This is a genomic window from Bifidobacterium pseudolongum subsp. pseudolongum DSM 20099 (assembly GCF_000771225.1).
Taxonomy (GTDB): Bacteria; Actinomycetota; Actinomycetes; order Actinomycetales; family Bifidobacteriaceae; genus Bifidobacterium; species Bifidobacterium pseudolongum.
This window is the reverse complement of record NZ_JDTZ01000002.1, coordinates 288358-346028: the sequence shown is the minus strand read 5'-3', so window position 1 is coordinate 346028 and position 57671 is coordinate 288358. Positions and strand designations below refer to the sequence as shown.

Genomic DNA, 57671 nt, shown 5'->3' with positions numbered 1-57671 from the left:
CGCGCGTATGCGCTGCGTTCGGCCCAAGCGTACACGATGTCGGAAGAACGCTTGCAGCGGGCGGCGGACCATGCCATTCCGCCGTTTTCGTTGAGCCACTTCACCTGCTCGCCAAGCAGCACAAGCGTACTGATCGACGGCGTGTTGAGCGTCTGGTTCTTCAAGGAATTGTCGATCGCCGAGGTCAACGAAAGGAACGGCGGAATCCAACGGCGCGCGCCTTCGAGTGCGCAGCTGCGCTTGATGCCCTCCGCGCGTTGGATTGCGGCGGGGGAGAGGATCGCGATCCACAGGCCGCCTTCGGAACCGAAGGCCTTCTGCGGGGAGAAGTAATAGACGTCGGTCTGCGCGATGTCCACGGGGATCGCGCCAGCGGCACTCGTCGCGTCGATCGCGATCAGCGCGCCCTGTTCGTGGCTGCCGTCGATGCGGTAGACCGGCGCCTGCACGCCGGTCGACGTTTCGTTCTGCGCCCAGCAATACGTGTCGACGTATTCGGTGCGCTCAGGCACACGATATGTGCCGGGTTCGCTTTCGAAGACAATCGGGTCCTCGAGGAACGGCGCCGACGCCACCGAGGCCGCCACCTTCTTGCTGAATGACCCATACACGCCGCAGGCGGCCTGACGCGTGATAAGCGACGCGCACATCACGTCCCAGAACGCGCTCGCGCCACCGTTGCCGAGCACCACCTCGTACCCGTCGGGCAACGAGAAGAACTGTGCGATGCCCGTGCGGATGGATTCGACAAGGTCCTTGACCGGGGCTTGGCGGTGCGACGTGCCGAGGAGCGTGCGCGCGGCACGGTCGAGGGCTTCGACCTGCTCGGTGCGGATCTTGCTGGGGCCGGAACCGAAGCGGGCGTCTTCAGGCAGCATTGACTGCGGAATCGTAATAGTGTCCATGGTGTCCAAGAGTAGCCAGCGTCGGGGAACAACAGCGGCCGGGTTCCAGATAGGGAGCCGCAGTGTGGGCGGTTACGCGAAATGCGAAATGGTTGGCGCCATGGTATGCGAATACTACGATTTTGTGAAGATTTGTGATTTTTTTGCAGGGCGAATCATCGGGTGCAAATCAGTGGCAAAACGGTGCCACAGTGCAGATCGCAGGCCTTTTGCAAGGCAGGCATGGCGCAAGTGTGCGGTTTTGCTTGGTCTTGACTTGATGTACTCTGTTGAAACAGCGAGTACGAGCGCGGGACACCCATGGCATGGACCGTGGGGCACCTGCGCGTGATTGTTTCTTCAATGTGCGCAAGGAGTGTTGTAGGTATGAGGCATGCTGCCCCCAAAGCCCATAAGGCGGCTGGCACCAAGTCACTGACCAACCTGTTCACAACCCATCACGGATCCCATTCCTCTCAGGCTGTCTATGCCGAGAAAGCGGCGGCCGGCAACGCCGAGGCCCTCGGCATCGATGAGAACTTAGCGGCGAAACTCAATGAAGTGGCGCCCCTGACGCGCCGGTCGATCCGTGAATCGGCCAAGGCGGCGCAGCGCCGCAACACGGTGCTCACTTCGGCGTCGCTTGCCGCGCTCGTGGGCACTGCGGCTACATCGATGGCCTTCATGAAGTCGCAGGACGACACGACGACGATGTTCCCCGCTGTGGGTGCCGAAACCACGCAGACCATGAACATCACGCGCGTCAATGACGGCACGGCTTCGCGTTCCGAGACTCGTGAGGCGCTGACCGACGGCCTGCAAGGCACGACGGATCAGGGCGCTGTGGCGTCCACGACCACCTCCACGACGAACGAAGGCGGCTGGAACCTCGGCGATTCCAACGCCATCGACGATGTCAACGCGCTCACCAAGGCCAAGGCGAACAATGACAAGGTCGCCGAACGCGTAGACAAGGACGAGGCGGATCTGCCCGACGGCTTCAACCCGAACCACCCCACCGGCGACACGGGCAACCAGTACCCGTGGGGCCAGTGCACATGGTGGTCGTATGAGCGCCGTCACCAGCTGGGCCTGAACACCGGCTCGTTCTTCGGTGACGCGCGCAGTTGGGGCGCATCCGCGCAGGCGCTTGGATACTGGGTTGACAACACGCCGCGCGCTGTGGGAGACGTGCTTGTGTTCGCTCCGGGCCAAGAAGGTGCCGACGGCTACTACGGCCATGTGGCCATCGTCGAGGCAATCAATCCCGACGGCTCCATCAAGATTTCGGAATCCAATGTGAAGGGCGCCGGTGTCATCTCCGAGCGTGAGTTCTCCGCAGACAAGGTCTCCGGTTTCACGTTCGTGCATTACTGATCTGTTTTTCCCATAAGCGTGAACCGTGCCAGGCGCGCTTTGCCCCAAGACCCGCGAGCCATGGCCATTGCACCATGGGCGTGCTACTGTAAAGGGTGATGAAAAAGATGAAACGTTCTATATCGATTACTGCCGCTGCAGCGCTTGCCATCCCCATGGTGTTCATGGGTGTGCCCGCAGCCGTCGCAGATGATGCAGCGTCGAGTTCGGACTATATCGTCTCGACCCGCTCATTCCCCAAGGTGAACACCGCAAAGACGGATTTCTTTGCGGAGGCCACTTCCACCGACGTCGAAGATGACTCCAACTGGGGTGGGCTGGGAAGCATGGATGTTCCTCAGACCAAGTCCCAAGCGGAGAAAGACGCCGAGAAGAAAGCCCAAGAAGAAGAACAGGCCCGCAAGGACGCTGAGGCGACAGCCGCCGCCGAGGCCGCTGCGCGCCTCGAACGCGAACAGGCTGAGGCCGCAAGCCGAAGCCAGGAACGCGAACCGATTCAGCAGGAAACGGCTCCTGCCCCGCAGGCCGCCGCTGCCGCTCCGGAAGTGCCCGCCAGCAAGAACGGGGCATCGATCGCCGCGTACGCGCAGAAGTTCATCGGTGCCCCGTATGTCTCTGGTGGCACCACGCCGGCTGGCTGGGATTGCTCTGGCTTCGTCCAGTATGTGTTCGCCCAGTTCGGCATCAACCTGCCCCGCACCTCCGGCGCGCAGGCGGGCGTCGGCGTGGCCGTGCCGAGCCTCGCGCAGGCGCAGCCCGGCGATATCCTCGCCAACGGCATGCACGCCGCCATCTACATTGGCAACGGCATGGTCATCAACGCACTGAATCCGGCACAAGGCACGCAGATCACGGATACGTCCGTCTTCTATGGCGGCTATTCGATTCGCCGCGTGCTGTAGTCCTCTCCGCCTTTTCACCTTTTCTCAGGGTGCAGGCTCCACACGGAGTCTGCACCCTGCTTTTGTATGCGGCTGTGTGCGGGCCCCGTGAACCATATGGAACGGCGCCTTCCGTCTGGTGGGCGGCAGTGCCGTCGCACCATGGCGAAACCAGAACACATGCGGTATTGTAGGGATTGGAAGACATGCGTTGTGTTGGGCAAGGAGGTCCCTCATGGTGAACGACAAGACGATTCTGGTTGGCGTCGACGGCTCGCATGCGAGCTACAAGGCCACATGGTGGGCCGCGAACTACGCCAAGCACGTCGGGCTGTCGCTGCAGATTGTCTGCGCGTATTCGCTGCCGAGCTACGCCGCCGTCTCGTTCGACGCCACGTACACCGCGATGGGTGATGACAACGCGGCGCACGCCGATGCTCAGGAGATCCTGTCGAAGGCCAAGGCGATCGCGGACGAGCAGGGCGTGGACGCGCAGACGCTGATCGTGACCGGCGACCCCTCGTCGGTGTTCGTGGAACTGTCACGCAACTACAACCTCATCGTCATCGGCAACCGCGGCAAGGGCGGCCTCGCCGAACGCCTGCTGGGCACCACCAGCTCGAGCCTGCCGGCGTACGCATACTGCCCGATCGTGGTCGTGCCGTACACCGATGACGAGGGCAACCTGATGCATCTCAACAACGTGATCACCCGCGTGGCCGTCGGCTCCGACGACACGAAGTGGGGCATCCGCGCGCTGCAGCTCGCCGCTGACTTCACCAACAGCTGGGGCGCCGAACTCGACGTGATCACCGTGGTGCCGTCGAACACGAACCTCGAAGACGCCGATGTGCGCCACCAATTCGAGGAGGCGCTCGACGAGCGTCTCGCCCCGATCACCGCGAAGTACCCGGATCTGAAGATCCGCAAGACGATTGTGGCGGGCAATGCGGTGGAGACGCTGACGCGCGCGAGCCGCGACCATGACATGGTCGTTGTCGGCTCGTGCGGCCGGGGCGGCTTCACCGGCCTGCTGTTCAACTCCACGAGCCAGGGGCTGTTGCAGCATTCCGTTTCACCGGTGTATGTGGTGCCGCGCAAGTTCGTGGAAACCGAGGCCTCACGCGCCGCAGCCGAGCCGGACCAGGACGTGCAGACCGCGTCGATCGACGAACTGGTCAAGGAAGTGCCGGTCGACCGCGCTGGTGAAGACGTGGAGCGTGAGATCGAGAGCAACATCGATCCGCAGGCCGCCGCCTATCGTGACCGCCGCAACGACTGACGCAACCGATGCGCCTATGCGCATCTAATCGAGGGGCCCGGGCGAATCATCGTATTGGCGATTAGCCCGGGCCCCTCGATTACGTAGGGGGAGTGCGCTCAGCGGCGCACTTCGATGTCCATGCGCACCGGCGTCTCCTGCTCGTAGGTGTGCATCACGGTGCATCCTTTTTCGATGTGCGCCTTGGCGCGCTTCTTGAGCTTCTCCACCTCTTCGTCGCTCAGGTTGGCGTCCGAGGCATCGATGACCACCTGCTCGTTGAAGTTGATGTAGGAGTCGGTGTCCGCATCGTAGGTGCCGTCCACGATGATCTTGGCGCCCTTGCCTTCGCCCACGGCGTTCTCCACAGCCATGCGGCTCGAGAGCGCCGCGCATGCCGCGAGGGCGATCTTCATCAGGTCGCCGGGAGTGAACTGGCCCTTGCCCTTGCCGAACTTGAGGTGGGCGCCGTCATCGCTGAAAGCGTCCCAAGAACCATCTTTGTTGCGCTCGACCCACAGTCGTTTGTCCATTGATCATGCTCCTTTGTGCTTGGTCTGGATGATATTCCCCTATCAATCGTACTCAAGGCGTCTGCGCTTGGCTAGGGGCGCACCCACGCGCAGAGCGATACGCCGTCCAAAAGCGCCCTTAATATGGACTGTTATGCCTTTGACTCAAGCAGATCTGGAATCCATCCGCGCCCAAGTGCCGGCGCACCCGAAGACGACCATCCCCATGCCGTATGAGGACCTGCTGCGCAAGATCCTCATGGAAGGCAACCTCAAATCCGACCGCACCGGCACCGGTACGATCTCGTTGTTCGGCCAGCAGATGCGCTTCGACTTGAGCGAAGGGTTCCCATTGCTGACGACCAAGCGCGTGTTCTTCAAGGGCATCGCATACGAGCTGCTGTGGTTCCTGAAGGGGTCGGGCAATGTGCGCTGGCTGCAGGAGCACAACGTGCACATCTGGGACGAGTGGGCCGACGAAAACGGCGACCTGGGCCCCGTCTACGGAGTGCAGTGGCGCAGCTGGCCCGCGCCCACGCCCAGCGACCCGAACCGCACGATCGATCAGATCTCGAACGTGCTCGAGCTGATCCGCACGCAACCGGATTCGCGCCGCATGGTTGTCACTGCCTGGAACCCCGCGGAGGTCGAGCAGATGGCGCTGCCGCCATGCCACGCGCTGTTCCAGTTCTATGTGGCCAATGGCAAGCTCAGCTGCCAGCTGTACCAGCGGTCCTGCGACATGTTCCTGGGCGTGCCGTTCAACATCGCCTCGTATTCGCTGCTCACGATGATGATGGCGCAGCAGGCCGGCCTGGAACCAGGCGAGTTCGTGTGGACCGGCGGCGACTGCCATATCTACGACAACCATGTGGACCAGGTGCTCGAACAGCTCTCGCGGGAGCCCTACCCGTACCCGACGATGAAGATCCGCAAGGCGGATTCGCTCTTCGAATACGACTATGGCGATTTCGAGATCATGGGCTACCAATACCACCCCACCATCAAGGCCCCGATCGCGGTCTGAAACGCCATCCGTCTCCGCGAATGCCACGGTCTGCGGCTTTGCATAAACTGTGACCCGATTACCTCGTTCAAGGAGAGATGAAATGGAGCACGATAGTAGCCGCACCGGCTATCACGAACCCGAGCCCGGGATCGCCGGGCCTGAGAATCTGCTGGAAGACGACTGGGGTGACGACTACGCCAAGACATTCTCCATCAATCTGATCTGGGCACAAGCGAACGACAAAGAGGGTCGTCCGGGCGCGATCGGCTTCGATGGTGGCATGCCATGGCATCTGCCCGAAGACCTGCGGCGGTTCAAGGAGCTCACGGTCTCGCACCCGGTGATCATGGGGCGCAAGACATGGGAGTCGCTGAACCCGAAGTTCCGCCCGCTCGCGAACCGAGACAACATCGTGATCTCGCACGACCGTTTGTTCCGTGCGCCGGGGGCCACCGTGGCCTGTGACGTGGAGGAGGCGCTCGACCTGGCCCGCCAGGAGGCGATTCCGGACGACGGCCTCGACCGCAGCGAGATTTGGGTGATCGGCGGCGCGCAGCTGTTCAACCAGATGCTGCCATTGGCGTCCAAGGTGTTCATCACGCAGATCGACGCGAATGTGGATGCGGACACGTATGCACCGGACTTGAGCGATGCGATAGACAAAGGCGCGTGGAAGGTCGATGAACGCACCGACTGGAGTGTGCCGGGTAAGGCGGAAGGCATTGCGCGCTACCGTTACGTGACGCTGAGCCACCAGCATGAAGGCGCGCAGGAATAGACATGCGCGGGGCAGCGCCCCGCATACCGAAGGGAAGTGGAAGAGCATTGAAGAAGCATGAGTCTCACCCCTACACCGTGATGACCGTGTGCACCGGCAACATCTGCCGTTCGCCGATGGGGGAGATCATTCTGCGCCATGAGTTCGAACGGCGCGGGCTGGGTGACGCGGTGCGCGTGGAGTCAAGCGGCGTCAGCGACGAGGAATACGGCAATCCGATTGACCCTCGTGCGGTGAAGGTGTTGAAGGAGCGCGGCTACGCGATTCCAGCCAAGCATTTCGCCCACCGCATCACGCGCAACGAGATTGCCGACACCGACCTGTTCCTGCCGATGACCGCTTCGCATATGAACGCGCTGCTGCACATGCTGCCGTTGAGCAAGCGCAGCGAGGTGCATATGTACCGCAGCTTCGATCCCGATCTGCCCGACCCGCAGCCGGGGTGCGAAAGCGAGATCGACCTCGTCGACCCGTGGTACGGCGGCCCGCGCGAGTTCGAAACGGCGATCGACCAGATCGAGGAGGTCGCCCCATACATCGCCGATTATGTGGAGCAACAGCTCGAGGCGCGCGGTTGATCCAGTGTCGTTTTGCCGTGTTGGGCGGTGCTTGCATGCAAACACCGCCCAACACATATAGGTGTCCATATCCCGGACAATGGGGTCCGGGATGGGGCGGCTTGTTCATGGGCCCCGTATAGGATGGACGCCATCAAGCACGGGAGCTCAGTCGAGCTGAGAAGGATGTGAATCCTGACCGTTGAACGTGATTTCCAGATAATGCTGGCGAACGAAGTTTTGATATCGGTACCCCTGCTTGACCGACGAACGAGCAAGCAGGGAGAACCCATGAATCAATCAGTTATGCTGTCGCGCCACCGTTTCCGCTGGTCTGTGGCCGACATCACCGTCACCGCCGTTATCGCGGTCGCCTCGGGCATTGTGTTCTGGGCGATCGGGTTCATCTATGCGCCTATCGGCAGTGTGCTCGACATCGTGCCGGGCGCTTCGGATTTGCTCAATGGCTTCTACTACATCGCCGGCCCTCTCGCGATGATCATTGTGCGTAAACCTGGTGCCGCGCTGTTCGCGGAGATGGTTGCGTCCGTGCTTGAAGCACTGCTTGGAAGCCAGTGGGGTGGTGCAGGAACCGTGCTGCCTGGCCTGTTACAGGGGTTGGGTGCCGAACTCGCGTTCGCGCTGTGTGCCTACGGGGTGTGGAACATGGCCATCACCGCGCTGTCCGGCGCACTGTCGGCCCTCGGCGGTTTCACGGCCTCCTGGATGCTGTATGGAATGGGCAAAAGCGGACTTGTGCTCACCGTGGGCATCGTGTGCAATGTGCTGTCGGGGGCCGTGGTCGCCGGCGTGCTCATGTGGGTGCTGTATCGAGGGCTTGCCGGTACTGGCGCGTTGGAGCGTCTTGCGGGCGGACGGGCTGCGGTCAAGGCCGCGGCGCCGGTCGTTGCCGATCCGGAAGCCTGATTGGCGCAAGCCGATCTCATGTGGAGCATGTGCCATGGATAACCCTGAGAATAATGCGCAGCTGGATATTGTGCAGCAACGCTGGCGCGATATCACATTGCCCGAAGCGAGAAGGGTGCTTTTGGCGCTTGCCGAGCCGCTGAGCGCGTCTGCCATGATCTCTCGCAGCGCACGGCCGACCGCTGCAGGCGCAATGGTGGCCACCGATTGTGGCAACGTGTACATCAAGCGGTACCATGCGTCCGTGCGCGATGCGTGCACAATCCACCCATACCAGCGCTACGTGGCGTGGCTTGCGGGGCATGGGATGAACGTGATGCCGTTCCTCCCGTTCGATGCCGCGCGCCATCGCGGAGCCGATGGTTGTACGTTCACGGTGGGCTCATACGTCTACGAAGTCTGCGCGCAGGCGCCGGGGGAAGACCGCTATGCCCATGCGCTGACGTGGGATCCACCCGCCACACTCGATGAAGCACGCGGGTTGGGTGAGACGGTGGCGCGCATCGCGCTGGCGTCCCGCGGTTTCGACGAGCCCCGTGCCGCACGCCCCGATCCGTACCAGAACCGTTTCGGTCTGTTTGCCGCTGGTGATTTCGATGAGGAATTCGATGGCTGGCTGGATGCCCGGCCGTCCGTGCGCCGCTATCTCGAGCGCACAGGGCGCGACTGGCGTCGCGATCTGGAACCATACCGCGCCTATATGCGCCATGTCGCGCCCCGTTATGGTGAACTCCCGGAATCATGGACGCATGGCGACCCACACGTCTCGAACATGCTGTGGAAGGGGCATGCGCCGAGCTCTGTCATCGATTTTGGGCTGGCCGACCGCAATACGGCGTTGTTCGATCTGGTCGAGGCCATCGAACGCAACGCCATCCAGTTCGTTCAGATCATGGATGGGCAGACGGACGCCTGCCGCTCTGACGTCGCCCGCGCCATCATCGAGGGCTATGAGCGCCTGCGTCCGCTGTCTGACGTCGAGCGCGATGTGTTGCCGTGGATGCTACCGCTCGCGCAGGCCGAGGCGTCGCTCAACTGGATTGCTTATTTCGTGGACGGACCGATGCGGGATGAGGATGCCGACTGGTGCTATGACACCGCGTTCAACGCCCATGCCGCATGGTTTGGCACACCGGACGGGTGTCGGTTCCTCGACGACGTGCGTCGCGCGCTGTAGCGCAACGGAGCAACGAAGGAAGAACAAGATAACCAAGATAAGAAGGAGAATTGGGAACCATGCTGAAAGTTCGGCTCGAATATGTCCATCCATGGACGAACCACGCTGGATTCTACCTGGCCCGCGCGCGTGGCCTGTATGCGGAGCGTGGCCTGGACGTGGACTTCATCAGCGGCGACTTCTACCGTGGCGATCCAGCTTGTCTGGTGGAGCGCGGCGAAGTGGACATCGCCCTGGTGCGGCTCAACCAGCTGCTGTTCCACCAGCAGGGCGAATCGTCGCTCACGTCGTGTGCGGTGATGAACCAATGTCAGATCGGCGGCATCATCACGAACAAGGCCAGCGGTATCCGTCGATTCCGCGATCTGGAGGGCAAACGCGTGTGCATTCCGATGGGCGTCGCCCGGCTGTACACGGAGCTGCAGCAGGCGGTGGAGAAAGATGGCGGCGACTTCTCTACGTTGAGCACCATCGATCCAGGGCAGTGGGAGCCCGATATCCGCAGTGTCGAACGCGGCAAATGCGATGCGTTCATCAATGTGGCATGGTGGGAGCCGTATCAGGGATCAGGTGATTTCAACGACCTCGTCGTGCTGCCGTTCGACGACGTTGAGGTGGCGCCGCACCACTCCTATTACGTTTCCGCACGCCATGACCTGATTGAGCGCAATCCGCAGATGGTGCGTGATTTTCTCGCGGCCACTGCGCAGGGGTACCGTATGGCGATTGATGATCCGCAGGCCGCCGTCGAAGCGCTGCAACCGGCGCTGTGCCACATCGACCCCGATGTGCTCGCCGCGTCACTTGCCGCCGTAGCCCCATCGTGGCTCGACGCCGACGGTGACTGGGGCACCGCTGATATGGGCATGGTGCGTGGGTATACGGAGTGGATGGCGGCCAACGGCCACCTGAGCGTGCCACTTGAGCGGGCGTTGGCGTCGATCGACGGTGGATGCGTCACCAACGCGTTGTTGCCGCAGGGCGACGGCGTGGTGCCGGCTCGTCTGAACAATCGAGTCGTAGGGTAGCGTCCGCGGCAGCCATGGGGAGTTTGAAGGGGAAGGAAACGGCGGGGGTTCGTGGAGTGTTCCACGAACCCCCGCCGTTGGTGAGCGCTGATTGAGCGAATCAGTCGGTCTGCTTCCAGGTCTCCACGTCGATGTGGTGGTCCGGATTGGCCTGCCACGCGTTCCACGCGGACTCGACGATGTCTTCGACGTCGTACTTGGCGTGCCAGCCCATCTCCTCATTGATGCGCTTCGGCGAGCCGATCAGGTGCGGCGGGTCGCCTGCGCGGCGCGGCATGACGGTCTCGGTGAACGGCAGGCCGGTCACCTTCTTGACCTCGTCCACGATCTGGCGCACCGAGGTGCCTTCGCCTGTGCCGACGTTGAAGACGTCGTACTTGCGTTCGTCGCGGTCCAGGTACTTGAGCGCGGCCAGATGGGCGTCCGCCAGGTCGGAGACGTGGATGTAGTCGCGCACGCACGTGCCGTCGGGCGTCGGGTAGTCGTCGCCGAAGATCGCCGGCGCCTTGCCCTGCTTGAGGCGGTCGAACAGCATGGGGATCAGGTTCAGGATGGCCGGGTCCTCGAGCTCCACGGGGCCGCAGCCGGCCACGTTGAAGTAGCGCAGGCCGCAGAAGCGGATGCCGTACGGCTCTTCGCACGCGCGGGCCATCCACTCGCCGAACAGCTTGGTCTGGCCGTATGGGTTGATCGGCACCATCGGCTGCACGTCTTCGGGCACCACGTCGACCGGCGGCACGCCGTAGGTGGCGGCGCTCGACGAGAAGACGAGCTTCTTCGCGCCGGCCTCACGCATGCCTTCGAGCACGTTGAGCATGCCGTTGATGTTCTGCTGGTAGTACCACAGCGGCTTTTCGACCGATTCGCCGACCTGCTTGCGCGCGGCGAAGTGGATGACGGAGTCGACGTTCTCCGCCTTCATGATTTCGGCAAGGCGTTCCCCGGCCCCCGGAGCGGAGATGTCCATACCGTACAGACGGGCGTTTCCAATGCGATCGGGCTTGCCATAGCTCAGATCGTCCACAACCACCACGTCCTGGCCGGATTCGTGCAAGGCATGCACCACATGGGCGCCAATGTAGCCACAGCCGCCTGTTACGAGAACGGTCATGTTGGTCCTTTCCACCAAAGCAACAGAGAGTATGTTCTCTTTTGCTGTTTTATGTTACCTTTTGTAACAATTTCAGTATACTACAGCTTCACGCGGATGTGCGCAGCGTCGTGTCTTAACATACGCCGCGCGGAAAACAACAGACGCCACCGCCCACACCCACGGGTAGAGGGCCGGATATAAAGGAGACTATGACAGCCGAGAACAGCACAGCAGCAGACACCCCAATGCCAGATGCAGCCGTGGCCTCAGCCGCGGGCGAACCGGCGCGCCCACCGCTCTACGGACGCAAGGTGCTCTCGTTCGTCCGCCGTTCGCCACGTCTCGACGACCGGCTGCAGCGTGCGTGGAACAACTATGCGCATGATTACCTGCTCAGTGAAATCAATGCGGGGGAGGGGTCGCTCGACCCGCGTGCCGACTTCACACTCGACGCGGCGTATGCGCGGCGCGTGTGGGGGAACACAAACCCGCTTATCGTCGAAATCGGCAGTGGTCAGGGCGAAAACGTGGCCGCCGCGGCCGAAGCGCACCCCGGGCTCAACTTCCTCGCGCTCGAGGTCTATGACCCAGGTGTGGCGCACACCCTGCTGCTCGCCGGCAAACGCGGCCTGCGCAATCTGCGCGTCGCACAGGTCAACGCGCCTGAGTTCATGAAGGCGGTGGCGTCTGGCGCGGTGAGCGAAGTGTGGACGTTCTTCCCTGACCCGTGGCCTAAGATGAAGCACCACAAGCGCCGCATCGTGCAGCCGGAGCTCGCCGCGGACGTGCGGCGTGCGCTCGCGGACGGTGGCGTCTGGCGCATCGCCACCGACATCGAGGATTATGCGCTCCATGTGCACGAGGTGATGGACGGCCGCGACGACTTCACCAACGCCGGTACGCTCACGGTGAGCCTGCCGACCGAACATGTGGGCAAGGGCAATGCGGCGGATGCGGCTGGACTGCCGCACGCCGACTTCACCGAATCCGAACGCTTCGAGGGGCGCGTGCTGACGAACTTCGAGAAGAAGGGGCTCAACGCCGGCCGTGTGATCCACGATTTCACCTACCGCACGCGGTGATTGCATGCGACACGCCGTGATTTGCGTGCATTGACGTCTCGTGTATTATTAATCGAGTTGTCAGGCCCCCTTCGTCTAACGGTTAGGACACCAGACTTTCAATCTGACAACGAGAGTTCGACTCTCTCAGGGGGTACCAACACAGGCCCGCCACATGGTGGGTCTTTTGCTTTCCGGGCGCAAAAGGCATGGTACGATGCCAACATGAAACAATTGACGGTCAATGGGACGCCCTTTGACGTGCTTCGCCTGCTGGGCAAAGGCAAGGGGGGTTATTCCTTCCTTGTCCGTTCCCAAAGCATGCCGTACACCGAATACGTGCTCAAGCAGATTCATCACGAACCCTGCCCGTATTACCAGTTCGGCGACAAGATTCAATCCGAGATCCGCGACTACCGCCGGTTGCGTGAGTTGGGAGTGCGCCTGCCCACGATGTTCGATGTGGACATCAGCAAAGAGCGGATCCTCAAGGAATACGTGGACGGCCCCACCGTCTACGAGCTGGTATTGCAGGACGAAATGCGCCCCGAATACCTCGAACAGGTACGGTTCATGGCCGATCAGCTGGCCCGGCACAACATCAACATCGACTATTTCCCCACGAACTTCGTGGTGCAAGACGGCCTGATCCACTACATCGACTTCGAATGCAACGACTACATGGACGAGTGGAACTTCGAGAACTGGGGCATCAAATACTGGTCGAAGACAAACGAGTTCCTGCAGTACGTGGCCGAGCACCCATCCAGCGCACCATGAGACTCACCTCGGTCGCGATCCGCAACCACACCCGTGTGGCCGACATGCACATCGAAGTGCGCCGGCACCTCGTGCTCGTCGGCACCAACGACTCGGGCAAGACGTCAATCCTGCGCTGCCTTGACCTGCTGCTCGGCGCCACCCAAGGCGCGCTCTATACGTCGATCACCGCCGATGACGTGCGTGACCGCGCCCGCCCGTTCGTCGTCGAAGCGCAACTCGAATGCGGCGCCAATGATTCGCATTTCGGCGACGCCGTGCGCCAATCCGGTGGCATATCCACGCTGACCTTGCGGCTCGAGGCGCGCGTCGAAGCAGACGGCGAATCGCTCGTCATCCGCCGGTATGCGGCCGGCGCATGGCACGAAACCGACCTATTGCAACCCCAGATCGACGCAATCGGCTGGACGTACATCGCCGACGACCAGTCATTGGGTGACGCGCATGGAACGTTCATCGACGAGCTGCTCGCCACCCAGGACCTGCAGCAGGAACGCCGGGCGCTCGCCGAAGTCGACCGCGCCTATGCGCGCGTGCTCGAAGACTCGCAGCCACTGCTCGAACTGCGCCGGCGCATCGCCGCGCAACTGACCGCCGCGCTTCCGGGCGACTACCAGCAGAACAACCTCGTCTTCGTGCCCGCCGCCCGCGACTGTGCCGCGCCGCTCGACGGCCTGCGCCTGCAACTGCGCAAGAACGGCGAACAGCGTGACTTGGGTGACCAGTCGGGCGGACTGCGTGCGGTGTATGCGCTCGCGCTCGTCGACGGTCTCGACGACCGCACGCGCATCATCGGATTGGACGAGCCGGAAACGCACCTGCACCCCACGAGCCAGCGCAATCTCGCACGCCTGCTTGCGCGCGGCGACAGCCAGAAGATCATCGCCACGCATTCGCCGGACATCATCGGCGAGTTCGAGCCCGACCAGATCGTGGTGATGCACTCCGGCGGACAAGTGGTGCAGCCGCAGCGGGATTTTCTGAGCGAAGACGACAAACTGCTGCTGCACATGTGGGTGCGCGACCGGCTCGAGCCATTGACCGCCGACCGTGTGATCGTCGTCGAGGGCATCACCGACCGCGTGCTTGTGGAGCATTGCGCGGACGTGACGAAACGCAATCTGGACGCTTACGGCATTGTGCTGCTTGAGGCGGGCGGCTGCGGTAATATGCCCGCGTGGCGCCGCATGTTCGGCGAGCGTGGATTCCAGGTGCCGCTCGCGCAGCTCATCGACGCCGACGCCGTGCAGGAGATCGCCGGGCAATACCATGTGCGCGCCGACCAGCTGGCCGCCGAACATGTGTGGGTCTCGCAGCCCGATCTGGAAGGCGAGTATGTGCGCGCGCTTGGCGCCGAACGCACACTGCAGGCGCTTGAGCATAGCGGCGCATTCCGTGCCGGCGAACTGAAACCGTTGCGCACGGCCCGCGCGGGTGGCACGCTCGATTGCGAAGCGGTGGCCGCGTTCTGCCGTGTGCGCACGAACAAGACGCGCGCGGTCATTGCGCTTCTACCGCACATCACCGCCAAGGTGGCGCGGCGCATCGAAAGTGTGGAGCTCATGCTCGACGCCGTCACGCGCCCCCGTTGAAACCGCGGCGCGCGCATGGCACACGGGCCGGGCGCAACGGCCGGCATGGCGGTATTCTAGACACACGTCGCGCAAACGCCCAGCACAGCACAGGCATCAATTGGATGCCGCCGTGGCATGCGCCGTGTTCCGACGCACGCCACGGCTATGGAAGAGATGGAGGCGATCATGGACATCAACGACGAGACAATGCTGCGGATCCTCCAAAGCGCCATGTACGGCGAGGCGATCGGAGACGCGCTCGGCGTGCCATACGAAGGGCGCGCACGAGACACGTTCACCTGCATCACAATGACCGGTGATTCGGCGAGGGGCATCCCCGCAGGCACCTTTTCCGACGACACCTCCATGGCGTTGGCCACACTGGATTCCCTGATGCACTGCGACGGCGTGGTGGATCCCGACGACCTGCGCGAACGCTACCGCGATTGGCTGTTCGACGGCAAATACACGGCCGACGGCGCGGCGTTCGACGTGGGGCGCACCACATACCAGGCCCTGCACACCGACCACGGTCTGGGCGGCGAGCGCGACAACGGCAACGGCGCGCTGATGCGCAGCATCCCGCTCGCGTTCTTCGGCGCGTCGGACGATGATGTGCGCGCGATGAGCGCCGTCACCCACGCGCATGAGACGAGCATGGACGCGTGCGTGCGCTACGTGCGGGCGGCGCGCGCATTGATTCGCGGCGCCGGTACGCGCGACGCGGCGGCGATCGCCGGTGAAGACGGCGTGTGGCGTGTGCCGCGCGGCCAGATCGAATCGAGCGGCTACGTGCTGCACACGCTGCGCGCCGCGTTCTGGTGCCTGACCACAACCGACTCGTACCGCGACTGTGTGCTCACCGCCGTCAATCTGGGCGGGGATGCTGATACCACCGCAGCCGTGGCTGGCGCGCTCGCCGGCATTGTGTACGGGTTTGAGGACGAGCGTGAGGAGCGCGACGGACGTGGCATCCCCGGCGAATGGGACGATGCGTTGCGCGGCTGGCGCACCATCGCCGCCGTGGTGTGTGGGGCGCCGCTCGACGTGGAGGATTGGGATGCGGAGCTTGCAGGGTCGGCGCTTGGTGGTCCGGAGGCACTCACCGCGCAATCCGCCTGCGAGTTTGGTGACGACCGCAGTCGCGCCGCGCTGCTGCAGACCGATCCGGGGCGCCGCGAGGCGCTGTTCGGCGAGGCCGCGCGCTGGTTCGCTTCGGGCGTGGAGCTCGGCGACGCGCAATGCGCAACGAACCTGGGTGTGATGTATCTGTATGAGCATGTGCACGCGCAGGACCCGGACTTTGCCGCAGCCGCCTGTTTTGAGCGTGGCGAACAGCTCGGCAGTGCGGAAAGCGCTTGTTACCTGGGAGACATGCACCGTGACGGCCGCGGCTGGCCAGCCGATCGCGACGCCGCTGCAGACTGTTATGAGCGTGCCTATGAACTGTGCAAGGAGCAGATGGACCTCGGCGACGCGCACGACCGTCCCATCATCGCGATGATCCGTCTGCGCATGGGGCAGGCGGCCGAATGGGAACTCGCCGACCTGCAGCGCGCGGGTGTGGCGGACGATGCGGCGTGCCATGCGGTGCGCGAGCGCGCCTACCGCCACTACCGCGCGGCGTATGCGCTGGCCACGCGCGCCGTGGAATCCGGTTTGCGCATGTACGGCAAAGAGGCGATGATCGCCGCCAACGGCATGGAGCGCACATCCAGCGAAGAGCGCTAGTAAACGCCGGTTTGGTAGAATAAGCGGTGGCTCCGTGCCTATGCGGGGCGTTGCGCGGGAAAGGATTCGCATGGCAGATGTGCGCACGGAGCTCGCCGAGCTGCAGCCCGTCTACGAGACCGGTGTGTTGCGCATGCTGCTGCACAAATACTCCGACATCTACATCGCCATCCTGCGCGCGTGTTTCGATCCGCTCACTGCGGAAGTGCCACAGGATCGCCTGCTTGCCGCGATGACCCGCTGTGTGGGCGAACTCGTGGCAGACGGCTCCTACCGGGTGCGCGAGGGCGAGACGGACCTCGAGGCCGCACGGCGGATCCTCAAGGAGCTCAAAGCGGAAAACGAAGGCGACTATGCGTGGATCGCCGATTCGCTCGACCGGCGCCAACACCGCTGGATGTGCCGTCTGACGCAGCGCGCGCACCGCGCGATCGAGGCGCTCGCCGCGTTGCAGCAGCGCACCGTGTCGCTCTCCGGTGCACAGGTCAACTCAATCATCATGGAGATTGAGAACGCGCGCAAGGAGCTCACCGTCAACGTGCATGAGCGCATCGAACTGCTTGAGCGGGAAATCGAGGAGCGCCGCACGCAGATCGCCCAATTGAAGCGCGATGGCGTGCAGGAGCGCCCGACCCCCGAACAGGTCTCCGACATCATCAACGTCGTCTACAACACCTTGCGCGGCGTACCGGTGGATCTGCGCGAACTTGTAATCGCCGAACGCGACAACGGCGACGCGTTGCGCCGGCAGATGGACAACGGGTCGATGGGCAGCGACGACATGCTCGCCTACTACCACGAGGAATACGAACGCACCTACCACCAGAGCGACGAAGGGCGGCGGTTCAACGACGCGTTCCAGGTCATGTTCGCCACCGACAGGCGTGCGCAGCTCGACGGGGCGCTCGCCGACATCGCCGGCAGCGCATGGCTGCATGACAAGGCGGACGACCTCATGGCCGTCGTGGGGCGCGAACTCGACGATATCTACAGTGGCATCGACGCGGTGCGTGACCAGATCCGTTTGACCGATGAAAGCGTCAAACTGCTTGTGCGCCAGCACACCGACATGCAGTTCCGTACCATGTCACGCCAGCTTGCCGCGCTGTTCACCACACTGTCCGGGCGTGCCACGGCCAAGGACCATACGCGGTATGGCATCGGGCTGTCCACCGCCACGATGCCGACGCTCGCCACGCGTGCCCGTGAAACACCCGTGAAAACCAAGGCCCCCGCGTTGCGGATGCATACGGACGCCGATGCCTCCGCGCTTGACCTGCATGGCATCGTCGCCGTGGGCGGACCCCGCATCGCCCACATGGTCGCCCTCATCGCGGAGCATCCGGTCATGCGTGAAGGCGCGGTAGACATGGCGGCCAGTTTCAACCACCTGCCCAAGGCTGAGCGCAGGGAAAGCGAGATCGTGGGGTTCCTGAGCTATCTCGGTGGAACGGAATCAGGCGAAAGTACTTGGCATTGCGTGGCGCCCGACGGGGCCGAGCGAGCATGGGTCACGCGTGATGTGCTGGTGAGTCCAGACGAGCTTGACGAGTTCCTGCAGGAGTCAACGCGCACTGGGCAAGGCGCGGCACCACATCGGGAAAGGACACGGCATGACACAACCGACGAATGACGACCAGGGTATCGTCTCCGCATCGGTCACCGCCCAGGAGGGCCATGTGGCCGAACAGTCCGTCGACGAAATGGGCGTGGCGGATGTCTCGAATCCGTTCGCGCTGTTCGACGGCGATGACGGCGACATGCCCGAACCCGCGCGCGAGGCGGCCATCGCGCTCAAGCGCAACCGCGCGATAACCGGTGAGATGTTCCGGCAGGCGATGGACCATATCGGCCATGTGAAGCGTTCGCTGAACAACGACATGCTCGTGCCGGTCATCGACACATTCTATGAGGTGATGTACGCCGAGCCAGCCGCCCCCAGCCAGGTGCGCATCCGTTCGCTGAAGAACCGCGCGTCGCTGAGCGCGCGCGAAGCCGTGCTGCTCACCGCATTGCGCCGCAAAGTGCTCGAATACGAGAACGTGGGGATGGACGCGAGCCAATGGGTCGTCTCGAAAGAGGAGATCGTGCAACTCATGTCGACCGGAGCCGGGCCACTCGCCGGCCGGAACAGCGAGGAGTCGGTGAACCGGCAGGTGGAGCCGCTCATCAACGCGATGCGCACCAACCAGTTCCTTGTGGATGTAGAAGGCGAGGAGGGCATCTACCGCATCACCATCCTGGTGCCGGTCGTGCTCAACACACAGCGCATCGGCAGCTGGATGGCCACGAATGACGACCTCCAGCCCACGCCGGCGGACCAGGACGAACCCGGCACCACCCCCGAGAACGATGCCCAAGCCGCAAAGCAGGAGGAGCTATGGTGAACGCGCGCATGTCCGAAGACCTCTACGGGCAGATTGAACTCAACCCGCCGCACTGGGTGCTGCAGGAACGCCAGCTCGTCAACTGGGGGTCGTACGGCGGCTACCACACCTTCAACCCCTCCACGATGTTCGACGGCACGGTCACACTGCTCACCGGGCAAAGCGAATCCGGCAAATCCACGCTCGTCGACGCGCAGGTCTCGCTGCTGTACCCCACGGGCGCCGCCTTCAACAAAGCGTCGAACGCCGGCCGTTCCGACCGCAGCGATTACTCGTACCTGCGCGGCCAGCGCGGCATCCGCAACGACAACGGCCATGACGAACCGGTGTTCCTGCGCGGCATGACCGACGATGGCGAGCCGTATGCGGTGTGGGGCGCCATCGTGGACCGGTATGAAGACACGACCGGCGGCGGCACGCTGTCGATCGCGAAGTTCATGACGCTGCCCGCCGGCGGCAGAAGCGAGGACGTCGACAAGTTCTTCCTCGTGAGTCGCGACCCGATCGACCCGCGGCTCATGGACGACTACCGCGACGACGTGTTCTCGGTGCCGCTGTTCAAACGCGTCTACCGCACCGCAACCGTCTACCGGCAGGCGAACCTGTTCCACGAAGACGTGTGGAACCGGTTCGGGCTCACCGAATCCGCGTGCCGCCTGCTGCACCGCATGCAGGCGTCCGACGCGCCGAGCCAGCTCGACGACATCTTCCGCAAAGGCGTGCTCGACGAACCATCCGCGCTCCATCGCGGCCGCGCGCTCATCGGCGATTACACGCAGTTCAGTGAGAACTTCACCGCGATCGAACACAATCTGCGCCGCGTGGACCTGCTCGAACGCATGGCGGACAAGCACATCCGCTACATGGATGAGCGCAAGCGCATGGAGACCTTACGCGCCGTGGATCCCGAGCGCGCGGGCAGCGCCGAGGCGCGTAAGGCGTGGCTTGGCGCACGCGTGCACGAATGCATCGCGCGCGTCGCCCCCACATACGAACAGGGGGTGGCCGAAAACCAGACCAAGGTCGCATCCGCGCAACGCGAGACAGACCGGCTCGACGCCGAACTCGAGACGATCCGCGAGCAGAAGAACGGCCATGGCGGCGACCGCCTGCAGCGGTTGCAGGAACAGCTGCGCGACGCCGAGCGCGAACGCGAGCGCATGTCCGCGCGCATCGAACGCCTCGTGCCACAGTTCACAAAGGCCGGGCGCACGGTGCCTAGGACGGCGAACGCATGGCAGGCGCTCGCCGAGGAGGCCGTCGGAGTCAGGGACGCATACGATGAACGGCGCGAGGAGCTCGACGCGCTTGGTTACCCATTGCAGGAGCGGTACAGCGCGATGCGTCGAGAGGTTGAGGAACTGCAGGCGGACATCGAGCGCAAACGCCGCTCGCGCACGCGCATCACCAAGGAGATGGCGGAGGCGCGCACGATGATGGCGCGCGCGGCCGGTCTCGAACCGGAGCAACTGCCGTATGTGGCCGAGCTCATGGATGTGCAGGGCGGTGAGGAGCAGTGGCGCACGGCGATGAACGTCGTCTACGCGTCGCTCGCGCCCGTCATCCTCGTGGACAAGCAGTATGAGCGCGGTTTTGCACGCGCGATCAGCCGAATTCCGCATGCATCGATGGCGCGCCGCAACTGGCAGTTCGTGGATGTGCAGCAGGACTACCACGGCGAGCCGCGCGAAGGCTGGATGTCTGGCAAACTCACGTTCAACGAGGAATCGCCGTTCGCTGGTTGGGTGCGGGCGCGCGTGGCGGATGCGCGGTCGGACGCACGGTGCGTGACGCATATCGACGACAGCGACGTGCGCACACGCCAGGTGCAGGAGGACGGCCAGATCAAAGACGGCGCGCACGGCAGCCATGGCACCAAGAACATCAGCCAGGTCATCGGTTTTGTGACCGAAGCGTACCTGCGTGAACTTGCCGATGAGCTTGAGCGGCTTGAACGGACGATGGACCGCGCCAACGGGGAGATCGAGCGCATCAGCGCGCGCAAAGCCGAGCTCGAGGCGCAGCGCGACCTTGCGCAAGCGGTGTTGGCGGTGGATTGGAACGACATCGACGTGCAGACCGCCGACACGAACATCGCGATGCTGCATGGGGAGATCGAACGCATCCTCGCCGACCCGGCACTCGCCGAACTCGACAAGCGTGAGCGGGAGTGCAAAGACGCGCTCGCCGGCGCGCGCAAACGCCTCGCGCGCGCCGAGGACGAGCTCGCGGGGGCGAAACATGCGAGCAGGGCGGCGCGCGCGTGGCTCGAGGCGCACGGCGACGAGCGGCCGCCGGCGCTCAATGAGGCATGCACAGCGCTGCTAGAGCAGGCCTTCGATGGGTATTTCGGTACGGGGACCACTGGCGAGGAGCGGGCGGCGCGCATGCTCGGGCTCGATGCCGGCTCGCGTGCGCCCGGGCACGGCGCAGCCGCCGGCACAGCGGTGAACGCGACACTGCACGCGCTCGGCAAGCACGCCGAGAAAGCAGTGCGCGCACGGCTCGAGGAACTGCGCGGTGTGTGCGAGGCGCGCAAAAGCGAGTGCGAGACGGCCATGGCCGCGTACATCGAACAGTTCATGGCGAACGACGACCGCGTGAGCGCGGACGTGGAGAACTTCCAGGTGTTCGAGCACGATCTGCGCGAACTCAACGCGAGCACAATCCGCGCGTCCGCGGACGAGGAGTATTTCCACAGCCTCGAGAAGATCCACCAGGACCTCATGCAGCTCAACACGGCGTTGGACGCCGACCGGTCGAAGATCCTCGAGCAGATCGGCAAGATCAACCGTCTGCTCGAACGCTATCCGTTTGGTGCGCGGTGCGGCCGGCTCTCGATCGAGCCGCAGGTGAGCAAGTCGGACCCACAGTTCCTCGCCGCGTTGCGCGCGCGGCTTGCGGACCTCAATGCCTACCAGCAGCAGGGGCGCAAAGACATCGAACAGTGCAAGCAGCTGTTCGCGGCATGCGCTCCATTTGTGGAGCTCGTCAAGGCGAGCTTCGACGAGTTCGCAGCCAACAAGCGGGGCAACGCGAACCTCGATCCGCGCCGCCGCTCCCGGTTCTTCGGTGAGGTCACCGACCCCGATGGCACTGTGGAACGCATCAACTCGACCGGCGGCGGGTCGGGCGGCTACCTGCAGGAACTCACATCGTTCGCGTACGGCGCCGCACTGATGTATCTGCTGGCGAACGACAATGCGACCGAACCCTCGTATGCCACCGTGTTCCTGGACGAGGCGCTCATCAAGGCCGACGGCCAGTACACGCGCCGTGCGCTGAGCGTGCTGCCCGGATTGGGTTTCCAGGTGATCGTCTCGGCGCCGGAGGCAAAGACCGGTGAGATCATGGCCTCGGCGTCCAAAGTCGTGGTGGCGCGCAAAGACCCCGAAAACGGGCTGACCGAATTGCGCGCAGCGGTGCTGGGGGCCGGCGATGACGACGCCAGCTGACATCGCGGGCGCCATCACGCGCCGCGTGGAGAGGCGGCTGTACTGCACGCAGGAGAACTGTCCCCATGCGTTCCCCGTGCGCTTGGGGTCTCAGCGGGCGCTCGAAGCCGATCCCATCACCACATTCGACGCGGACAACGCCATGCGCGCATGGGCCGAACGCCACGGCTGCCGGATCGAGACCGTGACGCGGCGCGTGGGCACGCCCGTCGACCTCGTCGCCCGCGTGGTCGTGCCGGATGAGGCCACGGCGTTGCATGCCGCCGGGCGTGAGGTGCGCGCACGGCGTGAACTGGTGGTTGCGCGGATGCGCATGGTGTGCGCACGGTTCGGCGTGGACGGGACGCAGGCGATGGCGGTCGTGAAGATGCTGAGCGGCGAATCCGATGTGGATTTCGAGCTGTTCGTGCGCGCCGCGCAGTGGTTCGCCACGCACCGCGATCTAATCGCGGGTATGACCGCCCGCGAGGTGCCGTTGCCGGGATTTTCCGCGAAATGGCTCAAAGCATCGCGGTCGAGGCGCCGACGTGCGATCTGCACACTGCTCGGCTGGAGCGAACTGCCGCTGCGTGAACGCCCAGGCGAACTGCGCTACCGTTACCTCGACGAAGCATGCGCGGCGTGGCCCGAACGCCTTGCCACTGCACCGGTGTCCGCGCCCGAAACACCAATCGATACCGTGCTGGTTGTGGAAAACAAAGACACCTACCAAGCCATACCGGCCATGCCGTGCACGATGGGGGTGTTTGGTTCCGGTTTTACGGTGACACGCCTGCGCACATTGCTGCCATGGTGTGCGGGTGACGGCGTGCGCATGGTGTATTGGGGAGATATGGACGCCGATGGGTTGGAGATTCTCGCCCGGCTGCGTGCGACCGGCGTGGCATGCGCAAGTCTGTGCATGGACCGTGAGACCTACGACGCCTATGAGCCATTCGGCACCACATTGGATGCGCATGGTTCGCTGATTCCGCCGCGTGATTCCAAAGAAGGCTTGTGCCTGACGGATGAGGAATATGCGTTCTACCGGGCGCTGTGCACAGGCGCACTGCCATACCCCCGCGTGGAGCAGGAACGCATCCCTATCGCGCAGGCCCTTGCCCGCCTTTGAGGGGGTGGAACAGGGTGTCGTCTTTCGACGACACGTCTGGCGTGTTTCGCGTAGAAAACTTTGCTGTGAGATAGATGTTGCTTTGGAAATATTACGGTAACCGGCCATTAAGCTGTCGGTGACCATTCGTTGCATGCGACGAAACGCTTCTTTCTTAGCGTGAACTGCGGTTCCACTCAACGGTCGGTGCCCACCGGCCTTGACCACGTGGACACGGAGTAGAAAGAAGTTTTCCGTATGCACATGCACAGTGAATCCTCCCCATCCAAGCGTGGCCGGCGCATCGCGGCCATCGCGTCGGCAGCCGCACTCGTTTGCTCCTTTGGCGCACTCGGCGCCACCCCGGCATTCGCGGACACCTATTCAAGTAGCCTCGTGGCCATGGCGCAGAACGTGGTGACGCGCGGCACGATTCCCGCAGGCGCGCTGAGCGTGGTGAATTTCGCACCGAAGTGGGGCGACAAGCAGGCGAACAAGGCGAATATGCTCGCCATCATGGCGCAGGCGCATGCCGACGGCGTCAGGATGATCGTGTTCCCGGAGATGGCGCTCACCGGATATGTCTCGTCGAGCGACCCCGAATCGCCGTCATACCGCATGGCGGTCTCGCAGGCGGAGACAACCGCCAGCCCCATCACGCAGGAGATCGCCGCCAAGGCCAAGGAATACGGCATGTGGGTGGTGTATGGCACCTCCGAACGCATCCCGGGCGACGCCGATCACGCATACAATTCCGCCTTCGCGATCTCGCCCGAAGGCAAAGTCAGCAGCTACCAGAAGATCGCGCCGGTCGAAGGGGCGTGGGCCACACCGGGCACCACGCCGGTCGTGCTGCAGACCGAATGGGGTCTGATGGGTCTGAGCATCTGCTACGACACCTATGCGAACCCCGAGATCGAACGGTACTATGCGGCGCAGGGCGTCGGCCTGCTCGTCAACCCCACCGCCACGTCGCGCAGCTACACCGACATCGACGGCGATGGCGTCAAAGACGGCAAGGGGTGGGAATGGTATTACCGCAACCGCCTCGAATCCATCGCCTCACGGGACGGCTTGGTCATCGCGAGCGCCGACCTTGTGGGCCCGGACGGCTATGCGGATGAGAACGGCAAGCAGCCTTACGATTTCCCCGGCGGCAGTGTGATCCTCACCGGATCGTTCTCCGGCGCCGACTATGCGGCTGGACTCAACGCGGATGGAAGCATCGCCGTCGGCTCCGAAGGCGTGCTGACGAACGCGAAGGACCTGCGCCTGAGCACGCCGTCCACCACGCAGGTGGCCAACGATTTCCATCCTGATTATTACGCCAAGTGGTATGGCGAGCTCGCCGATCGCAAGGATGCCGGCGCATCGCTCAGCTATTCGTTCGGCTCCGCGGACGGCCCGAAGGTCTCCGTGGCCAATGTGAGCGGTGTGTGGGCCGACAAGGCGGCGAACACCGAGATGATGGCCAAATACGCCGAACAAGCCCATGCCGATGGCGTCGATCTGCTCGTATTTCCCGAAACGGTGCTCACCGGCTACGACAGCACGGATCCGAGGGGCGACGCCGACGCCCATTCGGTGAACGCGGAGGTGAACCGTGTGCTCGCGGCGAGCGACGATTACATGCAGGTATTGCTCGCCGAAAAGGTCAAGGGTGCGGATGGCGACACGACGCGCGGTGAATCCGTGCAGCGCATGGCGCAACTGGCCAAGGAGTACGGCATGTACATTGTGTTCGGCCTTGCCGAGATGCCGGATGGCGGCCCGATTGTGGAAGACGGCGTCAAGAAGGTCTACAACTCCGCCGCGATCTGCTTCCCGGACGGCCACACCGAGTCGTACCAGAAGATGCACCGCGCCGGCATGGAGGAGATGGTCTGGTCGGTGCCGGGCAACACCCCGGTCATGTTCGAGATGCCCGAGTGGACCGGCAAGGACGGCAGCACGCTCAAAGCCGGTGTCAACATCTGCCGCGACGGTCACTTCTACCCGGAACTCGGCCGCTACTATGCGGCGAGCGGCGCCGAGCTGCTCATCCACCCCACAGCCACGGGCGGCAATCCGTGGTACCGCGAAACACGCATCGGCAGCTACACCGACCGTGACGGCATGGCCGCGGTGACCGCGAACCTGTGGGGCCAGGACGGCTATCCGATTGACTCCGACGGCAAGCCGATCTACTCCGTGGATTCCACCGGCAAAACGGTGAGCTCGGGCAAAGACGTGGCCGGCTACAACTACTCGGGTGTGGGCCGTGACTCGTTCCGCTCCACAAGCCTCATCATCAACGCATGGGGCCGCAAGAACGGTACGTCGTTCGACTACGCGACCGGCTCGGCGCTCGACACGAGCGGCACCGGCAACGGCGCGACCGCGGATGTCACGAAGGACTGGTACTTCGGCCAAGGCGGCTTCGACCCCGACAACCTCGAGACCCGCACGATGGACCTGAGCCGCGCCGGATTCCGCATCACGAACTTCCAGCCGCGCCTGTACTCGCAGATGTACGACGCGATTGCACAGCGCACGGTACCCGGCTATGCCGCGATGTATGCCACGGGTTCGCCGCTCGACACCAGTGCGCTTGACGAGCCGGCCGCCAAGGCTCAGGCGGCGCTCGCATCACCCGCCGAATACACGGCCGAATTGGTCGAACCGGTGCAAGACGCCCTGCTCGATGCGCGCTCGCTGCTGAACAACACCACGTTCAGTGCCGAACAGCAGCCGCTCGTCGAAGCGGCGGCGGCCGAGTTGAACACGGCACTCGCTGGACTGACGAAGGCCACGCAGACACCGGCCGAGCCCATCGAGCCGGAGCGGCCTGTGGCGCCGGCCGACCCCGCGGATACGCCAGACGCCGGAACCACTGCCGACGCGCAGGCGCCATCGGTGCCAGCCGACGGCACCACGGACGCCCCAGCGACGGCGGCTGACGCCCCGGCGGTCGGTGCGCTCTCATCGACCGGTTCGCAGATCGCGCTTGTCGCGGCGCTCGCACTCATGGGCGTGGCCGGCGGCGGTGCGCTGATCGTCGCGAAGCGCAAGGCGCACGTCGAATAAACCACCCACAACAACCATGGGCGCGGATCGTCAGTGGATGGTCCGCGCCCATGCACGTTGCAAGAGGTGGAATCAGACGGGGTCTGCCTTGCGCAGATGACGGCGCAACAAGGATCCGATGCCATACCCGATGAGTGCACCAACCAGTCCGGCGCCGCCGTACAATGCGATGGCGCTGTAGTCGGGCGTCGCGCACAACTGCCAGCCGCCGGGGAGCACCGCGCACGGGCTGCCATCTGCATCCACACCCGGGTAGAGCAGCATTGTCATCGAGCCGATGAGCAGGAACTCCACAACCACGCCGGCGACACCGATCCAGTAGGCATGCACGCTGCCCGATGCGCCAGTCGCCGTGGCGGCGAGCAGCATGAGCGGATAGACGAACAACAGCGCGGCGCCGGAAGCGAAGCCGTATTGGTCGGTGCAGCGGACCACCAGCACGAGCACGGTGGCGATGGCGAAAATGATCCACCCGACCATCATGAGCATGCGTTCCATCTTGGTGTCGCGTGCGGGCGCAGGCGGGGGAGTGGTTGTGCGCTGTGACATCGTCGTCCCTTTCGTCTCGTCTGGACAGGCATCCCGCCTGTGCCGTCGCGTATGAATTGTACGCAATAATTCCTGACTGCGTACAATTCGCACGCTCGGTCGCCGCACACTAAGATGGCTTATGGAACGCACACGCACGGAAAGGCGACGCCGCACCATGGGCACCACGGACATCACCCCCGAAGACGAACACGCGGCCATGGCCACCATGGTCCTCATGCAGACCATCATCTACGGCGAGGCGGTCGGAGACGCGCTCGGTGTGCCCTACGAGTTCCGCGAGCGCGGCACGTTCACCTGCACCGGCATGGTGGGCGGCGGCGCGCACCGGCAGCCCGCCGGCACGTATTCCGACGACACCGCGCTCATGCTCGCCACACTCGACTCGCTGCTCTCGTGCGACGGCACCGTGAACGAAGACGACATGCGCGTGCGCTTCCTGGCGTGGCTCGACGACGGCAAATACAGCGCCGACGGCACGGTCTTCGACGTCGGCGGCGCCACCCAACGCGCCTTGCGCGCCGGCCACGGCATGAGCGGCGAGCGCGACAACGGCAACGGTTCGCTCATGCGCATCGTGCCGTGCGCGCTGTTCGACCTGTCTGACAGCGACATCCGCCGGGCGAGCGCCGTCACGCACGCGCACCCGATCAGCATGGACGCGTGCGTGACCTTGGTGCACATCGCCCGCGAACTGATCGACATGGTGGATGTGCGCGAGGCGCTCGCCCACAACGGATTCGACGGCCTGTGGCGCAAGGGCCGGAACGAGATCGAATCCGACGGGTTCGTGCTGCACACGCTCGAAGCTGCGCTATGGTGCCTGTGCACCACGCAGTCGTACGCCGATTGTGTGCTGGAGGCGGTCAATCTGGGCTCCGACACCGACACGACCGCGGCGGTCGCCGGCGCGCTCGCCGCCATCGTCTACGGATTCGAGGACGAGGGCAAGCCCGGTGGCATCCCCGAGGAGTGGATGGACGCGCTGCGCGGGCAGGAGCAGTTCCTCGACGTGATCCTGGGCGGTCCGGAAGATGTGGAGACCGACCCGAACGGAGCATACGGCGATGACCCGCTGTCCGGCGAGCGTATGCCGCTCGACTTGGACGGCGACCAGCTTGTCGCATCCACCTCGAGTGCGGGGCTCGACCTGTTCGACGATGCGCGCGATTTGTGCTCACAGGCCGCCATGATGAGCGACGAGGAGACACGTGCGCAGAGCTTCGCCCAAGCCGCGGAAACGCTCATCAAAGCATACCAAGTCGGCATATTCGAAGCCGCGCAGGTACTCGGCATACTGTATTACGAACGCCATGTGCAGGCTGCGGACGCCGACGCGCAGGCGTTCCTGTGGTTCGGGCGCGGCTGCGAGCATGGCCTGGCTGACTGCGCGTGCTATATGGGCGATATGCTGCGCGACGGCCGCGGGCCCGACCACGAGCCGGATGCGCAAGCCGCCTTGGACTATTACAATCTGGCGTTCGACCTTGCGCAAGAGCGTTTCGACTTGGATGATCTTGACGATTTGGCGTCATTCGCCATCATCGCGCTGCGCTTGGGCGAAAGCTACGAGCGCCGTGTGCAGGATGGGCTGGACAGTGCACAGGCAGGGGATTTCGCATTCATGCATTACGCCATGGCCGCCACCATCGCCGAGCGCGTGGTGCGCTTGGGCGCGCGTGCCCTGGGCAAGGAGCTGCGCCTCGCCCAAGACGGCGTGGAGCGCATGCGCCCGTATGCCAGCCCGGAATCACTCGAGCACGAACGCATGTGAGCCATGGTGCGTGCAATCGTCTACACCGATTTCGACGGTGTGCTCAATGCGTTTCCTGAGGTCGAATCCATGCCCAGTGACCTCTATTCGCCCGAATGCGCATTCCGGTTGGACGGTGATGCGACCGTGCATGTGGGCAGTGGCGCTGCCTACCGCATACGCTGGTCGAGCGAACTCACCGACGTCTTGCATGAGCTCGCATGCACAGGCGCGATTGAGCTGCAGTGGCTGTCCACATGGCAGCCGTACACGGCGCTGCTCAATGAACGGCTCGGTTGGAACGCGCAGATCATCGGCACGGTGCAATGGTACGACCCGATCACCTATACCGGGTTGCGCGACGGCAAATACCGCGCCGTCGCACGCCGAGTGGAAGTGGAAGCGGACGGAGACGACCCCGAGCCGATCGTCTGGATCGACGATGAGGAATGCACACGCACGCGGTGTGACGAGCTGCGTGCGTCGGCGCCGGTCGCACCCGTGCTCATGGTGCGGCCGGACGGCCGCATCGGCATCTCCCGGCGGCAGTGGGCGCTCATCTGCGCGTTCATCGCGAATCCGCGCGCGTTCGGCGACGTGACGCTCGACGTCGAGCCGACACTGCGCGAGCACGAAGGCCACACGGGCTACTGATGCGCGTTTGCGCGGAAAGGCATGGATTTGCAAGACCATTGCGCATATTTGCGGTCCAGATGGCGGTGGTGCGGCGGATCGCATCTATAATGCATGGGCAAGGCAACGGCAGAGAGAAGGAGTGCACACCGTGAGCACACACCGCACTTGGGCTGTCAGGGCAGCCGTCGCCGTAGTGGCGTTCCTGCTGACCGGGGCGTTGGCGGCATGTGGATCGGCTTCCGCACAAGACGATGAACCCCACGCCCAGGAAGCCGCAGCGTCCCAGTCCCCGGCGGCGGGTGATTCGGGCGATGCGCCCGCCGAAACGCAGGGAGAGGAGCAGTCGCTTGCTGCGAAACTGCTGTTCAACGGGCCGAGCCACACTGACACGGCCGCGCCCGGCGCATGGGGCGAATCGGGGTGTGATGCGCAGAAGCAGGCGCGCATCATCGTGGTGCGCGGCACCGAGGAACCGGTGGGTCAGTCGTTGATGAGCCCATTGGCAAGCCGCATCGCCGCCGAACTCGGCGATCATGCGCAGGTCAGCGATCTGGACTACCCGGCGTCGTGGGAATCAGGCAGTGAGGCGGCCGGCGTCAACCGGCTCATCGCCGCGCTCAACGCGCAGAGCGCGCAGTGCCCGGCCATGCGCACCGTGCTCCTCGGGTATTCGCAAGGCGCGATGGTTGTCGGGGACGCGCTCAGCGCGCCGGACACGCGGTTCAACGAAGACAACAGGTATGAGCTCTCCCCAGTGGCGCGCGGGCACATCGTGGCGGTGGAATTGTATGGCGACCCGCGGTTCAGCGCCGCCGCCTCATACAATTCCGGGGATTTCGACCGCGCGGTCGACGGCATCCTCGGGGCAAGGGGAGCGGTGGATTTCGGTGAGATCGCCGACCGCACCGTCAGCTTCTGCACGGCGCGTGACTTCGCGTGCCAAGTGGGTGGCGACACCGAACCGCACGGCAGCTATGCCACGAACGGCATGCTCGACGAAGGCATGAAATACGCAGTGGACCGCGTGAAGGCCACATTCTAGAATCGGCCCGCGGCGCCGCCCTATACTGGACGGAGCCAGCCGCGCGCCCAAGTGTACACAGGAGGGGACCATGCAGCACAACATCACATGTCCGCATTGCGGGGAGGCGTTCACCATCGACGAAGCGGGATATGCGGATATTGTGCAGCAGGTGCGCAACGCGGAGTTCGAGCGCGAACTCAAGGACCGCGAAAAGCTCATCGAAGAAGACAAGCGCAAGGCGGTCGAGCTCGCCGAGACGAAGGCCGCGGGCGAACTGCAGAAGACGGTGCATGAGAAGGACGCCGAGATCCAGGGTCTCAAGGCGCAGATTGAGTCGGCCGGCACCGCGCAGGATCTTGCGGTGCAGGAGGCCGTGGCGGATGCACAGTCCAAGCTCGCCGATCTGCAGCATCAGCTTGAGCAGGCGCGGCATGACCGTGAGCGTGACGCCGAGCTCGCCAAGGAGAGGCTGGAGACGCAGGTGCAGCAGACGGCCGCGCAGAAAGACGCCGAGATCCAGGGTCTCAAGGCGCAGATTGAGTCGGCCGGCACCGCGCAGGATCTTGCGGTGCAGGAGGCCGTGGCGGATGCACAGTCCAAGCTCGCCGATCTGCAGCATCAGCTTGAGCAGGCGCGGCATGACCGTGAGCGTGACGCCGAGCTCGCCAAGGAGAGGCTGGAGACGCAGGTGCAGCAGACGGCCGCGCAGAAGGACGCCGAAATCCAACAGCTCAAGGCGCGGATTGAGTCAGCCGATGTGACGCGCAAGATGGAAATCAGCGAGGCGGTCGGCAAAGTCGAGAGGGAACGTGACGCGTTCAAGAGCGAACTCGAGAAAGCGCGGCTCGAAAAGGACTTGGAGAGCAAATCGCTCAAGGAACGCTACGAGCTGCAGTTACGCGACCGCGACGACGAGATCGAGCGCATGAAGGACTTCAAGGCGCGCCTGTCCACGAAGATGGTGGGCGAGTCGCTCGAGCAGCACTGCCAGAACGAGTTCAACTCGATGCGCATGGGCGCCTTTCCCAACGCGTATTTCGAGAAAGACAACGACGCGCGCACCGGCAGCAAAGGCGACTTCATCTTCCGCGACTACGACCGGCCGGAAGGTGAGGAGGAGCGCACCGAAGTCATCTCGATCATGTTCGAGATGAAGAACGAGAACGAGACGACCGCCACCAAACACAAGAACGAGGACTTCTTCAAGGAGCTCGACAAGGACAGGCGTGAAAAAGGCTGCGAATACGCGGTGCTCGTCTCGATGCTCGAAGCGGACAGCGACCTGTACAACCAAGGCATTGTGGACGTCTCGTACCGCTACCCGAAGATGTATGTGATCCGCCCGCAGTTCTTCATCCAGATGATCACGCTGCTGCGCAACGCGGCGCTGAACTCGCTGCAATACAAGCTGCAGCTCGAGGAGATGCGCATGCAGAACATCGACATCACGCATTTCGAAGACAGGCTCAACGAGTTCAAGAACGGGTTCGAACGCAATTTCAATCTGGCCTCCAGCAAATTCCAGAAGGTGATTGACGAAATCGACAAGTCGATCGACCACCTGCAGAAGACCAAGCAGGCGTTGATCGGCTCGGAGAACAACCTGCGGATCGCCAACAACAAGGTGCAGGACATCACCGTGCGCAAGCTGACGTACAAGAACCCCACGATGCAGCAGAAATTCAAGGAGGCGCGCGAGGCGAAGGCACTGGAGGACGGCGAGGTGAGCGGTGACTGACCGGGGCTGAGCACATGCCGGCGTGTCGCATGGACGCCGGCGTGCCGGGCTGGCTAGACTGGGCAGCAGTCGTTCCAGTGAAGCAACGACCCGGTTCCCAAAAGGAGTGCAGACATGGTCTACCGCATGATTTTCAATCAGACCGCGTATTTTGGCAGGGGTGCAATCAAGGAGATCCCGACCGAGGCGAAGGCGCGCGGATTCACGAAGGCGTTCATTGTCACCGATCCCGTGCTCGTGGAGAACGGCACGGTGAAGAAAGTGACCGATGTGCTCGACGAGGCGCAGATCCCCTACGAGATCTTCGACGATGTGCAGCCGAACCCACCGGTCGAGAACATCCAGCACGGTGTTGAGGAGTTCAAGAAGTCGGGCGCCGACTTCCTCATCGGCCTCGGCGGCGGCAGCCCGCAAGACACATGCAAGGGCATTGGCATTGTGGTGGCGAACCCTGAGTTCTCCGACGTGCTCTCGCTTGAAGGCGTGGCCGCCACCAAGAACCCGAGCGTGCCGATCTTCGGCGTGCCGACGACCGCCGGCACCGCTTCGGAGACCACGATCAACTACGTGATCACCGACACGAAGAACAAGCGCAAGTTCGTGGCCGTCGACCCGCACGACATCCCGGTCGTGGCGTTCGTGGACCCGGACCTGACCGACGGCATGCCGCGTGGCCTCAAGGTGGCCACGGGTCTCGACGCCCTCACGCACGCCATCGAAAGTGTGATCACGCCGGGGGCCTGGAGCCTTTCCGATGCGCTGTCGATGCAGACGATCCGCATGATCGCGCAGAATCTGGCGAAGAGCGTGGACGGCGACAAGGACGCCGGCGAACAGATGGCCTACGCCTCCTACATCACCGGCATGTCGTACTCGAATGTGGGTCTGGGTCTGGTGCATGGCATGGCGCATCCGCTTGGCGGCCGCCTTGGTGTGGCGCACGGCGTGGCCAACGGCATTCTGCTCGCGCCGGTCATGGAGTACAACAAGGACTATTCGGGCGAGAAGTACCGTGACATCGCCGATGCGTTCGGTGTCGAGGACGCCTACACCGGCGACCTTGAGCATGTGCGCGACGAGGCTGTGCAGGCCGTCGCCCAGCTCACCCGGGATTTGGGCAACCCGACGACGATCAGCGAAGTGGGCGCCACCGAAGAGGACCTGGAGCCGCTTGCCGCGGACGCGTTCGCCGACGTGTGCACGCCGGGCAACCCCCGCAAGGCCACGCAGGAGGAGATCCTGGAGATCTACCGCAGCCTGATGTAAAGCATTGCGTTGGCGCTGTGATTGTGGTGCCGCCGCTGTGGGTGCAGACCTGCAGCGGCGGCACCGTTTTTGTATGTGGCATCAAGCGCATGCCGGCATAGCGGTGTTCCGCGCACATGGGGCGTAACACGCCATTAATCTGCATGCCGGTTTTCTTTACGGCCTTGTAACCGTGGGTGGGCGAGTGGAAACGCCGCAACGCGCAGAATCGAGATAACCCGCACGGCAGAGGCGGCGGCATCGAGGAAACGAGGTCATCATGCAAGCGATCGTGAGTCTGCTCGACAATCCTGTGGACGTGGTCTCGCTGAGCACGTTCAGCGACCTGACGAAAGGCGCCCCGGCCCCGCACTGGTTGTTTCGCGGGGTGTGCGGCGCGTGGGGCATCGAACCCGAGCGCGCCGAACTCAATCTGATCACCGTCTCGGAAAACGCGACATTCGTGCTGCTGCTCGACGGCCGGCCCGAAGGCGTCGTGCGCGTCTCGCAGCCCGGGTATGTGGGCGGCCCGGAAGCGGTGGCATCCGAAATCGCATGGCTCGCCGCCCTGCACGAAATCGACGGCGTGCGTCTCATCGACCCGGTGCCCACCGTGCGTGGCACATTTGTCACGAAGATCCGCGACCTGAACGGCGTGGGCTGGATGGTCGTCTCCACGAAATTCGTGGAAGGCGCCGTGCTCGAAGACCTCGACGACCCTTCGCGGTACTACCGCACCATCGGCGAATGGTCGGCCAAGTTCCACGAACAATCGCGCCACTGGCACCGCCCGTTCGGTTTCAAACGGTTCAACTGGGGCATCAGCGATATGGTGGGCGCGTCCCCGCGCTGGGGCCGCTGGGAGACCGCGGACCTGAGCGACGCCGACCGCCACCTGTGCGAACGCGCGCTCGACGCCGCGCTCGCCGTGATGAACACCTACCCGCGCGACAGCCACACATGGGGTCTGATCCACGCCGACCTGCGCCCGAGCAACATCATCCGCGCAGACAACGGCGACCTGACCGTCATCGACTTCGACGACGCCGGCTACAGCTGGTACCTCTACGACTACGCCTCGTCGCTCAGCTTCGTCGAACACAAGCCCTACGCCCCGCAGCTCGCCAAAGCCTGGCTTGACGGGTACGTGAGCGTGGCTGGGCCGATGTCCTCCGAGGAACTGCATGTCATGTCGGCGCTCTCGATGATCCGCCGCCTGCAGATGCTCGGCTGGACCACGAACCACCGCGAAGACGCGCTGCCCGAAGGATTGGCCGCCGAACAGGCCGCCGGCACCGTGCAATGCGCGCGCAACTACCTCGCGGACGCCCAATGGCTGCTGCGGTGACCGGGAACCAAGACTCACCATCCATCATCCAATCCAACCCATAACCCAACCAACAACCCAATCAACACAGTAGGAATCCATGCAGTAACGCATACCGACAATCGAGAGGCAGGCGATCACCATGTCATCGTCCAGTATTTCAGGAACCGGCCTTGGAACGGTCACCTATGTGGCCACCGACAAGGATTACTTCAAGAAGCGCCAGCTCAAGCGCACCGCGGGGGCCTTCGGCCTGTGGGCCATCGGCGTCTCCGCCGTCATCTCCGGTGATTTCTCCGGATGGAACGGCGGCATCGCCCAAGCCGGATGGGGCGGCTTCCTCATCGCCGCCATCGTGGTCTACGTCATGTACGTGCTCATGCTCAACTCGATCAGCGAAATGGCGTCCGCCATGCCGCACACAGGCGGCGCCTACTCGTTTGCGCGAGCCGCGATGGGCCCGTGGGGCGGCTTCTTCACCGGGCTGGCGGAAACCGTGGAATACGTGATGACCGCGGCCACGATCGTCTACTTCTCGTCCGCCTACGCAGACGCGATCCTCGCCGACCTCACCGGCTTCTCGCTCACCGGCGCCGGGTACCAGTGGGTGTGGTGGCTCGTCATCTACGCCATCTTCGTGACCCTCAACTGGGTCGGCGCCGAAACATCGTTCCGCTTCGCGCAGGTCGTGTCGATTGCCGCGCTCGCCATCGTCGCGTTCTTCGGTGTGAGCGCCGTGTTCAGCGGCTCGGTCGACTTCGCCTCGCTGTTCGACATCGCACCCACCGCCGGCAACAACGCGTTCCTTCCCCTTGGCGTAGGCGCCATCTTCTTCGCGATGCCGTTCGCCATGTGGCTCTTCCTGGGCATCGAACAGCTGCCGCTCGCCGCCGAAGAGGTGCGCGACCCCGAACGCAACATCCCCAAGTCGTCGCGACTGTGCATCTTCACCCTCGGCATCAGCGCGCTCGTCGTCGTCTTCCTCAACCCCTCGGTCATGGGCGCCGCCGCGCTCTCCGGCTCCGATGAGCCGTTGCTCGACGGGTTCCGCGCAGTGCTGCCGAGCAATCTTGCGGCGGTGCTCTCCGCGTTCGCGCTCATCGGACTGCTCGCCTCGGTGCAGGGCATCACGTTCGCGTACGGCCGCAACCTGTATTCGCTGAGCCGCGCCGGCTACTACCCGGCGTTCCTTTCGCTCACCGGCAAGAAGAAGACGCCGTACTGGGGACTCGTCGTCGGCGCGGTGATCGGATTCGCCGCCCTGTTCATCATCGCGTACGGCGGTGAAGGCGCCGGTTCCGTGGTGCTCAACATCGCCGTGTGGGGCGCGGTGCTCGCGTACCTGCTGCAGATGGTCTCGTACGTGCTGCTTCGCCGCAACATGCCGAACATCAAGCGCCCATTCGTCAGCCGCTTCGGTGTGCCGGGTGCGGTCGTGGCCGGTTTGCTCTCGTTTGCGATCTTCGTGGCCGTGCTGCTCAACCCCGACTACCGGCTCGCCGTGTATGTGATGGTGGGCATCTATGCGGCCGCCACCGTGTTCTTCGCGCTCTATGGACGCAAGCACCTTGTGCTCTCACCCGAAGAGGAGTTCGCGGCTTCCGGCGGCACCGCGGCATACAAGACGCACGACTGACGCCGCACACCACCAACACCACTTGTGAACCAATAAAGGAGACATGGTCATGGCAACTCGCTCCACCATCATGGACACCAACAGCTTCCGCCCCGAGATGGCGGCGGCTCTCGACCCCGAAACACGCCGCCTGACCGAGGAACGCGATGTGCTCGGCCCCGCATACCGCCTGTTCTACCGCACGCCTGTGCACTTGGTGAAAGGCGAGGGGGCGCATGTGTGGGACGCCGACGGCACGGAGTATCTGGACGTCTACAACAACGTCGCCTCCGTCGGCCACGCCCACCCGCGCGTGGTGGAAGCGATTGACCGCCAAGCCTCACTGCTCAACACGCATACGCGCTACCTGCACGAGAACATCCTCAACTACGCCGACGATATCCTCTCCACGATGCCCGATGAACTCAACCGCATCATGTTCCAATGCACGGGCTCCGAAGCGAACGATCTCGCCGTGCGCGTGGCGCAGACCTACACCGGTGGCGAGGGTGTGATCGTGACGGCCGAGGCCTACCACGGCAATTCCGCGCTCACCTCCAAACTCTCGCCGGCCCTCGGCGCCGCGCAGGATCTGGGACTGACCATGCGCATGATCCCGACGCCCGACACATACCGCCTGTCCATCGACGGCAAGCCGGCCAGCGCCTGCACAGCGGAGGAATTCGGTGGCTGGATGGCGGCCGAGGTGCGAAAAGCCGTGACCGACATGAACCGCCACGGCATCAGGTTCGCGGCGTTGCTCGCCGATTCGATCTTCTCGTCGGATGGCGTCTATCCCGATCCGGTCGGCTATCTGCAGCCGGTCATCGACACCGTGCACGGACTGGGCGGCGTATGGATCGCCGACGAAGTGCAGCCGGGGTTCACCCGCACCGGCGATGCGTTCTGGGGGTTCGAACGGCAGGGGATCGTGCCCGACCTGGTCACGAGCGGCAAGCCGATGGCCAACGGCCTGCCCACGTCGCTCATGGCCGCACGGCAGGAAGTGCTCGAGCCATTCGCCGGCTCCATCCCGTACTTCAACACCTTCGGCGGCAACCCCGTGTGCATGGCCGCAGCGCAGGCCACGCTCGACGTGATGCGCAGCGAAGACACGATGGGCAACGCCAAGCGCGTGGGCGCGGTGTTCAAGCAGGCGGTCACCGACCTCATGCCCGCCCACCCGTGCATCGGCGATGTGCGTGGGGCCGGCCTGTACATCGGCTGCGAAATCGTCAAGCCGGGCACCAAGGACCCCGATCAGGCCGCCGCGCTCGACATCCTCGAAACATTGCGCGCGCACCATGTGCTCACGTCGGTGTGCGGCCGGTTCGGCAACATCCTCAAACTGCGCCCGCCGCTCGTGTTCAGCGAGCAGGACGTGGACTGGTTCATGAGTGCCTTCACCGACACACTGCAGGAACTCGGTCTGTAATATGGAGCAACCCAACTCCACCACCGCCACGCGCACGAACGTCGAAGACGTCGTGCGCGTTGTGCGGCAGATCATTGCGCAACGCGAACTCATGCCGGGTGAAAAACTCGGCACCGAGCGCGCGCTCGCCGAACTGCTTGGCGTCTCGCGTTCGAATCTGCGCGTGGCGCTCGCCGAACTCGAATCAAATCACGAGATTGTGCGCAAAATCGGCCGTGCCGGTGGCATCGTCGTCTCCGACGGCCGGTTGGAACGCAATCTCAATACTGTGGAATCACTCACGCAGATCGCCAAGAGGCAGGGATGGGCGCTCCAGTCCATTGTGCTCAGCGCCGTCGTGGCGCCGGCATCGGCGTCTGACATGCGGTTGCTGCGGCTGCCTGCGGACCGGCCGACGGTGTATGCGGTCACACGCCTGCGCATGCTTGGCGATGCCCCGCTCTCTGTGGAGACGAACCATCTGCCCGCATATCTGTTCCCGGGGTTCCTCAACCGTGACCTGAGCATGTCGTTCTACGGGCTGTTCCAACAGGAATACAAGATCCGACCGCAGCGCGTGGATGAGACGCTCGACTATGCGCCGGCTTGCGAGGCGGCGGCGCGCCGCCTGCATGTGCCGGCTGGCGCACCGACACTGCGGATCAACCGTGTGGCTTATGACCAGCAGAGCCGGCCGTGCGAGCGCGCCACCGATGTGTATGACGCTGCCCGCATCCGGTTCACCATGCACCATTCGGGGTTTGTGCGGCTGTCCGCATCACAGCGGTGAGCCTCACAAACCCCGAATGGTTGTGCGATCGCATATGGATTGGGCTGTGCCGGTCAGTCGGTGATCGCGTCACGCACGCGCGAGGCGGCATCCTCGACATGTCCCGGGATGTCGTGCACATAATCGGAGATGGTGTTCATCGCGTGGCGCACTTCGGCGTTGCGTGCCAGACGCTTTGGGTCAGCTTCCTTGGTGATGTGCTTCACGTCGCCCTTGAACTGCTTGATCTGGCGCGAGAGCGTGCACTCGTTGTGCTTGTCGCGCAGATAGCAGTAGAGCCAGATGCCGGCGCCGATGAACAGGATGCCGGCCGCGATGCCGCAGATGATCGCGGCGATGTTCACGTTGTGCTCGGAATCCTCCACATCGGCTTCGTCCAGATTGTCATCAGGGCTCGTCAGTTCGTCGAGCTCTTCGTCGGTGAGCCTGTCGATGGTCTCGTCGTCACTTGCCATGGTTGCCTCTTTTCGTTGATGGACCGCTACGTTCCACCGTACGGGGTTTTGCATGCCGTGGGGCGGGTATCCTCTTACGGCAATAAAGCGCTCAGCCGAGCAGTGGTGCGCGCATGCCGTTTTCTGGCTCCGGCATATGAGATGCGCGTGATGCGCGGTATGGTCGATTGTATGGAACCACCCAGAGTGCACTGTTACACTGTGGGATTTATGGCAGAACAGTACCCTTATGGACAAGAACCGATGAACGAGTCCCCACAGGGCTCCGCGCAGGAACCCTACAACACCGAACCCACGCCTGTGCCGACCTACGCCGAACCGCAGTACGGTCAGCCGAGCGCACAGCCATATGGCCAGACGTACGGCGCGCCACAGTATGGTGGACAGCAGACGCCGCAGTACACGCAGACGCAGATTCCCCCGGCGGTGCCGCAGCCGCCGTACGGCCAGGTGCCGCCGCAGGGCATGTATGGCATGGTGGAACCGCAGCGCAAGTGGAACGTCATGTGCATCGTAGGCTTCATCCTGTCGTTCCTCATCGCCCCGGCCGGCCTGATCATCTCGATCATCGCGCTTGTGCAGATCAACAAATCACACGAGAAGAGCAAGGGCATGGCCATTGCGGGCATTGTGATTGGCGCGGTGATGACCGTGCTGTCCGTGCTGAGCATCTGGCTGGTGTTCTGGGCGGTCAACGCGGTCTCCGACCACCCCGAATGGATCAATGTGAACGGCACGGTGTGCAAGAACGGCAAGTGCACGGTCTGCCACAACGGCGATTGCCAGGTCTGCGACGAAGACGAATGCGACATGCTCGACTTCGATTCCGACTATGACTCCGATTATTCGGCATACCGCGAAGGTGTCGAATCGCCCGATGCCGCAACGTTGCCGTTCCAGGTTTCGCCGGCGTCGGTCGTCACGTATCAGGTGGATCTGGCGCACTGAGTGCGGCCACGGCGTGGGCGACACGCCGTGAGTTGCGCTTAAGGGGCGTTTGAGTATTATATACATCTGTTGTCCCGGTGAGGTTCTCACTAGGAAGCAACGGCCGCGTAGCTCAGTTGGTTAGAGCGCCGCCCTGTCACGGCGGAGGTCGCCGGTTCAAGTCCGGTCGTGGTCGCTTTGGTCACGGAGATTCGTTCTCCAGTGGTTCAAGGCCGCGTAGCTCAGTTGGTTAGAGCGCCGCCCTGTCACGGCGGAGGTCGCCGGTTCAAGTCCGGTCGTGGTCGCGAAGTCCACTCACAGTTGTTGATGTGGATTGTTCTGGCTCTGTAGCTCAGTTGGTAGAGCGAACGACTGAAAATCGTTAGGTCAGCGGATCGATGCCGCTCGGAGCCACCATCGGCCTCCCGCCTCATGTAGGCGGGAGGTTTTTTGTTTCCGCCGGCAGAACATCCTAGCTTTTCGGTGTGTCGATTTTGCTCGTGACGCGGCGTCATATGCCATATTCGGGGCCATGCGGGCCAGTGGGGTGGTCGAATTGGCACCTCCGTCCGCTCGTCAACCCGAATCAACACAGCATGGATGGAGCAACACCATGACCGAATCGACAACCGAATACACTTCCACCCAATACACCACCGGCGAATTGGCGAAACGGTGCGGCGTCTCGGTGCGCACCGTACAGTATTACGACAATCGCGGCGTGCTCGTGCCGAGCGAGATGAGCAGCGGCGGCCGGCGCCTGTACGACGAGCAGGACGTGCGCCGTCTTTCCGTGATCACGTTCCTGCGCGGATTGGGGTTCTCAATCAGCCAGATCGCTGATTTGCTAGCCGATGACCAATCCTCCGCGTACATCGATTCGCTCATTGCCGCCCAGCGCATGCAGCTGAGCAAGCAGATCGAGCTGGACCAGTCACGTCTACGCACGCTCGATGCGTTGCGCAAGACCCTCGGGCGGGTCGATGATTGCGACCGCACCGACCTGCATGCGTTCTCCGATGCGGCATTCGTGACGCGTAGGAAAACCGGACTCAAGCGGATTCATGGCACGATGCTGGTAGTCGGCGGCGTCATGGATGTCCTCGAGATCACACTGCTTGCCATCTGGATCATGACCGGCAATTGGGTCCCATTCGTGATTGGTCTGGTGCCCATCGTGCTGTTGGGCGTGGGGATATCGGTGTATTGCTTCCGTTCGGTGGCGTACCTGTGCCTGAATTGCCATACGGTGTTCCGGCCCAAGTTCTCCCGGATGTTCTGGTCCGCGCATACGCCGTATTCGCGCAAGCTCGTCTGCCCGAATTGCCGATATGATGGCTGGTGCCTCGAGGTGCCAGCCGCGCACACCGGAACGGACATGGAGACCGCTGAGCCGATGATCATCGTGTGAGGGAGCATACAACGGTGCCCGCGCAATCATGCTGACCACGCGGGCACCGGCACGGGAAATCCCCGTCAGTTGGACATCTTGGAAACGGGCTCCGGTTGTGGGGCTTCGGACTCGGCGTCGGTCGGGATGTCCTCGTTGACCTCGCTGATGCCGTCGATGTCGGTGGGGACTTCGCTGATGAACTCCTCGATGCCCGGTAGGTCATCCAGATTGTCGCCTTCACGGCGGGCCAGATTCACCTGCTCACGGAACCATATGCGCACCGCCGGATTGATGTCCTTCGCCTTCAGGTACTGCTGGTAGACGGGGAACAGCGCGTGCAACCACGGGTACATCAAATACAGCGTGCGCTCGGACTTGTGGTTGCGCCAATGCTGCGGGTGTGCTTCGAAGGTGTTCTTGAAGCGCTTCATGTAGTTGCGGAACGATTTGAACGACGTGTCCATGCGGCGCGCCGAGATGCCGCAGATCATGCGTTCCGAATACACGGTTTTGAGGCCGCGGCCCAACAGGTGCAGGGAGACGTCGATGTCCTCATGCATCACGTCTTCCTTGTCGAGGCATACTTCACCCGCGATGAGTTTCCATGCGGAGGCGCGCAGCGCCATGTTGGATCCGAACAGCAGCACTTGGCCGCCGTCCGCGCGGTAGGTGTGGCGGCGTACGGAATCATCGCCGCGCAACGCCATCCGGCGCGCGGGCATGTCATAATACGTTACGGGGCCGGTGGCGCCCATCGCCTCGGCGTCCTCGGTGAAAATGCCGGCCACGACCTCGACCCAGTCGGGTTTGAGCATGCAGTCCGCGTCCACACGGCCCAGCACATCGCCGGTCGCATGGTTCAGACCGTAGTTGCGCGTGGGAATGAGCCCCTGCTCCTCATCCTGATGGAGCAGGCGGATCGGCGCCTCGGGGTGTTCCTGCATGTACTGCTGCACAATCGCCACGGTGTTGTCGGTGGATCGGTTGTCTACCACGATGACCTCATGCGGCATGACCGTCTGCCGGGTCGCGTTGTCGAGGCAGTCGGTGATGCGGTCCTGTTCATTCCACGTGGGGATGATAATCGATACATTCAACATAGGCTCTAGAATATGTGTGCGCCCGTACACGGCATACGCACATATATATGGTCTCTTGGCGCGCATTGTTCACTGTGCGCGTGCAACGCCGCCCCCAGGCCGTCCGGCGGGCTCCGCGGCGGCTTTCCCAGTGACGGTTTGTGGTTAAATGAGGGCATGACCGAACAGAGCGCGAACAATCAGAAGAAACTCGACGTCAATTCGCTGTTCCCGTCGAAGGGCGATCCGCGCAGACCACCCGAATGGTATGGGCGGGCGCTTTTCTATGCCGTGATCGCCGTGTATCTGGGATGGTTCGCCTTCACCTCGTGGGGCAAGATCACCTACATCATCTTCGACGTCATCATCGCGCTGTTCCTCGCCCTTGCGGTCGAACCACTGGTGGTGCGCCTGATCAAGCACGGGTGGAAGCGTGCCGTGGCGTCAGTCACCTGCCTCGTCGGTCTGATCATCATTGTGGCCGTGCTGCTTGGCCTGTTCGGCAACATGTTCGTGCAGCAGCTGATCTCGATGGTCAAGGGACTGCCCGACCTCTACAACCAGTTCGCCGCGCTCATCGCCGAGAAAACACAGTTCAAACTGCCAGAGATGAACGATCTGGGCGGTGAGATCATGAAGAATGTGAAGGGTTCGTGGGTCACCGACTTCGCCGGCCAGGCCATGAGTACCACGGTGGGCGTGCTCGGGCAGATCCTCAACTTCACCACGGCGCTCATGGTGGCGTTCTACATCTCGATCGCCGGCCCCAAACTGCGCCGCAGCCTGTGCCAGTGGATCGCGCCGCATTCGCAGCGCCGGTTCCTGATGATATGGACGGTCGTGCAGGGCCAGATCTCCGGCTTCCTGTTCTCCCGTTCGATCCTGGCCGCGATCAACGCCGCATGCACGGCGGTGTTCCTCATGGTCATCAAAGTGCCGTACTGGCTGCCGCTCGCGCTGTTCTGCGGCATCGTCTCGCAGTTCGTGCCGACGCTCGGCACCTACATCGGTGGCGCACTGCCGGTCATGTTTGCTTGGGGCGAGCGCGGCCTGGCCTATGGCCTCGGTGTGGTTGTGTTCATCACCGTCTACCAGCAGATCGAGAACCTGCTGCTTTCCCCGAAGATCTCCGAACGCACGATGGACCTCAACCCGTGCATCGCCTTCCTCACCGTGCTGTTGTTCGGCTCTCTCTTCGGCGCATTGGGCGCATTCCTAGCGTTGCCGATCACCGCGAGCATCCAGGTGCTGCTCAAGGTCTCGATGAAGCGGTACCCGCTTGTGGACATGCCGTTGATGAACGATCCGGAGCCAAAGAAGAAGTCGAAGATGGTCGAAGCGGCGGACGCGATCAACGAACATGTAATCAAGCCGGTGAGCGACCACATGCCACGCCAGGCCAAGGGCACGAGCGCCCATGTGACCTTCGACGACCAGATCAAGGAACTGCAGCGCCAGGTCTACGATTACCCAGACGACACCACGCCACGCACAGGGGAGGATCTGCCGACCGTGGCGATCCCCAAGAACGTGTTCGACTCCACACATACGCCGCACAGCGGCGGGCTGGACGCGCTGCGATCGCAGACCGACGCCGCGGCAGCCGGCACTTCCGATACCCCTGATGCAACGGACGCGTCCGGCACGGCCGATGCCGCGCACCCCCAACCTCATGACGATTCCCCGGCCGACGCACCGCATACCGGTGAGGGCGGCACCGACAACCCGAGGAGCCGCTGGCACTGATGCTGTTATTGACGATTCTTGACATCCTGCTCATCGTGGTGGGAGGCGTGGGCATGGGCTACCAGGCCCTGTGCATCCTGATCTCGCTGTTCGCCAAACCGGTCGTCTTCCCGGCAGTCCCGATGGACAAACGCTACGCCGTGCTGATCTCGGCGCGCAACGAGGAGGCGGTGATTGGCAATCTGATCCGCGACATCCAGCTGCAGTCCTACCCGAGCCACCTCATCGACGTCTGGGTCGTGGCCGACAACTGCACCGACTCCACCGCGCAAGTGGTGCGTGACCTGGGCGGCAATGTCGTCGAGCGGTTCGACACGACGCAGATCGGCAAAGGCTACGCGCTCACCTATTTGCTCAACACGATGATCGAATCGCGTGCGGCCGACGCCTACGACGCGTTCTTCGTGTTCGACGCCGACAACCGGCTCGACGAGCATTACTTCGAGGAGATGAACAAGGGCTTCCAGGCCGGCTTCCGCATTCTCACGAGCTACCGCAATTCGGTGAACCTTTCCGAAAACTGGGTTTCGTCGGGTTCCGCGCTGTGGTTCATCCGTGAATCGCGCTTCCTGAGCGCCTCGCGCATGTGGCTCGGCAACAGCTGCCATGTGGGTGGCACGGGGTTCATGTTCTCGCAGAGTGTGATGCGCCGCAACAAGGGCTGGAAGTTCCACCTGCTCACCGAAGACCTCGAGTTCACGATGGACTCGCTGCTGCACGGAGACCGCATCGGGTATGTGGGCACGGCGATCCTTTACGACGAGCAGCCGGTCACCTTCGCACAGAGCTGGCGTCAGCGCCTGCGTTGGAGCAAGGGGTTCCTACAGGTGTTCCGCTACTATGGCCCCGCCCTGGTGCGCCGTGCGATCAAGGAACGCGATTTCGCGGCCATCGACTTCACACTGCTGCTGTGCCCGTTCACCGTGTTGACGATGATCCGCATCGCATTGGGCATCATCTACGCCGCGTTCGGGTTCGTGACATGGCAGAGCCAACTCGGTTCGCTCTTCAACTGGGTCAATGGCATTGTCTACTCGATCATCTTCATGATGGCTTTGGCGGCGCTCACGATCGTGGTGGAACGCAAGCAGATCGGCGCCACCAACAAGGAACTGTTCGCTTATGTGCTGAGCTTCCCGATCTACATGCTCAGCTATGTGCCGATCTCGTTCCAGGCGGTGTTCGCCAAGGCGGAATGGAAGCCCATCGAGCACAAAGGCGGGTCCACGACGGCGTAACCGGACGGTATCGGAGGTTCTGTCTGCCGCATGAACAGGGATTGGCGCGCCTTTGCCGGCCTTTGCTAAGGTGGCGTATGACCTTGCAACCGGACAGACCGGAAGAGACACCATGAGCACTCCAACACAGAGCACTCCGACACATGCCACAGTTCCCACTGGGGGTGCCCCCATGGCCATGCCCCCGGCCATGCAACCCGACCCAGCCATGGCCGTGTCGATCCGGGGACTGTTCAAGCGCTTCGGCGACAAAGTCGCCGTGAACGGCCTTTCCCTCGACATCCCCACCGGATCGTTCTACGGTCTGGTCGGTCCCAATGGCGCGGGCAAGACCACCACGATCAACATGCTCACGGGCCTGCTTGTGCCGGACGGCGGCGTGGCGATGATCCTGGGCCACAATGTGTGGCAGGACGTGAATGCCGCCAAACGCCTGATTGGCCTGATGCCGCAGCCCGAACAGATTTTCCCCACGCTCACCGGCATGCAGCTGATTGTCTACGCCGGCATGCTGCGCGGCATGCCGCGCACCGAGGCCGCGGCCCGCGCGAAGGACCTGATCGCCGCATTCGACCTCTCGTCCGCCGCGAACATCATGGTGCGCGACTATTCCGCCGGCATGACCAAGAAGATCTGCCTGGCGACCGCGATGATCCACAGCCCGCGCATCCTCGTGCTCGACGAGCCCTTCGAATCGGTCGACCCCGTGTCGAGCGCGAACATCAAGGACATCCTCGTCGATTACGTGCGCACCGGCGGCACGGTGGTCATCTCCTCGCATGTGATGGCGCTCGTGGAGCGCATGTGCACCCATGTGGCCGTGGTCAACCATGGCCAGGTCGTGGCTGCGGGCACAGTGGGGCAGGTTGCCGCCGGAGAAGACCTCGAGGAGCGCTTCCTGCAGCTTGTGGGCGGCCGCCATGGCGCCGCGCACATCGCATGGCTTGACGGCGGCGCGGACGGGCAGGCCCCGCCCTCCGCGGCTGCCTCACCGCAGGCGCCGGCGGGGGAGGTGCGCCGATGAGCGCGCCCGTGACGCGATCGGCCGGCACGGCGGCCCCCAACATGCCGTGGACGCTTGTGCGTCTGCGTTGGACCCTCACGAACGCCGCGCTCAAGACGTCGCCGTGGCAGGTCGTGGCCTATGTGCTGGCGTATCTGCTCGCGCTTGGCACCGTGGTCGGCACAGGCATACTCGCTTTCGCCGTAGGGCATGGCATGGCGCACGACATGTGGGAGTATCTGCCGGCGGTCATGCCGCTCGCAGGCACCGCCGGCATCCTGTTCGTGGCGCTCATGCAGGCCATGTTCATCGGTGAGAACTCCACGATGAGCATGGACAAGTTCGCCCCGTACGGCATTCCCGACCGCACGCTGCAGCTCGGCCTGCTGCTCGCCGGCCTGACCGGCATCCCCGCCATCACAGCGCTTGTGGGCTTCATGCTGTGGGCGATGGCGTACCGCGGGCTTGGCGCTGCGGCCGTAATCAGCCAGCTGGTGGCCGCCCCGCTCATCGTGCTCACCGCGATGTGCGTGTCGAAAGCGCTGCTGGCGGTGGCGGACATCATCACCGATTCGCAGACCGGCAAGAACATCTTCTACGTCGTGGTCATCATGTTGTTCGTGGTGGTGGCGCAGATGCCGAACATCCTCATGATCAACGAGGTCTCGCTCGACGCGGCCACGCTCGCCCCCATTGCGCGCGTGTTCGGCTGGCTGCCGTTGGGCGCGCCGTTCATGCTGCCGTTCGACGCCGCCAACGGCCAGTGGCTCTTCTGGCTGTTGCATGTGCTGTGCGCGTTGGCGTTGTGCGCTGTGTGCTTCCTCATCTCGCAATGGTGCCTGCACTGGCAGCGCACGCACAGCAGCGACGCGGTGCGCGCCAAGGCGGCCAAGGGCCTCGGTCTGTTCTCGCGCATGCCCGACAGTCCCTCCGGCGCCGTCTCCGCGCGTCTGGGCAGCCTGTTGCGCCGCGACGCGCGACAGTCGATGATGTTCATCATGCCGCTGTTCTTCGTGGTGATCTTCGCGCTCGAAAGCAAGGACACCGGCTCGTGGTTCGTGTGGATGGGCGTGCTCATGGGCGGCATGTTCATGTCACTGACCGAATCGAACGGCCTGGCATACGACGGCCAGGGGTTCGTCATGGAGGTCATCGCCGGCACGCGCGCGATCGACGACCGCACGGGGCGTGTACGCGTCTATCTGATCATCGACACGGTGTACATCGCCCTGCTTTCCGTAGTCGCATTCATCATCACGGGCGACTGGTCGAACCCAAGCGGATTGGCGACCGCCTTCACGTTCATCGCCGCCAGCTGGGGCTGGGCCGTGGCGTCGCTCGGCGTCGCGGAGCTGTTCAACTGCTCGATCCTCTACCCGGTGCCGTCGATGGCCAAGCCGTTCACCAACCCGCAGGGCCGCGGCGCCGCGCAGGCGTTCCTGCCGTTGCTGTACATGCTCGCGGAGATCGCGTGCATGCTGCCCACGGCCATCGTCGCAATCATCCTCGCCGCGACCGGCCACGGCGACGCCTACCTGTGGATCATCCCCGTGGCACTCGCCAATGGCGTAGTCTTCCTGTGCCTTGGTACATGGCTGGGCGCTAAGCTGTTGCGTACCCGTATGCTCAAAGTGGTCCAGACACTGGATTCCTTTGCGGCATTGCAGCAATAGTAGGCCTTGGGCGCATGACCAGGCCAGGCAGGTGGACGTGTGGAAGGAAGGCCGCGCCGTGGAGCAGTGGACAGACGATGAGCGGCACCAGTGGAAGCGCGCACGCGCACGTCGGGCCCTCACCGTGGCTCTTGCCGCGCTCGTCTCGTTCACCTTGGCCGCCGGTGCCGTGGCCGGCGACCTGACCGATGTGATTCCCGGACCGCTCACGTTGCAGGACGTCGCCGAGCCCGATGCGCGGGCAAGCGCCACCGTGCTCGAAGGTGGCACAATCACACCGGCCGCCGACCTGACGCGCACCGTGGACGCCAAGCGCGCGACCGCGCTCGTCGACGCGTTGCGGCGCGCGCCGGGCGTGGGACGCGACATCTCCGCCGTCGTGACCGACCCCAACGGCACCGTAGTGGCCGCACATGGCGAGTCGACGCCGCGCGAACCCGCTTCCACACTCAAAACACTGACTGCGCTCGCCGCGGCCTCCGCACTCGACATGGGCGCCACATTCACCACGCAGACGTTGTTTGTGCAACAATCCAACGGCGCCGACACGGTGATCCTCAAAGGCGGCGGCGACATGCTGCTCGGCGCCGGTGAAAGTGACCCGCACCACGTCAACGGCCGTGCCGGACTGGTCACGCTCGCCAACGAGACTGCGCGCGCGCTCGAACAGCGCGGCATCTCATCGGTCACGCTCGCCTACGACGATTCGCTCTTCGGCACCGACCGCACGCCGCCGAACATCGCGCAGAACAACCCCGGCAATCTCTACTACACGCCTGTCTCGTCGATGGCGATCGACGGCGGCCGTCTGCGCGCCACGACCGTGGACCCCGACCGTTTCGCGGACTACCCGGAGCTTTCGCAGACCACCGCGCAAGACGTGGCGGCGCGCTTCGCCGCGTTGCTCACTGGGCACGGCATCACCGTGACCAACAAAACGCCAAAAGCCGTGCAGGCGCCGACTGACCGCACCGCGCTCGCCGCCGTGCACTCCGCGCCACTGAGCGCGGTCATGGGATTCATGCTGCAGCATTCAGACAACACGCTCGCCGAGGAATTCGGCCGTCTGCTCGCATTGCACACGCACGCGCAGAACTCGCCGCAGGGTGCGATCGATGCGGTCACCGCCGAACTGCGCGAACTCGGCGTGCCAACCGACGGGCTGCATATGGCCGATTGCTCGGGGCTCTCGCCCGGATCGCGCGTCACGGTGACGACGCTCGTGGATGTACAGCAGCGCAACTTCACCGTCGGTGGGGCAGTGGCTGCCGCCGAAGGACTCTCCGTGCCCGGGCTCGTCGGCACTGCCGCCGGGCGCCTCGCCGACGACGATGCTGCCGGCCTGATGCGCGTCAAAACGGGGTCGCTCGGCGAAGTCACCTCCATGGCCGGCAACATCTCGCGTATTGACGGCGGTGCGCTCGCGTTCGCCGTCATCGTCAACAACCCCACCGACATCGGCAAGGCGCGCGAGGCGATCGACACGTTCATCGCCGCGCTCGCCGCACTGTGAGGTTCCCATGGCGTATTCCGCAACGATGAAACAGGCGATCGGCGCCGTGCGCGCACAGCTCGCCAGCGCCGGGTTCGGCATGGCGGACAGCCGCTTCGCCCACCACGGCGTGCACCGCGCGGACCCGCACGCGCCGCTTCTGCTCGTCGCGTGTTCCGGCGGCCGGGATTCGCTCGCGCTCGCCGCTGTGACACACACCGTGGCTTCGGCATGGGGCATGCGGTGCGGTGCGGCGATCGTCGACCACGGCATGCAGCCCGGCTCCGCGCTCGTGGCACAGCGCGCAGCCGCACAATGCGAGCGACTAGGACTCGCCCCAGTGCTCGTGAGGACCGTGCACGTGCGCGTCGGCGGTGAGGGGGCCGAAGCTGCGGCACGCGACGCGCGGTATGAGGCGCTCGCCGCAGCGGCCCGCGAAACCGACACGGCTGCTGTGCTGCTCGGTCACACGCGCGACGACCAGGCCGAAGGCGTGTTGATCGGACTGATCCGCACTGGTGGCGTCGACGCCGTCGCCGGCATGCCCGCACAGCAGACGGTGCACGGTGTGCGGTTTGTACGCCCGTTGCTCACCGTCTCACGCGCGCAGACGACCGCGATCTGCACGGATCTGGGAATTGAGTGGTGGGACGACCCGACGAACGGTGACGCCTTCGCACCCGATGAGCCGTTGCCTGCGGATTACCCGCTCCGTTCGCGTGTGCGGCACACACTGCTGCCATTCCTCAACGAATTCGCTGGGCGCGATATGACGGAGCGCCTCGCGCAAGGCGCGCGCGTCGCCCGGCGGGATCTGGAGTGGCTCGACGCATGCACGGACCGCGTATTCACCGAGTGTGTGCAGCTTGAGCCGGGGGGCGACCCGTGTGAGGCGCGCATCGATGCCACGCGTCTCGCCGCGCAACCGCAGGCATTGCGTTTCCGGGTGATAGCGCGCGTGCTCACCATCTGCGCGCCCGGCAGCGGTGCCGCGCATGTGGATGCGGTCGAGGCGCTCGTCTCGCAATGGCACGGCCAAGGACCGGTACAACTTCCCAGCAAACACACAGCAAACCGCAAGAAACACGTCATTCGGGTGTGCGAAGATGTAACCCATGCGAATCGTCGACATTCAAGACAAGATTGATCATGAGCTGCTGAGCCATGATCAGATTATGGAGAAGATCAGTGAGGCGGCACAACAGGCAAGTGAGGATTATGCGGGCCGGGTGCCCCTGCTCGTCTGCGTGCTCAAAGGCGCGGTGAACACCCTCACCGCATTCTCGCAGGCCATGTCCATCCCACTCGAGATGGACTTCATGAGCTTGTCGAGCTACGGTTCCGGAACCTCCACGAGCGGCAAGGTCACCGTGCGGCAGGACCTGTCGACCGACGTGCGTGGACGCGACGTGCTCATCGTCGAAGACATCGTCGATTCCGGCGTCACGCTGTCGTGGCTCGTGAACGAATTGAAGCGCCGAGGTGCAGCTTCTGTGGAGATTTTCGCGCTGCTGGAGAAACCCGCTCGCCATCAGGTGCAATTGGATGTGAAGTATAAGGGATTTGTGATTCCCGACGAGTTTGTAGTGGGATTCGGACTCGATTTTGACGAGGAATACCGGAACCTGGATTCCATCGCAGTCCTCAAACCCGAAGTGTATGAAGGAGAGCTTGCATGAGCGTTCCGCAAGGACCACAACAGCCGCGTGGCAACGGGGGCAACCCATTCAGCCCGCGCGGCAACGGGAACAACCCCGACCAGAACAACCGGCGCAACCAGAGCACCGGACCCGGCGGTCCCAAGGGCGTGATGCGCTCGCCGTGGCTGTGGGGCATCATCATCGTGCTCATCGTCGTGCTACTGTTCCAGATGCTCAGCGGCAGGGGCCCGCAGACGATCGACACCAAAGACGGCATGGACATCCTCACGAGCCAGGCCTCCGACGTGAAGTTCGCCAACATCGTCGACAACACGCGCCAAGTACAGCTTGAACTGAACAGCGACTACAAGAAGACCGACCCCGAGACCGGCAAGGAACGCAACTACGGCACCAACGTGCAGTTCTACTACACGTACGCCCAAAGCGCGCAGGTGGTCAAGGCCGTGGAGAAGGCGAACCCGAAGAACGGGTGGACCGCCTCGATGAAAGAGACGAGCATGTGGACCTACATGCTCACCTCGATCCTGCCGTTCATCATCATCCTCGCGCTCTTCTGGTTCCTCATGAGCCGCATGGGCAGTGGCAGCGGCATGCTCGGCATGGGCGGCAAGAAGAACGCGGGCAAGCTGTCCGACGGCCAGATCCCCAAGACGAAGTTCTCCGACGTGGCCGGCGAGGAAGCCGCGGTGCAGGAGGTCGAGGAAATCAAGGACTTCCTGCAGGATCCCTCGAAATACAAGGCGCTCGGCGCACGCATCCCGCGCGGCGTACTGCTCTACGGCCCTCCAGGCACCGGCAAGACGCTGCTTGCGCGCGCCATCGCCGGCGAGGCGGGTGTGCCGTTCTATTCGATGGCCGGCTCCGACTTCGTCGAAATGTTCGTCGGCCTCGGCGCATCGCGTGTGCGCGACCTGTTCGACGAGGCGAAGAAGAACGCCCCCGCGATCATCTTCATCGACGAGATCGACGCCGTGGGCCGCAAGCGTGGCTCCGGCATGGGCGGTGGCCACGACGAGCGCGAGCAGACGCTCAACCAGCTGCTCGTGGAGATGGACGGCTTCAACAACGACACGAACCTGATCATCATCGCCGCCACGAACCGCCCCGACGTGCTCGACCCCGCGCTGCTGCGCCCGGGCCGCTTCGACCGCCAGGTGGCGGTGGAGGCCCCCGATCTGGAAGGCCGTGAGGAAATCCTCAAGGTGCATGCGAAAGGCAAGCCGTTCGTGCCCGACATCGACCTGCACGCGATCGCCGTGCGCACGCCGGGCTTCACCGGTGCCGATTTGGCAAACGTGCTCAACGAAGCGGCGTTGCTGTGTGCCCGCGTTGGCGCCCAGCTCATCGACAACCGTGCGATCGACGAGGCGATCGACCGCGTGATGTCCGGTCCGCGCCGCCGTTCGAAGGGCATGGCGCTCGACGAGCTGCGCAACACCGCATACCACGAAGGTGGCCACGCGCTTGTGGCCGCGGCCCTCAACAACACCGACCCGGTGACGAAGGTCACGATCCTGCCTCGTGGCCGCGCGCTCGGCTACACGGCGGTCATGCCGACCGAAGACCGGTATTCGCAGTCCCGCAACGAGCTGCTTGACCAGATGGCCTACGCGATGGGCGGCCGCACCGCCGAGGAGATCGTGTTCCACGACCCGTCCACCGGTGCGTCGAACGACATCGAGAAGGCCACCAAGATCGCGCGCCGCATGGTCGGCGAGTTCGGCTTCACCGACCAGCTGGGTGCGATCAAGTGGATCGACGGCGACGACGAGCAGGGCCTCGACGGCCTGCGTCCGCGCGAGTATTCCGATGCCACCGCCCAGATGATCGACGAGCAGGTCATGAAGTTCGTAGAGACCGCGCACACCGAGGCGTGGCAGATCATCATGGACAACCGTGAGATCCTCGACGAGCTGGTGCGCCAGTTGCTCGTGAAGCAGACGCTCAACGAAAAGGAACTCAAAGAGCTCTTCGCGAACATCAAGAAGGCCCCGCAGCGCGAGGTCTGGCTGAGCAATCCGAACCGACCCGATTCGGACAAGCCGCCGGTGCCGATCCCCGATTCATTGAAGCGGTCGGCGGGTCTGCCGCAGCAGTAGGCGGCATGCAGAGCCGCAACCGTATTGTTCGACGGGCCCGGCCGCATCATGCGGCCGGGCCCGTCGAACAATACGGAGCGGGACCCAAGGCAGGCAAGACATACATGGATACAGGAAGTGTGAATATGGAGACGAATTCGCTGGCGTTGCGCGGCGTGCGTGTGGAGCATACGCGCGTGGCGCAGATGCCGGGGGAGCGGACGGTGCATGTGGACGTAAGCTGCACGCAACCGCAGCGTGCGACCCCGATTGATGAGCTGCTCGGCGCCGTTGAGGCATGCGTACAGCAGGAGTCGGGCGAGCCCGCCGCGCATATCGCGCATGCGGTGGCGGTGCGCGTGGCGCAGATCGCCGAAAGCGCGGACGTGCATGTGACACTGCGTGTGGCGGGGGAGGGCGGGACGCCTGCATACGCCGCAGCGGAGTGGAGCGTGCACATGACCGACGCCGACGTGCAGCCGACCGACGACGCCACGCTCCCCGTATGTACCGCGAGCCATGCGGCGGTCATCTCGCTCGAAAGCCGCGTGCCAAACGCCGCCGACGTGTTCCGCACGATGATTGTGGCGCTCGACGGCATACCCGGCAACCAAGTCGAAGGCATTTCGCCGCTCTACGCCGTGAACCACGCCGATGGCACCGCCGGCCGCAGCGCCGTCGTCGCGCTGCAGACCACGATGAGCGCCGCGCAACTCGAGCGAGCGCTCACCGCGCTGCACGCCGCGCATGAGGGCGCCGTCACCTGTCACATTGTGCAGATGGGCGGCATCGGCGACGAGGAACGCGCGGCGCTGGACACGGGTGACGCACAGCACCGCGCCGCCGTGCTCGCCCCCTGGATGGACATGGATCCGCAGGCCACGCTGCAGGGCGACCCGCTCGCGTTCCTGCTGGCTTCGGCGCCCGACGCCCCGTTCGTCGGCATGGAGTCCGACCATTGGATTATCGGAGGCGAATAATGAACGCACAACGCACACGCTGGTGGGAATACGCATTGGCGATCTTTGTGGGATTGCTCGCCGGTATCGGCATCGCCACCATCGAATCGCACCTGACGGTCTCGCTGACCGGGGCCCCATGGCCCGTGCCGGTCATCATGATCATCATCGCGCTCATCGTGCTGTATTGCGCATGGCAGGTGCACCTCTATGCCACGACCGAACCGCGCAAACGCGTCGGCATGAAGCGCATCGACCCGCAGCGGGCCGTCTATACGCTCGTCTTCGCGAAGACATTGGCGATCGCCGGTGCGCTGCTGCTCGGATGGTATGGCGGCGAGATCCTCATGACGCTCGGGCATCTCGACGCCACGTACTACCGTTCGATCGCCATCCAATGCGCGTTCGCGGCGGCGGTGAGCCTGTTCGACATGATCATCGGCATCGTGAGTGAGGGCCTGTGCCAACTGCCGCCAACCGAAGGGCCGGAGCACCCCAAGATGAAAGAACGGCGCCAACAGCAGGGGATTGCATAGTCGGCGCCGTTACGAGAACATAGGGAGTGTATGTCAGTCGTCGCTGGATTCGGGATCCGGCACGCGCACCATCGCCTCCTGCACAATCGCGGCCACGAGCGTGCCGTCCTGACGGTAGACCTTAGCGGTCGAAAGCCCGCGGCCATGGCCCGCTGTCGGCGTGTCCTGCACATACAGGTGCCATTGCGTCACATCCAGGTCGCGGTACCACCACATCGAATGGTCGATCGACGCGAACGAGATGCCCGGCGTCATCACCGTTAGCCCTGTGCGCCGCAGGATCGGTTCGAGCATGATTTGGTCGCAACCCAAGGCCAGCATGGCGCGGTGCATCGTCTGTGAAACGTCGCAGGAGCCATCGGCACGCATCCACACAAGCTGCTTGCCGCTGTCCCCCTCGTGACTGGACTTGTCGGGCCCGAGCAGGATCGGCTGCGACACGTAACGGATGTCAAACGGCGAGTTGTAAGCGTAGTATTTCGCGAAGCTCGACTTGTCGGCAAACGGCTCCATCAGCTCCTTCGAGCTCTTGAGCGATTCGGGTTCAGGCACATCCGCAGGCATCGGGTCGGCGTATTCCACGCCTTGCTGGCCCTTGGTCTGGAAACTCGCGATCGCGGTGAGGATGGACCCCTGCGATTGCGTCACATTGACGCGGCGGGACGAGAACGAATGACCATCGCGCAGTGTCTCCACGTCGAACAGCAGGTCCTGGTGGATGTCGCCGGGGGCGATGAAATAGCCGTGGATCGAATGCGGTTCGCGGTCGGGGCTCACCGTCTTCGACGCGGCGATCAGCGATTGCGCGATCACTTGGCCGCCATAGACACGGCCGGTGGGGAAGTACATGCTTTCGCCGTTGATGTAGGTGTGGTCGCGGTATACGGAAGGCGAACCAAGGCTCAGCACGCTGATCAGGCGTTGCAGCGGGGTTCCGTTCTCAGTGGTCATGGCGGGCAGGTCCTTTCGAGTCCAAACAAAAAGCCGTCGTGTGGGTTGCTGCTTGGCAGTCTAATGTGTTGGCGTTAAGAACGATGCGCGGAATGTTACGCTCAGCTGAAATACGCGAGTGGCGCACCACCGTGCAGTGGTGCGCCACATCAAGGTGTTGGCGTGTCTTCCGTGTGCGATCAGCGCGTGAGCTTGCGGTGCAGGCGGTGCGGGCGCGCCGCGTCCTCACCCAAGCGCGCGATCTTGTTCTCCTGATACGACTGGAAGTTGCCTTCGAACCAGTACCAGCGCGCCGGGTTCTCGTCATCGCCCTCCCACGCGAGGATATGCGTGGCGATGCGGTCGAGGAACCAACGGTCGTGCGAGATCACTACAGCGCAGCCGGGGAACTCGATCAGTGCGTTCTCGAGCGATTCGAGCGTCTCCACGTCCAGATCGTTCGTCGGTTCGTCGAGCAGCAGCAGATTGCCACCCTGCTTGAGCGTCAGCGCCAGGTTGAGGCGGTTGCGCTCGCCACCGGAAAGCACACCGGTGAGCTTCTGCTGGTCGGAGCCCTTGAACCCGAAGCTCGCCACATAGGCGCGTGTCGGCACCTCCACACCGCCGACCTCGATGAAGTCGTTGCCGTCGGAGACCGCCTCCCACAGGTTCTTGTTGGGGTCAAGCCCGGCGCGGTTCTGGTCCACATAGCTGATCTTGACCGTTTCGCCGATCTTGAGGTCGCCGCTTGTGAGCGGTTCGAGGCCCACAATCGTCTTGAACAGCGTGGACTTGCCCACGCCGTTGGGGCCGATCACACCGACGATGCCGTTGCGCGGCAGCGTGAAGCTCAGGTCGTCGATCAGTACGCGGTCGCCGAAGGCCTTGTGGATGTGCTCGGCCTCGAGCACCGTCGAGCCAAGGCGTGGCCCCGGCGGGATCTGGATTTCGGAGAAGTCAAGCTTCTTGGAGTTGCGTGCCTCCTGCTCCATCTGGTCGTAGCGTTCCAGACGTGCCTTGTTCTTGGCCTGGCGGGCCTTCGGCGAAGAGCGCACCCAGTCGAGTTCGTTCTTGAGGCGCTTGGCGAGCTTGGCGTCCTTGGCGCCCTGGATCTCCATACGCTTCGCCTTCGTCTCCAAGTACGTGGTGTAGTTGCCCTTGTATGGGTAGAGCTGGCCGCGGTCCACCTCGCAGATCCACTCCGCCACGTTGTCCATGAAGTAGCGGTCATGGGTCACGGCGATCACAGCGCCGGGATACTGGTGCAGGAACTTTTCGAGCCACAGGATCGACTCGGCGTCCAAGTGGTTGGTGGGCTCGTCGAGCAGCAACAGATCGGGGGCCTCAAGCAGCAGTTTGCACAGCGCCACGCGGCGGCGCTCGCCACCGGAGCACACGGAAACCGGGGTGTCGGGGTCGGGGCACTGCAGTGCGTCCATCGCCTGTTCGAGCTGCGAGTCGAGGTCCCAGCCGTTGGCGGCGTCGATTTCGGTCTGCAGCTTGCCCATCTCGTCCATCAGTGCGTCGAAGTCGGCGTCGGGATTCGCCATCTCCTCGCCGATCTCGTTGAAACGCGCGACTTTGGCGGCCACATCGCCGAACGCCATCTTGATGTTCTCGCCCACGGTCTTGTCTTCATCGAGCGGCGGCTCCTGCTGCAGGATGCCGACGGAGAAGCCCGGGGTCAGCGTCGCCTCGCCGTTGCTGACGGTGTCGAGCCCCGCCATGATTTTGAGCAGTGTGGACTTGCCCATGCCGTTGGGGCCGACCACACCGATTTTC

General features: G+C 63.7%; 47 protein-coding genes and 4 tRNA genes (2 of these 51 only partly in view). 43 read left to right on the top strand and 8 right to left on the bottom strand.

Annotated elements, in window-relative coordinates; all coding sequences use genetic code 11:
- A protein-coding gene (serC, locus tag OU02_RS01550; RefSeq protein ID WP_033488571.1) for a phosphoserine transaminase crosses the window boundary here: on the bottom strand, positions 1-905 show its 5' portion. The gene continues 235 nt to the left of window position 1, outside the view; the window shows 905 of its 1140 coding nt (coding positions 1-905); the start codon lies at positions 903-905; its stop codon lies beyond the left edge, outside the window.
- Between the two features lie 366 nt (positions 906-1271).
- On the opposite strand from serC, the gene OU02_RS01545 reads away from it, so the two are divergent.
- The 3 genes from OU02_RS01545 (at position 1272) to OU02_RS01535 (ending at position 4424) form a co-directional block, all read left to right on the top strand.
- Positions 1272-2261 carry a CHAP domain-containing protein gene (locus OU02_RS01545; protein WP_033488424.1) on the top strand — a complete coding sequence of 330 codons (990 nt, stop codon included), beginning with the start codon at positions 1272-1274 and terminating at the stop codon, positions 2259-2261.
- 107 nt (positions 2262-2368) lie between these two features.
- Positions 2369-3163 (top strand): C40 family peptidase, encoded by a 795-nt coding sequence (locus OU02_RS01540; protein WP_033488423.1) that lies wholly within the window; start codon positions 2369-2371, stop codon positions 3161-3163.
- A gap of 214 nt (positions 3164-3377) precedes the next feature.
- Positions 3378-4424, top strand: coding sequence for a universal stress protein (locus OU02_RS01535; RefSeq protein ID WP_033488422.1), 1047 nt, complete (start codon positions 3378-3380; stop codon positions 4422-4424).
- Positions 4425-4522: 98 nt separating this feature from the next.
- Here OU02_RS01535 and OU02_RS01530 read toward each other — a convergent pair whose 3' ends face one another.
- Entirely contained in the window at positions 4523-4936 is a 414-nt protein-coding gene (locus tag OU02_RS01530) for an OsmC family protein (RefSeq protein ID WP_033488421.1), read from the bottom strand.
- Between the two features lie 205 nt (positions 4937-5141).
- Between OU02_RS01530 and OU02_RS01525 the strand changes: the two genes are divergently transcribed.
- The 6 genes from OU02_RS01525 (at position 5142) to OU02_RS01500 (ending at position 10391) form a co-directional block, all read left to right on the top strand.
- Positions 5142-5942 carry a thymidylate synthase gene (locus OU02_RS01525; protein WP_180326964.1) on the top strand — a complete coding sequence of 267 codons (801 nt, stop codon included), beginning with the start codon at positions 5142-5144 and terminating at the stop codon, positions 5940-5942.
- A gap of 82 nt (positions 5943-6024) precedes the next feature.
- Entirely contained in the window at positions 6025-6702 is a 678-nt protein-coding gene (locus tag OU02_RS01520) for a dihydrofolate reductase (RefSeq protein ID WP_033488419.1), read from the top strand.
- An 80-nt stretch (positions 6703-6782) separates the two neighbouring features.
- Positions 6783-7280 (top strand): low molecular weight protein-tyrosine-phosphatase, encoded by a 498-nt coding sequence (locus OU02_RS01515; RefSeq protein WP_033488418.1) that lies wholly within the window; start codon positions 6783-6785, stop codon positions 7278-7280.
- Positions 7281-7550: 270 nt separating this feature from the next.
- The gene (locus OU02_RS01510; protein WP_033488417.1) at positions 7551-8186 is read left to right on the top strand and encodes an ECF transporter S component; all 636 of its coding nucleotides are present in this window, start codon (positions 7551-7553) and stop codon (positions 8184-8186) included.
- A gap of 34 nt (positions 8187-8220) precedes the next feature.
- On the top strand, positions 8221-9363 hold the full coding sequence (locus tag OU02_RS01505; protein WP_080720438.1) for a phosphotransferase enzyme family protein: 1143 nt from the start codon (positions 8221-8223) through the stop codon (positions 9361-9363).
- A gap of 59 nt (positions 9364-9422) precedes the next feature.
- Positions 9423-10391, top strand: a complete 969-nt coding sequence (locus OU02_RS01500; protein ID WP_022858290.1) for an ABC transporter substrate-binding protein — start codon at positions 9423-9425, stop codon at positions 10389-10391.
- A gap of 100 nt (positions 10392-10491) precedes the next feature.
- On the opposite strand, the gene galE is transcribed toward OU02_RS01500, so the two are convergent.
- Entirely contained in the window at positions 10492-11502 is a 1011-nt protein-coding gene (gene galE / locus OU02_RS01495) for a UDP-glucose 4-epimerase GalE (RefSeq protein ID WP_033488416.1), read from the bottom strand.
- Positions 11503-11729: 227 nt separating this feature from the next.
- On the opposite strand from galE, the gene trmB reads away from it, so the two are divergent.
- From trmB to OU02_RS08235, 10 genes are all read left to right on the top strand, one after another.
- The gene (trmB, locus tag OU02_RS01490) at positions 11730-12566 is read left to right on the top strand and encodes a tRNA (guanosine(46)-N7)-methyltransferase TrmB (protein ID WP_051918258.1); all 837 of its coding nucleotides are present in this window, start codon (positions 11730-11732) and stop codon (positions 12564-12566) included.
- Between the two features lie 64 nt (positions 12567-12630).
- A tRNA-Glu gene (locus OU02_RS01485) sits at positions 12631-12705 on the top strand.
- 65 nt (positions 12706-12770) lie between these two features.
- Positions 12771-13325, top strand: coding sequence for a BUD32 family EKC/KEOPS complex subunit (locus tag OU02_RS01480; protein ID WP_033488415.1), 555 nt, complete (start codon positions 12771-12773; stop codon positions 13323-13325).
- The gene (locus OU02_RS01475) at positions 13322-14917 is read left to right on the top strand and encodes an ATP-dependent nuclease (RefSeq protein WP_033488414.1); all 1596 of its coding nucleotides are present in this window, start codon (positions 13322-13324) and stop codon (positions 14915-14917) included. Before OU02_RS01480 ends, OU02_RS01475 begins: the two co-directional genes overlap by 4 nt.
- 147 nt (positions 14918-15064) lie before the next feature.
- On the top strand, positions 15065-16630 hold the full coding sequence (locus OU02_RS08240; protein WP_241434866.1) for an ADP-ribosylglycohydrolase family protein: 1566 nt from the start codon (positions 15065-15067) through the stop codon (positions 16628-16630).
- A gap of 70 nt (positions 16631-16700) precedes the next feature.
- Positions 16701-18263 carry a DUF3375 family protein gene (locus tag OU02_RS01465; protein ID WP_080720439.1) on the top strand — a complete coding sequence of 521 codons (1563 nt, stop codon included), beginning with the start codon at positions 16701-16703 and terminating at the stop codon, positions 18261-18263.
- Complete coding sequence (locus tag OU02_RS01460) at positions 18244-19017, top strand: DUF4194 domain-containing protein (RefSeq protein WP_080720440.1); 774 nt, start codon at positions 18244-18246, stop codon at positions 19015-19017. Before OU02_RS01465 ends, OU02_RS01460 begins: the two co-directional genes overlap by 20 nt.
- Positions 19011-22472: an ATP-binding protein gene (locus OU02_RS01455; protein WP_152593121.1), complete on the top strand. Its 3462-nt coding sequence runs from the start codon at positions 19011-19013 to the stop codon at positions 22470-22472. The genes OU02_RS01460 and OU02_RS01455 overlap by 7 nt, the downstream gene beginning before the upstream one ends.
- Entirely contained in the window at positions 22456-23583 is a 1128-nt protein-coding gene (locus OU02_RS01450) for a DUF3322 and DUF2220 domain-containing protein (protein WP_051918157.1), read from the top strand. The genes OU02_RS01455 and OU02_RS01450 overlap by 17 nt, the downstream gene beginning before the upstream one ends.
- 237 nt (positions 23584-23820) lie before the next feature.
- Positions 23821-26628 carry a carbon-nitrogen hydrolase family protein gene (locus tag OU02_RS08235; RefSeq protein WP_238551871.1) on the top strand — a complete coding sequence of 936 codons (2808 nt, stop codon included), beginning with the start codon at positions 23821-23823 and terminating at the stop codon, positions 26626-26628.
- 72 nt (positions 26629-26700) lie between these two features.
- On the opposite strand, the gene OU02_RS01440 is transcribed toward OU02_RS08235, so the two are convergent.
- Positions 26701-27177, bottom strand: coding sequence for a hypothetical protein (locus OU02_RS01440; protein ID WP_051918158.1), 477 nt, complete (start codon positions 27175-27177; stop codon positions 26701-26703).
- A gap of 157 nt (positions 27178-27334) precedes the next feature.
- Here OU02_RS01440 and OU02_RS08455 point away from each other — a divergent pair, with 157 nt between their 5' ends.
- The 9 genes from OU02_RS08455 to OU02_RS01395 all read left to right on the top strand — a co-directional run bounded on the left by OU02_RS08455 (position 27335) and on the right by OU02_RS01395 (position 38719).
- The gene (locus OU02_RS08455) at positions 27335-28951 is read left to right on the top strand and encodes an ADP-ribosylglycohydrolase family protein (protein WP_238551872.1); all 1617 of its coding nucleotides are present in this window, start codon (positions 27335-27337) and stop codon (positions 28949-28951) included.
- Between the two features lie 3 nt (positions 28952-28954).
- Positions 28955-29584, top strand: a complete 630-nt coding sequence (locus tag OU02_RS01430; protein WP_033488413.1) for an HAD domain-containing protein — start codon at positions 28955-28957, stop codon at positions 29582-29584.
- 130 nt (positions 29585-29714) lie between these two features.
- Positions 29715-30608 carry a cutinase family protein gene (locus tag OU02_RS08230; RefSeq protein ID WP_052110228.1) on the top strand — a complete coding sequence of 298 codons (894 nt, stop codon included), beginning with the start codon at positions 29715-29717 and terminating at the stop codon, positions 30606-30608.
- A 70-nt stretch (positions 30609-30678) separates the two neighbouring features.
- Complete coding sequence (locus OU02_RS01420; RefSeq protein ID WP_080745816.1) at positions 30679-32328, top strand: DUF2130 domain-containing protein; 1650 nt, start codon at positions 30679-30681, stop codon at positions 32326-32328.
- 114 nt (positions 32329-32442) lie between these two features.
- Positions 32443-33594, top strand: coding sequence for a lactaldehyde reductase (gene fucO / locus OU02_RS01415; RefSeq protein ID WP_033488412.1), 1152 nt, complete (start codon positions 32443-32445; stop codon positions 33592-33594).
- Positions 33595-33853: 259 nt separating this feature from the next.
- Positions 33854-34921 carry a phosphotransferase enzyme family protein gene (locus tag OU02_RS01410; protein ID WP_238551873.1) on the top strand — a complete coding sequence of 356 codons (1068 nt, stop codon included), beginning with the start codon at positions 33854-33856 and terminating at the stop codon, positions 34919-34921.
- Positions 34922-35042: 121 nt separating this feature from the next.
- Complete coding sequence (locus tag OU02_RS01405) at positions 35043-36536, top strand: amino acid permease (protein ID WP_033488410.1); 1494 nt, start codon at positions 35043-35045, stop codon at positions 36534-36536.
- Positions 36537-36585: 49 nt separating this feature from the next.
- Entirely contained in the window at positions 36586-37950 is a 1365-nt protein-coding gene (locus tag OU02_RS01400) for an aspartate aminotransferase family protein (protein ID WP_033488557.1), read from the top strand.
- Between the two features lies 1 nt (position 37951).
- Positions 37952-38719, top strand: coding sequence for a GntR family transcriptional regulator (locus tag OU02_RS01395; protein WP_033488409.1), 768 nt, complete (start codon positions 37952-37954; stop codon positions 38717-38719).
- Between the two features lie 53 nt (positions 38720-38772).
- Here the strand turns inward: OU02_RS01395 and OU02_RS01390 are convergent, their stop codons facing one another.
- The gene (locus tag OU02_RS01390; RefSeq protein ID WP_033488408.1) at positions 38773-39174 is read right to left on the bottom strand and encodes a hypothetical protein; all 402 of its coding nucleotides are present in this window, start codon (positions 39172-39174) and stop codon (positions 38773-38775) included.
- Between the two features lie 243 nt (positions 39175-39417).
- On the opposite strand from OU02_RS01390, the gene OU02_RS08225 reads away from it, so the two are divergent.
- The 5 genes from OU02_RS08225 (at position 39418) to OU02_RS01365 (ending at position 41512) form a co-directional block, all read left to right on the top strand.
- Complete coding sequence (locus OU02_RS08225; protein WP_051918160.1) at positions 39418-40122, top strand: DUF4190 domain-containing protein; 705 nt, start codon at positions 39418-39420, stop codon at positions 40120-40122.
- 101 nt (positions 40123-40223) lie between these two features.
- Positions 40224-40297: transfer RNA gene (locus OU02_RS01380), tRNA-Asp, on the top strand.
- Positions 40298-40332: 35 nt separating this feature from the next.
- Positions 40333-40406 (top strand) — tRNA-Asp (locus OU02_RS01375).
- A gap of 36 nt (positions 40407-40442) precedes the next feature.
- Positions 40443-40518: transfer RNA gene (locus tag OU02_RS01370), tRNA-Phe, on the top strand.
- Positions 40519-40714: 196 nt separating this feature from the next.
- On the top strand, positions 40715-41512 hold the full coding sequence (locus OU02_RS01365; protein WP_051918161.1) for a MerR family transcriptional regulator: 798 nt from the start codon (positions 40715-40717) through the stop codon (positions 41510-41512).
- Positions 41513-41577: 65 nt separating this feature from the next.
- On the opposite strand, the gene OU02_RS01360 is transcribed toward OU02_RS01365, so the two are convergent.
- On the bottom strand, positions 41578-42594 hold the full coding sequence (locus OU02_RS01360) for a glycosyltransferase family 2 protein (protein ID WP_033488407.1): 1017 nt from the start codon (positions 42592-42594) through the stop codon (positions 41578-41580).
- 156 nt (positions 42595-42750) lie between these two features.
- Between OU02_RS01360 and OU02_RS01355 the strand changes: the two genes are divergently transcribed.
- The 10 genes from OU02_RS01355 (at position 42751) to OU02_RS01310 (ending at position 54959) form a co-directional block, all read left to right on the top strand.
- Positions 42751-44319: an AI-2E family transporter gene (locus tag OU02_RS01355; protein ID WP_033488406.1), complete on the top strand. Its 1569-nt coding sequence runs from the start codon at positions 42751-42753 to the stop codon at positions 44317-44319.
- A complete protein-coding gene (locus OU02_RS01350) occupies positions 44319-45557 on the top strand; it encodes a glycosyltransferase family 2 protein (protein ID WP_033488405.1) in 1239 nt (412 codons plus the stop codon). The genes OU02_RS01355 and OU02_RS01350 overlap by 1 nt, the downstream gene beginning before the upstream one ends.
- Positions 45558-45729: 172 nt before the next feature.
- Positions 45730-46581, top strand: coding sequence for an ABC transporter ATP-binding protein (locus OU02_RS01345; protein WP_051918162.1), 852 nt, complete (start codon positions 45730-45732; stop codon positions 46579-46581).
- On the top strand, positions 46578-48233 hold the full coding sequence (locus OU02_RS01340) for a hypothetical protein (protein ID WP_051918163.1): 1656 nt from the start codon (positions 46578-46580) through the stop codon (positions 48231-48233). The genes OU02_RS01345 and OU02_RS01340 overlap by 4 nt, the downstream gene beginning before the upstream one ends.
- Positions 48234-48291: 58 nt before the next feature.
- Positions 48292-49746 carry a D-alanyl-D-alanine carboxypeptidase/D-alanyl-D-alanine-endopeptidase gene (locus OU02_RS01335; RefSeq protein WP_033488552.1) on the top strand — a complete coding sequence of 485 codons (1455 nt, stop codon included), beginning with the start codon at positions 48292-48294 and terminating at the stop codon, positions 49744-49746.
- 7 nt (positions 49747-49753) lie between these two features.
- Positions 49754-50872, top strand: a complete 1119-nt coding sequence (gene tilS / locus OU02_RS01330) for a tRNA lysidine(34) synthetase TilS (RefSeq protein ID WP_033488404.1) — start codon at positions 49754-49756, stop codon at positions 50870-50872.
- The gene (gene hpt / locus OU02_RS01325) at positions 50841-51404 is read left to right on the top strand and encodes a hypoxanthine phosphoribosyltransferase (RefSeq protein ID WP_022858494.1); all 564 of its coding nucleotides are present in this window, start codon (positions 50841-50843) and stop codon (positions 51402-51404) included. Before tilS ends, hpt begins: the two co-directional genes overlap by 32 nt.
- Positions 51401-53485 carry an ATP-dependent zinc metalloprotease FtsH gene (gene ftsH / locus OU02_RS01320; protein ID WP_033488403.1) on the top strand — a complete coding sequence of 695 codons (2085 nt, stop codon included), beginning with the start codon at positions 51401-51403 and terminating at the stop codon, positions 53483-53485. The genes hpt and ftsH overlap by 4 nt, the downstream gene beginning before the upstream one ends.
- A gap of 125 nt (positions 53486-53610) precedes the next feature.
- Positions 53611-54444 (top strand): hypothetical protein, encoded by an 834-nt coding sequence (locus OU02_RS08220; protein ID WP_051918164.1) that lies wholly within the window; start codon positions 53611-53613, stop codon positions 54442-54444.
- Positions 54444-54959 carry a DUF3180 domain-containing protein gene (locus OU02_RS01310; RefSeq protein WP_033488402.1) on the top strand — a complete coding sequence of 172 codons (516 nt, stop codon included), beginning with the start codon at positions 54444-54446 and terminating at the stop codon, positions 54957-54959. Before OU02_RS08220 ends, OU02_RS01310 begins: the two co-directional genes overlap by 1 nt.
- Before the next feature lie 33 nt (positions 54960-54992).
- Here the strand turns inward: OU02_RS01310 and OU02_RS01305 are convergent, their stop codons facing one another.
- Complete coding sequence (locus OU02_RS01305; RefSeq protein WP_033488401.1) at positions 54993-55910, bottom strand: acyl-CoA thioesterase; 918 nt, start codon at positions 55908-55910, stop codon at positions 54993-54995.
- Between the two features lie 179 nt (positions 55911-56089).
- Positions 56090-57671, bottom strand: partial view of an energy-dependent translational throttle protein EttA gene (ettA, locus tag OU02_RS01300; protein WP_033488400.1) — the 3' portion only. Its footprint extends 95 nt past the window's final position; 1582 of the gene's 1677 nt are visible here — the last part of the coding sequence; the start codon falls outside the window, past its right edge — the gene reads right to left on this strand; it ends in the stop codon at positions 56090-56092.

Coding starts and splice junctions, on each gene's coding strand:
- OU02_RS01355 (WP_033488406.1), top strand. CDS start 42,751: ATGACCGAACAGAGCGCGAACAATCAGAAGAAACTCGACGTCAATTCG.
- OU02_RS01500 (WP_022858290.1), top strand. CDS start 9,423: ATGCTGAAAGTTCGGCTCGAATATGTCCATCCATGGACGAACCACGCT.
- OU02_RS01420 (WP_080745816.1), top strand. CDS start 30,679: ATGCAGCACAACATCACATGTCCGCATTGCGGGGAGGCGTTCACCATC.
- OU02_RS01395 (WP_033488409.1), top strand. CDS start 37,952: ATGGAGCAACCCAACTCCACCACCGCCACGCGCACGAACGTCGAAGAC.
- tilS (WP_033488404.1), top strand. CDS start 49,754: ATGGCGTATTCCGCAACGATGAAACAGGCGATCGGCGCCGTGCGCGCA.
- OU02_RS01360 (WP_033488407.1), bottom strand. CDS start 42,594: ATGTTGAATGTATCGATTATCATCCCCACGTGGAATGAACAGGACCGC.
- OU02_RS01525 (WP_180326964.1), top strand. CDS start 5,142: ATGCCGTATGAGGACCTGCTGCGCAAGATCCTCATGGAAGGCAACCTC.
- OU02_RS01475 (WP_033488414.1), top strand. CDS start 13,322: ATGAGACTCACCTCGGTCGCGATCCGCAACCACACCCGTGTGGCCGAC.
- fucO (WP_033488412.1), top strand. CDS start 32,443: ATGGTCTACCGCATGATTTTCAATCAGACCGCGTATTTTGGCAGGGGT.
- OU02_RS01390 (WP_033488408.1), bottom strand. CDS start 39,174: ATGGCAAGTGACGACGAGACCATCGACAGGCTCACCGACGAAGAGCTC.
- OU02_RS01505 (WP_080720438.1), top strand. CDS start 8,221: ATGGATAACCCTGAGAATAATGCGCAGCTGGATATTGTGCAGCAACGC.
- OU02_RS01430 (WP_033488413.1), top strand. CDS start 28,955: ATGGTGCGTGCAATCGTCTACACCGATTTCGACGGTGTGCTCAATGCG.
- OU02_RS01365 (WP_051918161.1), top strand. CDS start 40,715: ATGACCGAATCGACAACCGAATACACTTCCACCCAATACACCACCGGC.
- OU02_RS01545 (WP_033488424.1), top strand. CDS start 1,272: ATGAGGCATGCTGCCCCCAAAGCCCATAAGGCGGCTGGCACCAAGTCA.
- OU02_RS01520 (WP_033488419.1), top strand. CDS start 6,025: ATGGAGCACGATAGTAGCCGCACCGGCTATCACGAACCCGAGCCCGGG.
- OU02_RS01530 (WP_033488421.1), bottom strand. CDS start 4,936: ATGGACAAACGACTGTGGGTCGAGCGCAACAAAGATGGTTCTTGGGAC.
- OU02_RS01465 (WP_080720439.1), top strand. CDS start 16,701: ATGGCAGATGTGCGCACGGAGCTCGCCGAGCTGCAGCCCGTCTACGAG.
- OU02_RS08235 (WP_238551871.1), top strand. CDS start 23,821: ATGCACATGCACAGTGAATCCTCCCCATCCAAGCGTGGCCGGCGCATC.
- OU02_RS01440 (WP_051918158.1), bottom strand. CDS start 27,177: ATGTCACAGCGCACAACCACTCCCCCGCCTGCGCCCGCACGCGACACC.
- OU02_RS08225 (WP_051918160.1), top strand. CDS start 39,418: ATGAACGAGTCCCCACAGGGCTCCGCGCAGGAACCCTACAACACCGAA.
- OU02_RS01535 (WP_033488422.1), top strand. CDS start 3,378: ATGGTGAACGACAAGACGATTCTGGTTGGCGTCGACGGCTCGCATGCG.
- trmB (WP_051918258.1), top strand. CDS start 11,730: ATGCCAGATGCAGCCGTGGCCTCAGCCGCGGGCGAACCGGCGCGCCCA.
- OU02_RS01450 (WP_051918157.1), top strand. CDS start 22,456: ATGACGACGCCAGCTGACATCGCGGGCGCCATCACGCGCCGCGTGGAG.
- OU02_RS08240 (WP_241434866.1), top strand. CDS start 15,065: ATGGAAGAGATGGAGGCGATCATGGACATCAACGACGAGACAATGCTG.
- OU02_RS01400 (WP_033488557.1), top strand. CDS start 36,586: ATGGCAACTCGCTCCACCATCATGGACACCAACAGCTTCCGCCCCGAG.
- OU02_RS01455 (WP_152593121.1), top strand. CDS start 19,011: ATGGTGAACGCGCGCATGTCCGAAGACCTCTACGGGCAGATTGAACTC.
- OU02_RS01515 (WP_033488418.1), top strand. CDS start 6,783: ATGACCGTGTGCACCGGCAACATCTGCCGTTCGCCGATGGGGGAGATC.
- OU02_RS01340 (WP_051918163.1), top strand. CDS start 46,578: ATGAGCGCGCCCGTGACGCGATCGGCCGGCACGGCGGCCCCCAACATG.
- galE (WP_033488416.1), bottom strand. CDS start 11,502: ATGACCGTTCTCGTAACAGGCGGCTGTGGCTACATTGGCGCCCATGTG.
- ftsH (WP_033488403.1), top strand. CDS start 51,401: ATGAGCGTTCCGCAAGGACCACAACAGCCGCGTGGCAACGGGGGCAAC.
- OU02_RS01410 (WP_238551873.1), top strand. CDS start 33,854: ATGCAAGCGATCGTGAGTCTGCTCGACAATCCTGTGGACGTGGTCTCG.
- hpt (WP_022858494.1), top strand. CDS start 50,841: ATGCGAATCGTCGACATTCAAGACAAGATTGATCATGAGCTGCTGAGC.
- OU02_RS01540 (WP_033488423.1), top strand. CDS start 2,369: ATGAAACGTTCTATATCGATTACTGCCGCTGCAGCGCTTGCCATCCCC.
- OU02_RS01350 (WP_033488405.1), top strand. CDS start 44,319: ATGCTGTTATTGACGATTCTTGACATCCTGCTCATCGTGGTGGGAGGC.
- OU02_RS01480 (WP_033488415.1), top strand. CDS start 12,771: ATGAAACAATTGACGGTCAATGGGACGCCCTTTGACGTGCTTCGCCTG.
- OU02_RS01405 (WP_033488410.1), top strand. CDS start 35,043: ATGTCATCGTCCAGTATTTCAGGAACCGGCCTTGGAACGGTCACCTAT.
- OU02_RS01310 (WP_033488402.1), top strand. CDS start 54,444: ATGAACGCACAACGCACACGCTGGTGGGAATACGCATTGGCGATCTTT.
- OU02_RS01305 (WP_033488401.1), bottom strand. CDS start 55,910: ATGACCACTGAGAACGGAACCCCGCTGCAACGCCTGATCAGCGTGCTG.
- OU02_RS01345 (WP_051918162.1), top strand. CDS start 45,730: ATGGCCATGCCCCCGGCCATGCAACCCGACCCAGCCATGGCCGTGTCG.
- OU02_RS01460 (WP_080720440.1), top strand. CDS start 18,244: ATGACACAACCGACGAATGACGACCAGGGTATCGTCTCCGCATCGGTC.
- OU02_RS01510 (WP_033488417.1), top strand. CDS start 7,551: ATGAATCAATCAGTTATGCTGTCGCGCCACCGTTTCCGCTGGTCTGTG.
- OU02_RS08220 (WP_051918164.1), top strand. CDS start 53,611: ATGGAGACGAATTCGCTGGCGTTGCGCGGCGTGCGTGTGGAGCATACG.
- OU02_RS08455 (WP_238551872.1), top strand. CDS start 27,335: ATGGGCACCACGGACATCACCCCCGAAGACGAACACGCGGCCATGGCC.